The following is a 54,459-nucleotide window of genomic DNA, read 5'->3' on the forward strand; positions in this document are numbered from 1 at the left end:
GTTCGGGTCCAGGGGGTGGACGGCGCGCAGGCCGGTGTCGAAGCCAAGCTTCTCGGCCTTGTCGATGGCTTCCTGCGCCGTGCCGGTGCGCTTGCATTCCTCGATGAAGGCCTGCAGTTCCGGATTGTTCGCGGCCATGGCCTTGGCGATCGGGTGATCCGGGGCGACAGCGACGAACCTGGCACCGAACAGCGTGTCAGGGCGGGTGGTGTAGACTTCGACTTCGTCCTGGCCGGCCGGGTTCGATTCGAGAGCGAAACGAACCAGCAGGCCCTCGGAACGGCCGATCCAGTTCTTCTGCATCAGCCGGACCTTGTCGGGCCAGCGGGTCAGACCGTCGAGCGCGTCATTCAGCTCCTGGCCATACTCGGTGATCTTGAAGAACCACTGGGTCAGCTCGCGGATCTCGACCGGCGCGCCGGAGCGCCAGCCGCGCCCGTCGATGACCTGCTCGTTGGCCAGCACGGTCTCATCGACCGGGTCCCAGTTGACCTTGGCGGTCTTGCGGTCGACCAGCCCGGCCTTGAGGAAGTCCAGGAACATCTTCTGCTGGTGGCGGTAGTAGCTGGGGTCGCAGGTCGCGAGCTCGCGGCTCCAGTCGAGCGACAGGCCCATCGACTTGAGCTGGCCACGCATGGTCGCGATGTTTGCGTAGGTCCATTCGCGTGGATGCACGTTCTTCTGCTTGGCCGCGTTCTCGGCAGGCAGGCCGAAGGCGTCCCAGCCCATCGGGTGCAGCACCGAAAAACCCTTGGCGCGCTTGTAGCGCGCGACCACGTCGCCCATCGCATAGTTGCGGACATGGCCCATATGGATGCGCCCCGACGGGTAGGGGAACATCTCGAGGACGTAGTAGCTCGGCCGCGTATCGTCGTTCTTCGTCTCGAAAAGCTTGCGCTCTTCCCAGACGGTGCGCCATTTCGGCTCGGACTCTTTCGGATTGTAACGTTCGACGGCCATGTCAGCGGGCAATTCTTGGCGGTTTGCCGGCTCCCGGAGGCAGGCCGGCGCAGGGGCTGAATGCAAAAACCGGATGTCGGAATCTTGCAACCTGCTCTAGGACACCATTGCGCGCACGCGGTCAACGGCGCGCAGGGCATGAGAGGCTGGCAGATGAGCGATACGGTTACGCGTTTGGCTGAAATCCGGGCGGCGATCGGCCGCGCCGAACGCGATTTCGGGCGCAGGCCGGGTTCGGTCTCGCTGGTCGCCGTCTCCAAGACCAAGCCGGCCGAGCAGATCATGGAAGCGCTGGAGGCTGGGCAGCGCATCTTCGGCGAGAATTATGTCCAGGAGGCCAAGGCGAAGTGGCCCGCGCTGAAAGAACGCTTTCCCGATGCCGAACTGCACATGATCGGTCCGCTGCAGTCGAATAAGGCGCGCGAGGCGGTGGAGCTGTTCGACGTCATCCAGTCGCTCGATCGGGAAAGCCTGGCGAAGGAGCTGGCGCGCGAGATCGCGCGGGCCGGCAAGGCACCGCGGCTGTTCGTGCAGGTCAATACCGGCGAGGAGCCGCAAAAGGGCGGCGTCCTGCCCGCCGATACCGACGCGTTCATTACCCGCTGCCGCGACGTTCACGGTCTCGCGATCGAGGGGCTGATGTGCATCCCCCCAGCGGAGGAGCCGCCCTCGCCGCATTTCGGCCTGCTCGCCAAGATCGCCGCCCGCAACGGGCTCAAGGGCCTGTCGATGGGCATGAGCGCCGATTACGAGGCGGCGATCCAGCTTGGCGCAACCTATGTGCGCGTCGGCAGCGCGATCTTTGGGGCGCGGGGGTAAGAGCTTGCCGTCATAGTCGGGCTTGACCCGACTATCTCGCGACGCGGAGGCTCCAGCGCCTCTTCCGGCCCGTCATTCTCGGATCGCCCTGCGGTCGCCCGAGAATGACGGGCAGAGATCACCGGACCTGTATGACGCAGCGCTTCGCCAGCCGCGGCAGCACCTTGGCGAAGACATGCCCCTCGACCGCGACGCAGCCGGCGGTGGGCGTGAAGCCCGGGCGGGCGAGATGCCAGAAGATCGCGCTACCGCGCCCGCGAATCACCGGCCGATCATTCCAGCCGAGCTCGACGATGACGTCGTAGAGATGGTCCTCGCGCTGCAGGCGCTCCTCGGCCTCTCCAGGCGGGCGGTCGATCAGGCGATTGTAGCGGCGGTCCTTCATATCGTCGCACCAGGCGTCGCGTGGCCCGATCCGCTTCAGCGGCAGCTGGGTGCGCGGCCGGGCGAGGCGGTCGGCGCGGTAGAACACGCTGCGCAGCGGTAGGCTGGTACGGGGTGTGCCGCCATCGCCCTCGCGCTTATCGGTGCGGATGCCGGAGCGGCCGAGGGCACAGGGGAACACCGCCGAGCCGGCGATCAGGAAGCCCTTGCGGCGGTCATGGACGGAGGCGAAGACCCGCAGCGAGGATAGTTTGCGCGGGTCGGCGGGGAAGGAAGGGCGGTTTCTCAAGGGGATTCCTGGCTGCCTGACTTGCGATGACGACTCAGCGGGCTCATGTTGCCGTAACGATTGCGTCCGAGCGAACCGCCCTATGTCCGTCGTCCATCATATTCTCCTGGTCGATGACGACCAGACCCTGCGCGATGCCTTGGCTGAGCAGCTGGCTCTCTACGAGGAGTTCAGGCTGTCGACGGCCGGCAACGCTGCGGCTGCCGTGAAGGCCGTCCAAGGGGAGCGGGTCGACCTCGTCGTCATGGATGTCGGCCTGCCCGACATGGACGGGCGCGAGGCGGTCAAGGTGATGCGCAAGAACGGCTTCAAGAGCCCGGTCGTGATGCTGACGGCCCAGGGCTCGGACGCCGACACGGTGCTGGGGCTCGAGGCCGGCGCCAACGACTATGTGGTGAAGCCGTTCAAGTTCGCCGTCCTGCTGGCGCGCATCCGCGCGCACTTAAGGCAATACGAGGCGAGCGAGGACGCGATTTTTCAGGTCGGCCCCTACACCTTTCACCCCGGATCGAAGCTGCTCGTCAGCGAAAAGGGCTCGAAGACCAAGCTCACCGAGAAGGAGACCGCGATCCTGCGCTTCCTCTACCGCGCCGGCCGCAAGCCGATCGCGCGCGAGGTGCTGCTGCAGGAGGTCTGGGGCTACAACAGCCAGGTCACGACCCACACGCTCGAGACGCATATCTACCGACTGCGCCAGAAGATCGAGCCGGATCCCGGCAATGCCCGCCTGCTCGTTACCGATGCCGGCGGCTATCGGCTGAATCCCTGACGGATGGCACTCGACGACGATATGGCACTGTTGGCTCGGCAGCCGCTGCTGAGCCTGATGGAGCGCGATGCGCTGCGATTGCTCGCCTTCGCGGCGGAAAGCCGCATCCTGCGCGCCGGTGACGTGCTGTTCCGCGCCGGCGAGCCTTCGGACGGGGCGGTTCTGGTGGTGTCGGGCGCGATCGCGGTCACGACGCAGGGTGACGGCCAGCCGGCGCAAGAGATCATCGGCCCCGGCGCCATGATCGGCGAGCTTGCTCTCTTCACCTCGCTGCCGCGGCAGGTCACCGCCATCGCGCGCGAGCCGACGCAGGTCATGCGGCTGCCGCGCAGCGTGATGCGGCGCGTGCTCGGCGAATCGCCGGATTCGGCTGAGGCGATCGCCTCGGCGATCGGCGACAGGCTGCGGGGCTTCGTCGGTGAGCTCTCGGCCGTACAAGAGGCGCTCGCCGCGATCGACCGCAAGTAGGGACGCTGCGCGTCCTCAGGATGAAGGCGGATGCCTGGCGGCGCGGATCGCCGCGAATCGCGGCCAGAGGATGTTGATGCACAGGCCGGACAGCACCAGACCGGCGGCAAGGAATTTCCAGCCCGGCAAGGGCTCGCCCAGCCAGATGGCGGCGGCACCCATGCCGAAGACCGGGACCAGCAGTGCTGTTGGCGCGATGGTCGCCGCGGCATAGCGCGAGAGCAGCCAGCCCCAGACGGCAAAGCCGAACATGACGTTGCCGATGGCCTGCCAGAGTGCGGCTGCCCAGGCGGCGAGCGGGGCCCCGGTCAGGCCGTCGCGAATCGCCGGCCAACCCTCGATGAGCCAGGACATGATGAAGAGGGGCGGCACGGCGAAGAGGCTGGTCCAGACGACATAGGCCAGCATGTCGACGCCAGGAGTGCTGCGCGCCACGATGTTGCCGCCGGCCCAGCACAGTGCCGCAGCGAGGATGAGGGCGATCCCGAGGGGCGTCGTGGTGCCGTCGGTATGCCAGAGAATGACACCGATCCCGACGGCGGCCAGCAGTAGGCCGGCGATCTGGAAGGGCTGGACGCGCTCACGCGTGATCGCGGCGGCAAGGAGAATCGTGAAAAAGGACTGCGACTGTATCACCAGCGAAGCGAGGCCCGGGGTGATGAAGCCCTTGATCGCGATGAACAGTAGGCCGAACTGGCCGGCACCGATCAAGAAGCCGTAGGCGGCGAGTTTGCTCCAGGGAACGGGCGGCCGTTTGAGGAAGAAGACGGCCGGCAGCAGCGCGAAAGTGAAGCGCAGGCAGGCGAAGAGCAATGGCGGGAAATGGTCGACGCCGACGCGGATGACGACGAAATTGGTGCCCCAGACCACCATCACCGCGAGGGTGAGGAGCGCATCGCGCAGAGAAAGGGAGGTGGAGGGTTGCAACGGCTTCGGCCACGGCGATGAAAACTGCCGCGGCTATATCACGATGCAACGGCGGCCCGTTAGGACCGCCCGGCATGGCCGGAACGCTGCCCGCTCAGGCGCCGGGGGCCCGAAGAGCTTGTCAGAGTTCCAGCGTCACCGTCACCGGGACATGGTCGGAGGGACGCTCCCAGCCGCGCGCTTCGCGCAGGAAGGCGAGGTCGCGCAGCGTCGGCTTCAGCGCGTCCGAGAGCCAGATATGGTCGAGTCGGCGGCCCCTGTTCGATGCTTCCCAGTCCTGCGCGCGGTAGCTCCACCAGGAATAGAGCTTCTCGGGCTCGGGGCGCAGCGCGCGAGCCGCGTCGGTCCAGCCGATCTCGCTGCGCAGCCGCTCCAGCGTCGTCGTCTCGATCGGTGTGTGGCTGACCACGTCGAGAAGCTGCTTGTGGCTCCAGACGTCGTGCTCGAGGGGGGCGATGTTGAGGTCGCCGAGGAGGATCGCGGGCCGGTCGGTCGGTTTCTTCGTCACGCCCCAGGCGCCGAGCTCGTCGAGGAAGGCAAGCTTGTGGGCGAATTTCTCGTTCTTCGCGGGGTCGGGAATGTCGCCACCGGCCGGGATGTAGAAGTTATGGATAGCGATGCCGGCGGCGGCGCCGGCCGCTTTGTCGAGCGTCACGGTCATGTGCCGGGCGTCGTTGCGGCCGCACATCGACATCGCCTCCTTCTTGCTGAAGGGCAGCTTCGAGACGATGGCGACGCCGTTGTAGCCCTTCTGGCCGATGAAGGCCTGATGGACGTAGCCGAGCTGATGGAAGGCCTTGGCCGGAAACTGTTCGTCCGGCGTCTTGGTCTCCTGCAGGCAGAGAACGTCGGGGGCGTAGGTGTTCAGGAACTCGCCGACCATGCCGATGCGCAAGCGGACGGAGTTGATGTTCCAACTGGTGACGGTGAGTTGCACGCGAGAATTCCGGCGGGAAGGAGGCCGGAAACTGGGTCGTCGGGGCGCAAAAGGCAAGCCCCGACGCGATGTCCCTCAGCCAGCCCGTTGAAAGGGCCGCGCTATCAGAGCGTGCGTTGGTAATCGATCACGAATTTCTTCGGATCGGGGCGGCGCTGGGTGTCGAGATTGTAGAGTGCGACCGAGGTCTCGTAGCCCTGCGGATCGACCACGATCCATTGTCTCAGCTCATTGGCGACAAGGTCGAACTTCAGCGTGATCTTCGAGGTGCCGCCCAGCGTGGAGCGGTCCTCAATTCGCACGGAGAGGATATCACCGTCGATGCTGGCACCGGTGAGGGTGCCCTCGCGCGCGAGGTCCATGCGCTCGCGCACCAGGAATTTCAGCGGCGTCTGGCCGATCGAGTAGATGTCCTGCGTCGCCAGGCGCTTGTCGCGCACGGCGACCGAGGTGCCGTCGGCGATGACCTCGGTGGTGACGGGCGGCTCGTATTCGAAGCGCATCTTGCCCGGACGCTGGATATAGACGCGCCCTTCGAGCCGCCGGCCATTAGCGGCGAACTGGATGAAATTGCCCTGCAGCGAGCTGAAGCTGTTGAGATAGGCGTTGAGCCGCTCGATCGCCTCCTCCTGCGTCGCCGGCACGCCGGTGCGGGCCTTGGCGGGGGCGGTGGGGCGGGGAGTCTGCGCCGACGGCGCGGCGGTTGTTGCCGGAGCAGCCGCCGCAGCCGGCTCGGCCGCCGGCGCTTCCGCCGCGGCGGTACGGGGCAGGCCGAGACCTGCGGGGCGGATGGGCGGCAGCGGAATCGGGCGCGGCTTGGCCACGACGGGCTTGGTTGCGGCCGCTGGCGGTTGCAACTGCATCGGCTGGGCCATGAGCGACTCCGCCGCGGTGCTGCAACCGAGCGCCATCAAAGCCACTGCCGAAGCCCGCAACGCCGGGTTCCATCTCATGAGCAAGTCTGCCTCACTCCCTGTGCCGTCACGGCGCTTCTGGTCTCGGCCGGCGCCGCGGACTCGATCGGCCGCCTTCGCCGCCTACAGGGAGCCAACCCGTCGATGCCGCAAAGGTTGCACTGTCCTGATGGCAATTTGAGGACCGTTCCGGGCAATCGCAAGGTCCAGGCGGCCATCCGCCCTATTCGTCGTGCTGATTCTGGGTTTCCACCAGGATCTCGCGCTTGCCTGCGTGGTTGGCGGGTCCGACGATGCCCTCGTTCTCCATGCGCTCCATGATCGAGGCGGCGCGGTTGTAGCCGATCTGGAGGCGGCGCTGGATGTAGGAGGTCGAGGCCTTCTTGTCGCGCAGGACGACGGCGACGGCCTGCTCATAGGGGTCGTCGCTCTCGGCCGAACCCATGCCCGTGCGATCGAACACGGCGCCGTCCTCGTCCTCGCCGGCTTCCTCCTCCTCGGAGGTGACGGCGTCGAGGTACTGCGGCCGGCCCTGCGTCTTGAGATGCGCCACGACCTTCTCGACCTCGGCATCCGAGACGAAGGGGCCGTGCACGCGGGTGATGCGCCCGCCGCCGGCCATGTAGAGCATGTCGCCCTGGCCGAGCAATTGCTCGGCGCCCATCTCGCCGAGGATCGTGCGACTATCGATCTTGCTGGTGACCTGGAAGGAGATCCGGGTCGGGAAATTCGCTTTGATCGTGCCGGTGATAACGTCGACCGACGGGCGCTGCGTCGCCAGGACGACATGGATGCCGGCGGCGCGGGCCATCTGGGCGAGGCGCTGGATCGTGCCCTCGATCTCCTTGCCGGCGACCATCATCAGGTCGGCCATCTCGTCGACGATGACGACGATATAGGGCAGAGGCTCGAGGTCCATGACCTCCTCCTCATAGATCGCCTCGCCGGAATGCTTGTCGAAGCCGGTCTGGACCGTGCGGGTGATGATCTCGCCGGCGGCCTTGGCCTCGCCGACCCGGGCGTTGAAGCCGTCGATGTTGCGCACCGAGAGCTTCGACATCTTCTTGTAGCGCTCCTCCATCTCGCGCACCGCCCATTTCAGGGCGACGACCGCCTTCTTCGGGTCGGTGACGACGGGGGTGAGCAGATGCGGGATGCCGTCATAGACCGAGAGCTCGAGCATCTTGGGGTCGACCATGATCAGGCGGCATTCCTCCGGTTTCAGCCGGTAGAGGATCGACAGGATCATGGTGTTGATGGCGACCGACTTGCCCGAGCCGGTGGTGCCGGCGACGAGCAGATGCGGCATGCGGGCGAGATCGGCGATCACCGGCTCGCCGCCGATGGTCTTGCCGAGGCACAAAGCCAGCTTGTGCTTGGTCGCCTCGAAATCCTGGCTGGCGAGCAATTCGCGCAGGAAGACGGTCTCGCGCTTGCTGTTGGGCAGTTCGATGCCGATGGCGTTCTTGCCCTGCACCACCGCCACACGGGCCGAGACCGCGCTCATCGAACGCGCGATGTCGTCGGCAAGAGAAATCACGCGAGAGCTTTTGGTGCCCGGGGCAGGCTCAAGCTCGTACAGCGTCACAACCGGGCCGGGGCGAACCTGCGTGATCTCGCCGCGCACGCCGAAATCCTCGAGCACGCCTTCGAGCAGCGTCGCGTTTTGCTCCAGCGCATCGGTCGAGACGGCGCTGGCCGCGACCTTCTTCGGCTCTGCCAGATAGGTCAGCGGCGGCAGCTCGAACCCCTCCCGATCGAGGAGCGAGGGCTGTGCTTCGCGCTGCATGCGCTTGCCGGGCTTCGGTGCGGAGCGTGGCATGGCTACGCGCGGCGCGTTGAGGTCACGCAGATCCTGCGGCTCGTCGTCGAGATCGAAGGGCGCGTCGATGTCATCCGGAGCCCGGCCCTTTGCAATAGCGGGACGGGCACCCGGAAGCGGCTCGGGATCGAAATCGGGAAGGTTGCGGCGGCCAGCAGGCGCCTCGCCGAATTGCGGCTCGCGCCGGACGCGTCCGTTGGTGTCGGCCGGGAGAATGCCGGTATCGACGGCGGGCTGGGGCGGCTGCGGCAGGCGGCGCAGGATGGCGGCGCGCAGCGCCATGGCGCCATGGGCCAGCCAGCCGATCAGAATGACGGTGATGCCGGGCTCGTCGTCGCGACGTTCCTCGCCATCCGACCAGCTGTCCTCCGCCTCGTCGCCATCGAGCGCGGGATCGTCGTCGGTAACGAAGCCGAAGCCGGCGGCAGCGGTGACAGCGAGAATGGCGATGCCGGCATAGAGGAAGCCGACGAGGCTGCCGACAGCGCTGCCGGCGATGCCGGCGATATTGCGCGTGCCGAAGAGCAGGCCGTCACCGATGACGCCGCCCATGCCGGTCGGGAGCGGCCAGCGCGGGGTCGCCGGCAAGGCGCTGGCGACGGCGGCGGTCGCGGCGATGCCGACGACCCAGAGGCCGAGCTTCAGCGCGCCGCGATCGAAGAGGTGGAAGCGGACCAACCGCAGCGCCCAGATCATCGGCGGGAACAGCAGGGCGATGACGCCGAGGCCGATGAGCTGCATCAAGAGATCGGCGATCATGGCGCCGGGGCGCCCGAGCCAGTTGCGGACGGCACCGCTGGTCGCGTTGTTCAGGCTGGGGTCATCGACCGACCAGCTCGCCAGCGCGACCGCGACAGCGACCATCAGGGCCAGCACGCCGAGCCCGGTCAGCTCCGAGGCGCGGCGCGACAGGAACTCCCGCACCGGATCGGGCAGGCGGTCCATGAGCGATTGGGAGCGGCGAATGGTGCGCATGCGGCTTCAGGTCGTGTCCGGACTGTCGGGCCGCATCATTCCGGCCATCAGCGAGAGGTTAGGAAGGCGAGGTTAAGACCCGCTTAACCTTGAAAGCTATCCACCGCCTCCTGCCGTCGGTTGTCGGCAGGTTGCGGACCCGGACCGTGCCGAGCTGCCGATGGCAAGAAAAGACCCCGGCGGTCGCCCGCCGGGGTCCGGGATTCACGTGAAACCTGTGAGGGATCACATGCTGTAGGCGCGCTCGCCGTGCTCGGCGATGTCGAGGCCCTCGCGCTCCTGGTCGGAGGTGACCCGCAGACCGACGATCACGTCGACGATCTTGTAGAGGATCGCCGAGCCGACGCCGCTGAACACCAGCGTGAACAGCACCGCCTTGATCTGGGACATCACGGCGGGGCCGAACTCGTAGGCACCGACGGCGAGCTCGCCGGGCTTGCTCGAATAGTCCGGGATGCCGGCGCCGCCGAGAGCGGTGTTGACCAGGATGCCGGTCGCGATCGCGCCGATGATGCCGCCGATGCAGTGGATGCCGAAGACGTCGAGCGAGTCGTCGTAGCCGAGCGCGTTCTTCACCGTCGTGCAGAAGACGAAGCAGACGACACCGACGACGAGTCCGAGGACGATCGAGCCCATCGGACCGGCGAAGCCGGCGGCCGGGGTGACGGCAACGAGGCCGGCGACCGCGCCCGAGACCATGCCGAGCATCGAGGGCTTGCCCTTGACCGCCCATTCGACGAACAGCCAGCCCAGCGCGGCGGCTGCCGTGGCGACGAAGGTGTTGATCATGGCGAGCGCGGCGGTGCCGTTCGCCTCAAGGTTCGAGCCGGCGTTGAAGCCGAACCAGCCAACCCAGAGCAGCGCGGCGCCGATCAGGGTCATGGTCAGCGAATGCGGCGCCATCAGTTCCTTGCCGAAGCCGATGCGCTTGCCCATCAGCACGCAGCCGACGAGGCCCGCGATACCCGCGTTGATGTGGACCACAGTGCCGCCGGCGAAGTCGAGCGCCCCCCACTTGAAGAGCATGCCGGCATCGGCATTGACCGCGTCGAGCGCGGACTGCGCCGCAGCCTTGCCATCCGCGCCGGCCTCGGCGAGCGCCTTGGCGGCGTTGCCGACCGCGTCAGGCCCGCCCCAGTACCAGACCATGTGGGCCATCGGGAAATAGATGAAGGTGACCCAGAGCACGGTGAACAGCAGCAGCGCCGAGAATTTCATGCGCTCGGCGAAGGCGCCGACGATCAGCGCCGGTGTGATGCAGGCGAAGGTCATCTGGAAGCAGACATAGACGAATTCGGGGATGTAGACCCCGTTCGAGAAGGTGCCGGCCACGGTCGTCGCGTCGACGCCCCTGAGGAAGGCCTTCGAGAAGCCGCCGACGAAGTCGTTCAGCCCGCCGCCATTGGTGAAGGCGAGCGAATAGCCATAGGCCACCCAGAGGATGCAGACGACGCTGACGATGGCGAAGACCTGGGTCAGCACCGAGAGCATGTTCTTGGAACGGACGAGGCCGCCATAGAAGAGGGCGAGGCCCGGGATGGTCATGAGCAGGACGAGGACCGTCGAGCTCATCATGAAGGCGACGTCGCCCTTGTTGGGAACGGGCGGTGCGGCGGCGGGTGCCTGGGCCAGCGCGACGCCGGCCGAAAGCGCCGCCAGAGACAGGCCGATCAATCCGGCCCGCAGGGAAGTCCTGAAATTCATCGTCTAAAACTCCTGAAGGGGCGGGGCTCAGAGGGCGTCGGCGTCGGTCTCGCCGGTGCGGATGCGCACGGCCTTCTCGATCGATGAGACGAAGATCTTGCCGTCACCGATCTGGCCGGTGCGGGCCGCGGCGGTGATCGCCTCGATCACCTGCGGGACGAGGTCGTCGGAGACCGCAACCTCGATCTTGATCTTCGGCAGGAAGCTCACGGCATATTCGGCGCCGCGGTAGATTTCCGTATGACCCTTCTGGCGGCCGTAGCCCTTGACCTCGGTCACCGTCAGGCCGTGGACGCCGACGGCGGTGAGCCCGTCGCGCACCTCCTCCAGCTTGAACGGCTTGATGATCGCCATCACGATTTTCATGGCTGGGTTTCCCCGTCTGCGCCGCCCGGTCGTCAGCCCCGGCGATCTCGTTGCACCTCGCGCGCCCTGCCGTGCGCAGTGCGTCGCAACATGCAATTCAAGGGACGTGCCAACCCGCTTCCGGAGCGGCGAGGGCGCATCCAGGGGGCAAAAACCGACAAACCGGTGAGGAGATCAGCAGGATAGCCTAATAAATAGGCATTAGCTCGTGCGAGAGGCAACCGCTCAAAATAGCGTCAACGCAGATCTGGCCGAGGACGGATGAGCCCCTCCTGCGCAACCGAGGCAACGAGCCTGCCCTGTCGGTCGAAGACGAGGCCGCGCGAGAAGCCGCGGGCGCCGGAGGTCGAGGGGCTGTCCTGCGAGTAGAGAAGCCACTCGTCTGCCCGGAACGGACGATGAAACCACAGGGCGTGATCGAGGCTGGCGCCCTGGATCTTCTGGTCGAAGACGGTGGTGCCGTGCGCGATCAGGCTGGAATCGAGCAGCATCAGGTCGGAGGCGTAGGCCAGCACGCTCTGATGGAAGGCCGGTTCATCCGGGAGGGTTTCCATGGCTCGGATCCAGACGTTGAATTTCGGCTCCATCTTGCCGCCGGTGCGATAGCGCTCCAGCTCGACGGGGCGGATCTCGATCGGCCGCTTGCGCTGATAATAGGCCTGCACCGCGTCCGGCATGTGCGGCAGCACGCTCTTCGCCATCTCCTCCCGATCAGGCAGCTCATCCGGCATCGGCACTTTTGGCATCGGCATCTGGTGCTCGAAGCCGGGCTCGTCGACCTGGAAGGAAGCGGACATGGCGAAGATCGCCTCGCCCTTCTGGATGGCGAGCACGCGCCGTGTCGTGAAGGAACGGCCATCCCGCAGCCGGTCGACCTCATAGACGATCGGAATCTCAGGGTCGCCGGGCAGCAGGAAATAGGCATGCAGCGAATGCGGCTGCCGGTCCTCGACCGTCTTGCAGGCGGCATAGAGCGACTGCGCGATCACTTGTCCGCCGAAGACGCGTGGCCAGGTCGACTTGGGACTGCGACCGCGGAACAGGTTGCGCTCGAGTGGCTCGAGGTCGAGGATCGCCGTCAGGGAGGCGCTGATCTGGGACATGGCGGCGGGTATCGCGGTCAGGTTGACGAAGCGGCCGGCCGCCCGCACAGGAACAGCCGGTTCGTCTCGCATCAGCACCGAGGCGTCCCGTGCCGTCAAGACGCCAGAGGAGCAGCAGCATGGCCATCGAACGGGATTCGGGCGCGCGCATCGTCATCGCGGGCGGCGGGATCGCGGGGCTGACCCTGGCGCTGGCACTGAAGCAGGCGCTCGGCAGAGCCTTCGCGATCACCCTGGCCGATCCGACGCTCGCCGCGCCGCCGCGTGCGGACAACCGCGCCTATGCGGTGGCGGCCGGCGCCCGTTCGATGCTGGAGACGCTGGGCGTCTGGGACGCCGTTGCGGGCTCGGCGCAGGCGATGACGGAGATGATCGTCTCGGACAGCCGGACAAATGACGTGGTGCGCCCGGTCTTCCTGACCTTCGACGGCGAGGTCGAGCCCGGCCAGCCCTTTGCGCACATGGTCGAAAATGGCGCGCTGGTCGCAGAACTCAAGGCGGCCTGCGAGCGAGAGGGCGTCGAGCTGCGCGCGACCGGCGTGCGCCGTTTCACGGCGGAAGAAGCGGCTGTCGAGGTCGTCCTCGGCGATAGCTCGCGCGTGCAAGCGACGCTGCTGGTTGCCGCCGATGGCGCACGCTCGAAGCTGCGCGAGCAGGCTGGCATCGGCTGGGTCGGCTGGGGCTATGGCCAGTCCGGCATCGTTGCCACGATCGGGCATGAGCGCCCGCATCACGGCCGGGCTGTCGAGCATTTCCTGCCCTCCGGGCCCTTCGCCATCCTGCCATTGGCCGATGGCGGCCGCTTCGGCCACCGTTCGTCGATCGTCTGGACCGAGAGGACCGAGAACGTCCCGGCTCTGCTCTCGCTCGATGCCGCGGATCTGCTGGCCGAGATCGAGACGCGCTTCGGGCTCGAACTCGGCGAGATCGCGCTGGAAAGCGCGGTGAGCGCGCACCGGCTCGGCTTCGGCGTCGCCCGGCGTTTCGTTGGCGAGCGATTCGCCTTGCTCGGCGATGCCGCGCATCTGATCCACCCCATCGCCGGGCAGGGTCTCAATCTCGGGCTCAAGGATGTCGCGGCGCTGGCCGAGGCTATCGTCGATGCGGCCCGGCTCGGGCTCGATCCCGGCTCGCTCGACGTGCTGGAGGACTACGAGAAGGCGCGACGCTTCGACACGGTGGCGATGGGCGCGGTCACGGACGGGCTGAACCGGCTGTTCTCGAACGACGCGACGCCGATCAGGCTGGCGCGCGACTTCGGACTGGGGGTCGTGGATCGGCTGCCGGGGTTGAAGCGCTTCTTTATCCGCGAGGCGGCCGGTGTGGCCGGAGCGCCGCCGCGGCTGCTGCGCGGCGAGGCGCTGTAGAGGTTGCTTTAAGCGGGCCAATCCTCTTCGCGCCAATCACGCGCCGTGTGGATGACGCGCAGAATCGCGACGACCTCGTGTCCACCTTGGAATGCGATGGTATAGGCGAGGATAAAGGGCAGACGGGGAACCAGCTTCTCGTAAGTACCGCTCACGCGGCCGGGTCGCCCGGTCGCGAATTCACCGAGCCCGTTTCCGGTCTGCTCGATGGCGTCGACGATCCGCTCGGCCGCATCCGGGTTGTCCTGGGCAATGTATCCGAGGATGTCGAGGTAATCGCGCCGGGCGTCATCAGACCAGATGACCGGCTTCATTCCCCGCCGGCTTTCCCGCGCCTCGCATCCGCGATGATGCGGCGAGCGTCGGTCATGACCTCGTCATGCGGCACGACCCGCCCGGCCTCGACATCGACCAGGCCGCGCTTGATTCCCTCAATGATCTGAAGCTCGCGGTCGACATAAGCCGAAACCGCTTCGCCTGCGAGAAAGGACTTGGAGCGCCGGGTGCCCGCCGCGATGCGCTCGAGCTTGCGCTTCGTTTCAGCCGAAACCCGGATGGTCATGGTTTCCGTCGCAGCCATCGTCCCGACCTTTGTGTTGATGTGTGTACATCCTAACACAAGGGCCGGGCCGAGCCAAACGGCCTCAATCCTCCAGCGGCCGGGCTTCTTCCGGCAGCATGATCGGGATGCCGTCGCGGATCGGATAGGCCAGCTTCGCGGCCCGGCTGATCAGCTCCTGCTTCGCCGCATCGTATTCAAGCGTCGCCTTGGTCAGCGGGCAGACCAGGATTTCGAGCAGCTTAGGGTCGATGCGGGTGCTGTGATCGGTTTCGGTCATTCGGTTCGTCCCGTTCAGCCGCGCTTGCGCGGCAGGTCGGCCAGCATGCCGGCGGCCACCATCAGCTTCGGCAGGGTGAGGCCGGAGCTCGCGATGGCGTTGACCGTGGAGCGGGTCCGTTCCGCCTCCTCGCCACGCTCCAAGAGCCAGCTTTCCAAGGTGCCTTCGCCCTTGCCGGAGGCCGAGGCCTCCTGGGTCAGGTTGGAATGGGCGTCGTCGAGGGTTTCGAGCGCGCGCTCGCGGGCAAGGCGCTCATAGTCGTCGGTTGCCGGCACCGCTGCCGCCGCAGCCTTCAGATTCGACAGGCCGAACAGCGCATCGATACCGAAGTGGATGCGGGCGACATCGCCGATCTTGCGCTTGCTGCGCTCGGCGATGTCGACGATGTCGGTCGCCTCGGCCAATGCCGGCAGGCTGGCGACTCGCGTGGCGAGCGCCTCCGGCACGCCTTCCGAGGTCAGCACCGCGATGCGGGCGAGACGCGCCTGCGATGCGGCCTCGGGCAGCAAGCTGCCGAGTTCGGCCGACAATTCCTTCACGCCCTTGGCGTAGTGGGCGATGGTCTGCTCGATCGTACCGGGCTTGGCGACCCCGCGGCGCAGGAACCAGCCCATCCGGTTGGTGACGAGTTCCTGGGCGGCGCCATAGAGGCCAAGCTGGGTCTTGCCGGGGATCTTGGCATCGAGCGCGTCGATCTCGCCGTTGAGCGCGATCAGGTCGAAGGAATCGCGGGCGATGGCATAGGCGGCGGCGATAGCCGGCGCGTCCGAGCGGGTCAGCGCCGCCAGAACCGGCACCAAGGCCGGGCCGCCGCGGTTGACGATCGCGTTGGCGAGCTGCGTCGCCACGATCTCGCGCCGCAGCTTGTGGCTGGCGATGGCGTCCGGATAGGCGTCTCGCAGGGCCTTCGGGAAATAGCGGACGAGTTCGCTGGCGAGGTAGGGGTCGTCCGGCACCGAGGATTCGAGCAGTGCGTCGTGCAGCGAGAGCTTGGCATAGGCCAGCAGCACGGCGAGCTCCGGCCGGGTCAGGCCTTCGCTGCGCTTCTCGCGTTCGGCCAGCTGGGCATCGCTCGGCAGATACTCGACCGAGCGATCGAGACGGCCGTCCTGCTCCAGCGTCTGCATCAGGAAGCGCAGGCCGGGCGTCGCCGCAGCGCCTTGCGCCTCGGTGAGCGAGAGCGCGAGCGTCTGCAGATAGTTGTTGCGCAGGACGAGATCACCCACCTCGTCGGTCATCGTGGCGAGCAGGGCGTTGCGCTTGTCCTCCTTGAGGCGCCCGTCCTTCACCGGGCCGGCGAGCGCGATCTTGATGTTGACCTCAACGTCGGAGGTGTTGACGCCGGCGGAGTTGTCGATCGCGTCGGTGTTGAGCTTGACGCCCTTGCGCGCGGCCTCGATGCGGCCGCGCTGGGTCACGCCGAGATTGGCGCCCTCGCCGATGACCCGCGCCCTGAGATCGTTGCCGCTGATGCGGATCGCGTCGTTGGCGCGATCGCCGACCTGGGCGTCGGTCTCGTCGGTGGCGCGGATATAGGTGCCGATGCCGCCGAACCAGAGCAGATCGACGCGCGCCTTCAGGATCGCCGTCATCAATTCCGGCGGCGAGACCTCGGCCTTGTCGAGGTCGAGCAGGGCGCGAACCTCGGCGGAAAGCGGGATGCTCTTGGCCTGGCGCGAAAAGATGCCGCCGCCCTTCGAGATCAGCTTCTTGTCGTAATCCTGCCAGGAGGAGCGCGGCAGGGCGAAGAGGCGCTGGCGCTCCGCCAGCGATGTTGTCGGGTCCGGATCGGGATCGAGGAAGATGTCGCGGTGGTCGAAGGCTGCGACGAGCTTGATCGCCGGGGAGAGCAGCATGCCGTTGCCGAAGACGTCGCCCGACATGTCGCCGACGCCGGCGACGGTGAAGGGCGTCGTCTGGATGTCGATGTCGACCTCGCGGAAGTGGCGCTTCACCGCTTCCCAGCCGCCGCGGGCGGTGATGCCCATACCCTTGTGGTCGTAGCCCTGCGAGCCGCCGGAGGCGAAGGCGTCGCCGAGCCAGTGATGCTTCTCCAGCGAGATCGCATTGGCGGTGTCTGAGAAGGTCGCGGTGCCCTTATCGGCGGCGACGACGAGATAGGGGTCGTCGCCGTCATGGCGCACTGTGTCCGGTGGCGGGACGATCGTCTCGCCGTCGAGATTGTCGGTGAGCTCGAGCAGATTGCGGATGAAGATGCGGTAGCTCTCGGTGCCCTCGGCCAGCCAGGCGGCGCGGTCGGAGGCCGGCGGCAGCTGCTTCGGGACGAAGCCGCCCTTGGCGCCGACCGGCACGATAACCGCGTTCTTGACCTGCTGCGCCTTGACGAGGCCGAGCACCTCGGTGCGGAAGTCCTGCGGCCGGTCCGACCAGCGCAGGCCGCCGCGCGCGACCTTGCCGAAGCGCATATGAACGCCCTCGACGCGCGGCGAATAGACGAAGATCTCGTAGAGCGGGCGCGGCAGCGGCAGCCCGTCGACCTTGGCGCAGTCGAACTTGAAGGTGATGGTCTGGCGTGGGTGGCCGTCCGGGCCGGTCTGGAAGAAGTTGGTGCGCAGTGCGGCGTCGACCAGATTGATCAGACGACGCAGGATGCGGTCCTCGTCGAGGCTGGTGACGGCGTCGAGCGCCTCCTCGATCTCGGCGCGCTTCTGGGCCATGCGCTGCTCGCGCTCGCCAGCCGGGACGCGCGGATCGAATTTGGTGTTGAAATAGGTGATCAGGCCCGAGGCGATGTCGGGATGGCGGGTCAGCGCATCGGCGATATAGCCCTGCGCATAGGGCGCGCCGGCCTGCCGGAGATAGCGGCCGAAGGCGCGCAGCAGCGCGGCCTCGCGCCAGGCGAGCCCGGCGGCGAGGACGAGCTGGTCGAAGCGGTCGGATTCGGCCAATCCGCGGAACTGCGCCATCAGGGCGGCTTCGATCGTCGGATCGAGATGCTCGATGTCGATCTCACCGTCGTCGGCGCGCTCCAGCGTCATGTCGTGCAGCCAGACGCGGGTGTTCTCGCCATTGCCCTGCGGCATGACGTTGTAGGTCCGCTCGTTGACGACGCGGAAGCCCATGTTCTCGAGCACCGGCACGCGAGCCGAGAGCGAGATCGGCGCGCCGCGCGAGAAGACCTTGAGGTTGGCGCGCTTGGCGTCGTCGCCCTCGCGCCGGTAGAGATTGACGGCGCGGCCACGCTCCGGCGTCAGCTGCTGGAGCATCTCGATGTCGATCAGCGCGTCGGCGGCCGAGAAGCGCTCGCGATAGGCGGCGCCAAAGGCTTCGGCATAGCGCTCGGCCAGCGCGCGGGCGGCGGGGCCGGCCTTCTCCTGGTCGAGCACGTCCTTGAGGCCGTCGCCCCAGGTGCGGACGATGGCGCTGATGCCGGCTTCGAGCGTGGCGCGGTCGATGCGCGGCGTTTTGCCCTCGTCGCGGCCGATGATGTAGTGGGTGCGCGAGAGCGGGCCTTCCGGATAGGCCGGGTAGGCGGCCGAGACGCGGCCATTATAGATCCGGGCCAGGAATTCGCCGACGCGCTGGCGCACCGTGGTGTCGTAGCGGTCCTTCGGGATGAAGGCGAGGATCGAGACGAAACGGTCGAATTCGTCGACGCGGGCAAGCGCACGGATGCGCGGGCGCTCGGTGAGCTGCAGGATGTCGAGCGCGAACTGCTCCAGCGTCGTCACGTCGATCTGGAAGAGTTCGTCGCGCGGATAGGCGTCGAGCACATTCATCAGCGCGCGGCCGGAATAGCTCGCCGGATCGAAGCCGATGTTCTTGGCGACGCGCGCAACCTTCAGCCGCAGATAGGGGATGGCGCGGGCCGAGCCGGTATAGGCGTTCGAGGTCAGGAGGCCGACGATGCGCAGCTCGCCGTCGAGCCGGCCATCCGGCGTGAACAGCTTGACGCCGACATAGTCGAGATGGACGCGCCGGTGGACCAGGCTTTTGACATTGGCCTTGGTGATGATGAGCGCCTGGGGCTTGGCCAGGAAAGAGCGCACCTCGGGCGTGGTGGTCACCAGCTCGCGGCCCCGGCGCAGTACCTTGACGGAGGGGTCGCGCAGGATGCCGAGGCCGGAGCCCTCGATCGGGTCGGCCGCGACGTCGCCGCCGGGAAAGCGATAGGCGCGGATGCCGAGCAGGGTAAAGTTGTCGCCGGCGATCCATTCGAGGAACTGCAGCGCCTCGGCGATCTCGTCCTCAGGCAGCGGCGGCGGGTTGGCGCGATAGGCCTGGATCACCTCGGTGATACGGCCCCGCATCGCGGCCCAGTCGTCGACCGCCAGCGCGACATCGGCATAGACATGCTCCAGGCCGACGCGCAGCTTCTCGCGGGCGGCGGGCGTGTCGATGCGCGGGACATGGATGTGCAGCAGGCTTTCGCGCCGCGTGCCTTCCGGCGCACGGCCGGTGGCTTCCCCGGCAAGCGAAACGAACTTGCCCTTGGCGTCGCGCGCCACCGCCAGAATCGGGTGGGCGACGAGGCGCGGCTCATAACCCTGATCCTGCAGCTCGGCGAGCGTCGAATCGAGCAGGAATGGTTTGTTGTCGTTGACGACTTCCAGGATGGTGACCTGGCGCTTGCGGTCGCCCTCGCCGAACTCGTCGTCGCGGAAACGCAGGTTGATCGTCTCGGGCTTGCGCGGCTGGGCCAGGTGCTCGTAGGCCGCGGCCGCGGTGCGGGCCAGCATTTGCGGCGGCAGGGCTTCGAGATCCTCGGCGACGGAGCGACCGTAGAGCAGGCGGGGGAACTCGGCCGGCATCGCGCTCTTCAGGCCCGTGGCCGCGGCTTCGATGGCTGCGATCGCTCCGGCGGTCGCGTTCGTCACCCGTTTGCCCATGTCTCACCCCAGTTGTTTTGCAGCAGCGATGACATAGGCTGCGCAGGCTTTCAACTTTGCCTTGCCTGAAAAAGCGGCAAAATTGCCGCACAGGATCTGACAGGACGCACCATGGCGACGAAGCATGACAAACCAAAGGTAGGCGAAGAGCCGGTGCGGCAGGATGCGCCGCCGCGGGTGATGGCGCTAGAGCTGAAGCCGGAAAAGCTCTCGCCCGAGAATGAGGCCTATTTCGAGAAATGCCGGGAGAAGCTCGGCTTCGTGCCGAATGTGCTGACCTCCTACGCCCATGACGACGCCAAGCTCTCGGCCTTCGCCGCCCTCTACAACGACCTGATGCTGGCACCCTCCGGCCTGTCGAAGCTGGAGCGCGAGATGATCGCGGTTGCGGTGTCGAACGTGAATCGCTGCTACTATTGCCTTACCGCCCATGGTGCTGCGGTGCGCCAGCTCTCCGGCGATCCGGTGCTCGGCGAGTTGATAGTGATGAACTACCGGGCGGCGGAGCTGTCGGTGCGGCATCGCGCGATGCTGGACTTCGCCGTGAAGCTGACCGAAGCGCCGCATCGCATCGGCGAAGAGGATCGTGAAGCCCTGCGCAAGGCCGGGTTCGGCGAGCGCGACATCTGGGACATCGGCGCGGTCGCGTCCTTCTACAACATGTCGAACCGGATGGCCTCGGCCGTCGATATGCGGCCCAATGCGGAATATCACGCCCAGGCGCGCTAGATCGCTGAGCATCCTATCGGACGCGATAATGGTGAGCTATCTACTTGTTATCGCATCGGATTTTTCCGAAAGCGGATTCCACTTTTCGGTCCGATGCTATAGCCCGCTTTCCGAGTCGTCGCGGCCTTGTGAAGCAGCGCCACCCCCAAAAAAGAAAACGGCCGGCGCAATGCCAGCCGCTAGTTGGCCCCGACTCGGTGGCCCGGCTCCACCGGAACTCCGGGGGGCTGGGGGGCTGACAAACCGGCGTTCAGCGAAACCGGGCCGTCGAGGCAACGGGGGGAGTTGAGCGGCGCAACTTGGCAGTCGCTTGACGCGTTCGCGGCGAAAATGCGGCATTTGCGACGAATGCTTACCCAGCGCTTGATCCCGGATGAGCGCGATCTCTTGCCAGCGCAGCAGGGCGGGCGCATCATCGCCCTGTCCTTTTTCGTGAGGCTCCGCTCAGGGAGGCGCCATGAGCGAAAGCGAAACGCCGCAATCGCAACCGGCCGGCGCGGTCGTCCATTTTCCGTCGCCGGCCCGGCCAGCGACCGTCACCTTCGATCGGCGCGAACTCAGCGAATTGCTCAATCTCTATGGCCGCATGGTCGCGGCCGGCGAATGGCGCGACTACGCCATCGATTTCCTGAAGGACAAGGCGCAGTTCTCGGTGTTCCGGCGCTCGTCGGAGATGCCGCTCTACCGAATCGTCAAGGATCCGGCGCTGGCGCGCCGGCAAGGCGCCTATTCGGTCGTGGCTGCGACGGGGCTGATTCTCAAGCGCGGCTCGGAGCTGTCACGCGTCCTGAAGGTGCTCGACCGCAGGCTGAGCGTCGTGAACTAGGCGGAAGCAGTTTTACGAAAATACCTCCGTCATTCCGGACAAGCCGCGTAAGCGGCGCCGATCCGGAATCCATCATAGGGCTCGGCGCTCTACGATGGATTCCAGGTCTGCGCTTCGCTTGCCCGGAATGACGGAGGTCTTTTCGTATCTGGTCAGAAGTTCAGAGTCCCGGCGGCGCGCGGTCGCCTTCGCCCAGTTCTTTCTGCATCAGCATCTGATCGAGCCAGCGGCCGTGCTTGAAGCCGACCTTTTCGGCCACGCCGATCAGGCGGAAGCCGGCCTTCTCATGCAGGCGACGCGAGCCGACCGAGGCGCCGGTGCCGTCGCCGATCACTGCGATCATCTGGCGGAAGCCGCGTTCGGTGCAGGCCTTCATCAGCGCATCGAGGAGCAGGCCGCCGATGCCCAGCCCCTGCGCCGTGGGAGCGATATAGATCGAGTTCTCGACCGTGGCGCGATAGGCCGGCCGCGGCCGGTAGGCGCCGGCATAGGCGTAGCCCAGAACCTCGCCGTCGCGCTCGGCGACGAGATAGGGATAGCCGCCCGCCAGGATGGTTTCGTAACGGCGCAGCATCTCCGCTTCGCCTGGCGGCTCCAGCTCCCAGGACGCCGTCCCGTGCTGGACCGCATCGGCGTAGATCGCGGTGATGGCGGTGATGTCAGCCCGGCAGGCCGGGCGGATCGCGGGCGTCGTCATGGACGCAGAATGAGCAACGCCCGTGCCAAAAGAAAAGCCCCGGCCGTGAGGCCGGGGCTCGTCCGCTCCCGTTAGGAGCTTTTCGTTCTCACTCGCGGTTGCCGAGCAGCGAGAGCAGGAACTGGAACATGTTGATGAAGTTCAGGTAGAGCGACAGCGCGCCGTTCACCGAGAGCTTCGCAGCCTCTTCCGGGCCAAGGTCGGAGGAGAGATACATCTCCTTCAGGCGCTGGGTATCCCAGGCGGTCAGGCCCGCGAAGATCAGCACGCCGATCACCGAGATGGCGAAGCCGAGGGCGCCCGAAGCCAGGAAGATGTTCACGACCGAGGCCAGGATCAGGCCGATCAGGCCCATGACCAGGAACGAGCCGATGCCGGATAGCGACTTGGTGGTGGTGTAGCCGTAGAGGCTGAGGCCACCGAAAGCCGCCGCGGTGATGAAGAAGACCTGCACCACCGACGCGCCGGTGTAGCGGATCAGGATCGTCGAGAGCGAGACGCCCATCACCGCCGCGAAGGCGAAGAACATCGTCCGGGCGGACGAGGCGGACATTTTGTCAGCACGGAACGAGAAGAAGAAGATGAAGGCCAGCGGCGCCAGCGCGACCACCCACATCAGCGGCGTGCCGTAAAGCAGCTGGCCGAAGGAGGTGAGGTAGGTGTTGCCGATCTTGGCGACGGCGCCGGCCTGGTCCGTGACGGCGAGCTTGTTGATGCCCAGCGCGAACAGCGCCGAGATCGCCAGGCCAATCACCATGTTGTTGTAGACGCCGAGCATGAACGAGCGCAGGCCCTGATCCATCTCGACGGCGCTGGTCTGCTGTGCGCGGCCGGCACCCCAGACTGGAGCATTGCGGTCGAAGTTGCTCATTAAGTGAGTTTCCCCTGACGTAGTTTCGGACGACGGAAGGCACGCGAGCGCCAGCCGTCCTCGCGCACGATCGTCGCGATGAGGGGAATATGAGGGGCTTTGCGGGTTCTTACAAGGCCCAGCCATGGTTAGGGCCGGCGGGCGATAGAAGTTCGGCACTGCACCAATGCAGAATTACAGGATTTTAATGTCTATCATGAGTCGTTCTCAGATAGTCATCATAAATTCCTGAGATGAGAAGCTGGCGCTTTCCCGAGTATTTTTATCGTACCGACGAGCCCGAACAGGACGGTGACACTGATAGCTGCAGTCGCAGCCAGTATCGCGCCGGTCGGATCACTGACGAATTCGATCCGCATCACTTGGGTGACGATGCCCCAGCCCGCCGCTGTACCCGCGACAACGCCGAATACGGCCGCGACGAGACCGATCGCCGCGTATTCAAGGGCGTACGACGAAAGTATGAAGCGGCGGGTTGCGCCGAGGGTCTTCAGGATCATCGCGTCATAGAGCCGCGCCCTCTGTCCGGCGGCGAGCGCGCCGCCCAGCACCAGCAGGCTCGCGGCGATGGCGAGGCCGGAGGCGCCGCGGATCGCCATGGCCAGTTGGGCGACGATGGTGTTGACCGCTTCGAGCGCATCCTTGACCCGCACGGCCGTGACGGCGGGGAAATCGAGCGCGAGGCGGCGGATCAGCGCCGCATCGGTCACGCCCTTGCCGTCGGGGCTCGTCGCGACGGTGGCGAGATTGGTGTGCGGCGCGCCGGCGAAGGTGTTGGGCGAGAACACCATGACGAAATTGATGCCGAAGGAGCGCCAGTCGACCGTGCGGAGATTGGCGACGCGGGCAGTGAGGTTGCGGCCGAGCACATTGACGGTGAGCTTGTCGCCGATCTTCAGGCCGATGCCGGCGGCGTTCTGGGCATCGAAGGAGACCAGCGGCTCGCCGCGATAGTCGGCCGGCCACCATGCGCCGGCGGAGACGCGCGAGCCTTCGGGAAGCGTCGCCGCATAGGTGATGCCGCGGTCGCCATCGAGCACCCAGGCGGATTGTTCGCTCGCCTTGATGTCCTCGGCGCGGGTCTCGTTCACGGCGACGATGCGGCCGCGCATCATCGGCACGCGCTCGGTCTTCGCGCCGGGACGCTGCTCGGCGAGGAAGGCGTCGAAACGGCCGGAATCGCGGCTGGGGATGTCAAGGAAGAAGAAGCTCGGCGCCTTGTCGGGCAGGGCGCCGGTGAGCTGCCGGGTCAGGCTGACATCGATGAAGGAGAGGGCTGAGAGCAGCGCGACGCCCAATCCGAGCGAGAGCACGAGCGAGGGCGTCAGCGCGCCCGGCCTGTGGCTGTTGGCGAGCGCCATCCGCAGGGCCGGGCGGCGCGGGCGCGGGATGCGGCGGGCGAGCGCCATCAAACCGAGCGAAACCGCGCGCAGCAGGACGAAGACGCCGAACATCACGCCGATATAGATCAGCGCGATCCGGCGGTCATAGGCGAAGCCGATGGCGACGCCGGCGAGCCCGGCCAGCGCAAGCGCGCAGAGGATGAGATAGATCGCGCGCGGGCGGCGCGGATCAGGCTCGATCCGGTCGCGGAAAAGGGCCGAGACCGGGGTGTCATGGGCCCGACCGAGCGGGATGATAGCGAAGACGAGCGCGGTCAGCAGCCCGTAGAGCGCGGCGATGGCGAGTTCGCCCGGTGCCAAGGTCGGCTCGAACGGCACGGGCAAGATGCTCTGGACGACGGCGCCGAGGCCGAAGGGGGCGGCGGCGCCGAGCACGAGGCCGATCGCCGTGCCGATGGCAGCGACGAGCATCACCTCGGTCAGGTGGATCGCGACGACGCGGCCGCCGCTGGCGCCGACCGCCTTCATCGTGGCGAAATCGAGCTTCTTGGCCTCGACGAAGCGGCGCACCGCATTGGCGACGCCGACTCCGCCGACCAGCAGGGCGGTGAGGCCGACGAGGGTGAGGAACTGGGTGAAGCGTTCGAGATTGCGCTGGAAGCTCGGCGCGGCATTGGCGCGGGAACGGATCTCCCAGCCCGCCTCGCGCTGCTCGCTGCCGACAGCCGCGATCAGCTTGTCCAGATCGGCATCGCTGGAGGCGGTCGGCGGAAGCTGCAGGCGATAGGTCCAGCGGATCAGGCTGCCGGGCTGAATCAGGCCGGTGGCACGCAATGCCTCCTGCGAGATCAGAAGGCGCGGGCCGAAGCCGACGCCGGCGGCGATCTTGTCGGGCTCGGAAACCAGATTGGCGCGCAGCTGGATCTTGGCGCCGCCGACCGAGACGATGTCGCCGGGTTTGAGGTCGAGCCGGCCGAACAGTACGGGGTCGGCGACTGCGCCATAAGTGCCGTCGCGCTGTTCCAGCAGGTTGGGCAGTGGGCGTTGCGGGTCGGTCTCGACTGTGCCGATGCCCGGATAGGTCGAGTCGACCGCCTTGATCTCGACGAGGGCCGCGCCCTTTTCGCCGGCACTGGCCATGCCGCGCATCGTCGCGATGCTGGAGAGGGTGCCCCGGGCCGTCAGGAAGGCGAGCTCCTGCGGCGTCGCCTCGCGGTGGATCAGGCTGAAGGCGGCATCGCCGCCGAGGATGCGCCGCCCTTCGCGGGCGAGGCCCTCGGTCAGCCCGCGCGAGGCGGAGGCGACGGCTGCGATGGTCATGACGCCGAGCGCGAGGCAGGCGATGAAGATGCCGAAGCCGCGCAGACCCGCACGCAGGTCGCGGATGGCAAGGCGCAGGACGAGGCCGATGCCGAGGGAGCGGGAGGCGGGATTCTGGGGCGGTTTGACGGGGGCGTGCATCGTCAGGCGACCGCCATTGCGTGCTCGGCCTCGATCACGCCGGAGCGCAGGCGGACCGTGCGCTCGCAGAGCGCGGCGAGCGAAAGGTCGTGAGTGACGAGCACCAAGGTGGCGCCGCGCTCGCGCTTCAGCGCGAAGATCAGGTCGACGATGGCGCGGCCGGTCGATTCGTCGAGATTGCCGGTCGGCTCGTCAGCGACGAGGATCGCCGGATCGGGCGCGACGGCGCGCGCGATGGCGACGCGCTGCTGCTCGCCGCCGGAAAGCTGGGCCGGGTAATGGTCCATGCGGTGGCCGAGGCCGACATTGCGCAGCTCAGCTTCGGCGCGGGCGAAGGCGTCGGGGTGGCCAGCGAGCTCCAGCGGCAGCGCAACGTTCTCGCGCGCCGTCATGGTCGGCACGAGGTGGAAGGACTGGAAGACGATGCCGATATGCTTGCCGCGGAAGACGGCGAGCCCGTCCTCGTCGAGGGCGCCGAGATCCTGCCCGGCCACGCGGACGAGGCCCGAATCAGGGCGTTCCAGCCCGGCCATGGTCATCAGCAGGGTCGACTTGCCGGAGCCCGAGGGGCCGACGAGGCCAGTCGCCTCGCCATCGGCCAGCGACACCGAGACGCCCTTGAGGATATGGACGCGGGCGGCGCCACGCCCCAAACTCAGGTGGACATCCTGCAACTCGATCGCCGGGGCGGCCTTCTCGCTCATCACGCCATGATCCTGACTTCGCTATCCATCGCCTTCCCCGCTGGCACCGGATCACGCCCCGAGCGGGGCGGGATCGCGGCGCGGCGCGGTCTGCGGCCATATGGGCGCGGATTCGCGCTTCTCCAATCGGCTGCGGCGTTTTTCGTCGCGGCCATGCTGCTCTTCATCGGTTTCAGTGACATGGCCAGCGCCCAGACCGCCAGTTCCGGTTCAACTGCAGCGAGGCCGTTGAAGCTCGTCGCCTTCGGCGATTCGCTGTCGGCGGGCTACAATCTGCCGGGCAGCGCCGCCTTTCCGGCTGTGCTGGAGCAGGCTTTGCGCCAGAAGGGCGTCGCTGTCGAAATCGTGAACGCCGGCGTCTCCGGCGATACGACGCAAGGGGGGCTGGAACGGCTCGACTGGTCGGTGCCGGACGGTGCCGACGGCGTCATCCTCGAACTCGGTGCCAATGACGCGCTGCGTGGCGTCGACCCGGCGCAGACGCGCCAGGCGCTGGAAGCGATGATCGCGCGGCTGAAGGAGCGGAAGATCCCGGTGATGCTCGCGGGCATGTATGCGCCGCGCAATCTCGGCGAGGACTATGCGAAACGTTTCGATGCGATCTATCGTGAGCTTGCGGAAAAGCACGGGCTGGTGCTTTACCCATTCTTCCTGGAGGGCATCGCGGGCGATCGCGCGCTGAACCAGGCGGATGGGCTCCACCCCACGGCCGAGGGCGTCAGCGTCATCGTCCGCAACATCCTGCCGACGGTCGAGCGCTTCATCGCCACCTTGCCTGCCAGGTCCTGATCCGTCCGCGGGTTCTCCGCGCGGCGAATCCCCGATTCTTGCATCGCCGCTCGCCGGCCCCGCTTCCGGAGTTGCTTCGCCATGGAATATCGTCGCCTCGGGCGCACCGATCTCAAGGTCTCGGTGATCTGCTTGGGAACCATGACCTGGGGAGAGCAGAACACGGAGGCCGAAGGCCACGCCCAGATGGACTATGCCGTCGAGCAGGGCATCAATTTCTTCGACACCGCCGAGCTTTACGCGATCCCGCCGAAGCCGGAGACGCAAGGTTCGACCGAGCGGATCATCGGCAACTGGTTCAAGGCCCGCGGCAACCGCGACAAGATCATCCTCGCTTCCAAGGTCTGCGGACGCGGCGGCAACACCTGGTTCCGCGACGACGCCAGCCCGACGCGGCTGACGCGCAAGCAGATCTTCGAGGCGATCGACAAGAGCCTGCAGCGGCTGCAGACCGACTATATCGACCTCTATCAATTGCATTTCCCGGAGCGGCCGATGCCCTGGGGTTCGAATCCCACGCGCTTTTCGCAGGCTGCCTATGAGAAGCCGGCCGACGAGATCTCGATCCCCGAGCAGCTCGATGCCTTCGCCGAGCTGGTGAAGGCCGGCAAGATCCGCCATCTCGGCCTCTCCAATGAGAGCGCCTGGGGCACGATGCGCTTCGTCGCTGATTCGGAGATGCGCGGCACGCCGCGCGTGCAGTCGATCCAGAACGCCTACAATCTGCTCAACCGCACCTTCGAGACGGCGCTTGCCGAGGTCGCGCTGCGCGAGGATGTCGGCCTGCTCGCCTATTCGCCGCTGGCGCAGGGCTATCTTACCGGCAAATATCTCGACGGCGCTCGTCCGGCGGGAGCGCGCACGACGCTGTTCGATCGCGGCCAGCGCTATGAGGGCGCCGGTGCCGAGGCTGCGATCAAGCGCTACATCGCGCTCGCCCGGGAGGTCGGGCTCGATCCGGCGCAGATGGCGCTCGCCTTCGTCAACAGCCGCTCCTTCGTGACCGCCAACATCATCGGCGCGACCTCAATGGAGCAGCTCAGGACCGATATCGCCTCGATCGACATCAAGCTTTCACCTGAGATCGAGGCGAAGATCGACGCGATCCACCAGCTCGTCGGCAATCCCTGCCCCTGAAAAACCACGTCATTCTCGGGCGCTGCGTAGCAGTGACCCGAGAATCTCGTCGATGAGATGCTCGGGTCAAGCCCGAGCATGACGGCGCATGCCGGGCATCGCATAGGGGAAAAACGGTTCCCTTGAGCCGGCTTCCCGCATACCGTCTCTCCAGAGTCACAATTGCTTGGCAAGGGATTCACTCATGCCGAGGCTTTTCATCGCTCTGGAAATTCCCGCCGAGGTTGCAAGTGCGCTGACGCTGCATCGTGGCGGCCTGTCGGGTGCCCGCTGGATCGAGCCGTCCGACTACCACATCACCCTGCGCTTCCTCGGCGACGTCGACCGGCGCATGGCGAACGACGTCGATCACATGCTGTCCGATCTCAGCGCCTACCCCTTCGAGGTGACGCTCGATGCGCTCGGCAGCTTCGGCGGCGACAAGCCGCGTGCCGTCTTCGCCCGGGCGACGCCGACGAAGGCGTTGACCGATCTGCAAGGCGATATCGAGCGGCAGATGCGCCGCATCGGCCTGCCGGCGGAGGGCCGCAAGTTCGTGCCGCATGTCACGCTGGCGCGCCTGCGGGACACCATGCCGACCGAGGTCGCGCATTATCTCAGCCTGCATCCGATCGTCCGGCCGATCAGTTTCACGGCGCGCCGCGTCGCGCTGATGTCGTCGCGCGATTCGATTGGCGGCGGGCCCTATGTGCTGGAGGCCGCTTATCCGCTCGGCCCGGCCTACCCGAATCGCCTGTCGCGGGAGGTTCGCCGATGACCCGACCGAAGCGGCTTTCTCCAGAGGCGCAGGCCGAGGCGCTGGCGACGCTGACCGGCTGGAAACTGGTGCAGGGGCGCGAGGCGATCACCCGGCGCTTCGTCTTCCGCGACTTCAGCGAGGCTTTCGGCTGGATGACGCGGGTCGCCCTGCTCGCCGAGGCGATGAACCACCATCCCGAATGGTCGAACGTCTACCGGACGGTGGAGGTGACGCTCGCCACCCATGACGCCGGTGGATTGACGGAGTTTGATGTCAAGTTGGCTCGCGCGATCGACGCGTTGGTAAGCTGAATTTTCGTCGCGTCATGCTCGGGCTTGACCCGAGCATCTCGGAAACCACAGCACTCTGGTCATGAGATTCTCGGGTCTGCGCTTCGCTCCGCCCGAGAATGACGCGCGATCAAGCCGATTTTTCCCAGCCACATGCCTTTAGCGCCGCCACCATATGCGGCGGAGGCGGCGCCTCGACCTGGATTGGCTCGCGCTTGCGGTAGAGCGGCACGGTGATGGCGCGAGCGTGCAGCTGGAGACCGGGCCCACCCTCGCGCGGGGCGGTGCCATAGATTTCGTCGCCGAGCATCGGCCAGCCGGAGGCCTGGCAGTGGACGCGCAGCTGATGCGTGCGGCCGGTCAGCGGCTCCATGGCGAGCCAGGCGAGCGGGCCGGTCTCGTCCCGACCGCGTCCGAGCACGCGATAGCGGGTCTGCGAGGGCAAGCCGCCCGGGTCGACCTTCATCCACCAGCCGCGCTCGGGCGAGCGGCGTGCCAGCGGCAGATCGATCAAGCCTTCGTCCTGCGCGGGTTCACCCTGAACGATCGCCCAATAGGTCTTGCCGATCCGGCCATCGCGAAACATCTGGTTGAGCTCGGCCATGGCGCGTGGGTGCCGGCCGAGGATGAGGCAGCCGGAGGTGTCCTTGTCGAGCCGGTGCGCCGCCTCCGGCCGGCGGGGCAGGCCGAAGCGCAGCGCATCGAGATAGTCGGTGAGGACCGGCATCTCGCGCCGCTTGGCCTGCGGGCCGCGATGGACGGGCAGGCCGGCAGGCTTGTCGATGACGAGCATCATGGCGTCGCGGTAGAGCAGCGGCACCGGCAGCTCGGCGTCGATTTGCCCCGGTGCTTGCGAATTTTCTGGTCGGTCCGGCTGAGCCATGGCATTGCGCTAGCGAAGCCGGGCCTTGGGCGCAACCCAACCAAGGCGTCCGGCTGATGACAGGATGGCAATGAGCGAGACCGAACCGAAGAAACGCGGCTTCTTTTCGAGGCTGTTCGGGCGCGAGGAAGAGCCGGGCAAGCCGGCGCCGGCACCCGAGCAGGCGGCTGAGCCCCTTGAGGAGCTGAAGCCGGAAGCCGAAGAGGTCGTTGCGCCGTCGGTTGCAGAGGCGGAAGCGCCTGCTGTTGAAACCCCCGTTCCCGAGCCCGTGGCGCCACCCGCGCCGGCTGAAAGCGTTGTGCCGCCGGTCGAGCCGGAACCGGAAGCCGAGATCGCCGTCGCGCCGCAGCCTGCGCCCGTTGTGGCTCCGGAGCCTGTTTCCACCCCGGCCCCGCAGCCGAAGCGGAGCTGGTGGCGCCGTCTGACGGATGGGCTTTCGCGCACCTCCTCGGCGCTGACGACCGGGATCACCGACCTCTTCACCAAGCGCAAGCTCGATGCCGGCACGCTCGAGGATCTCGAGGACATCCTGATCCAGGCCGATCTCGGCCTCGCCACCTCGGCCAGGATCGCCAAGGCCGTCGGCGACGGGCGCTACGACAAGCAGATCGAGCCGGCCGAGGTGAAGGCGATCCTGGCGCGCGAGGTCGAGACCATCCTCGTTCCGGTGGCGCATCCGCTGGTGATCGACGCCACGAAAAAGCCGTTCGTGCTGCTGATGGTCGGAGTCAATGGCTCCGGCAAGACCACGACGATCGGCAAGCTCGCGGCGAAATTCCGCGCCGAGGGCAAATCGGTGATGCTCGCCGCCGGCGATACCTTCCGTGCCGCCGCGATCGAGCAGTTGCGCGTCTGGGGTGAGCGCACCGGCGCCGAGGTTGTCTTCGGCCAGCAGGGCGCCGATGCCGCGGGCCTCGCCTTCGAGGCGTTGCAGAAGGCCAAGGCCAACGGCACGGATGTGCTCCTCGTCGACACGGCCGGACGGCTGCAGAACAAGCAGGGGCTGATGGACGAGCTCGCCAAGGTGGTTCGCGTCATCCGCAAGCAGGACCCGAGCGCGCCGCATGCGGCGCTGCTGGTGCTTGACGCGACCGTCGGCCAGAACGCGATTTCGCAGGTCGAGGCCTTCCAGGAGACGGCGGGGGTGACCGGGCTGGTGATGACCAAGCTCGACGGCACGGCGCGCGGCGGCATTCTGGTGGCGCTGGCGGCGCAGTTTGGCCTGCCGGTGCATTTCATCGGCGTCGGCGAGAGTGTCGAGGATCTGGAACCGTTCTCGGCGCGCGACTTCGCCCGCGCCGTGGCGGGGTTGGGAGAGGCGGCGTGAGCGAGATGACACAGCAGGTGCCCGTCGAGGCGGCCAAGGGCAAGACGGTCAACCCCTTGCTCAAGCTGGCGCTGGAATTCGGGCCGCTTGCGATCTTCTTCTTCGCGAATTCCTATGGCGACCGGCTGTTCCATGTCGCCGAGGACCGGCGCATCTTCGTCGCGACCGGCATCTTCATCGTGGCCTCGCTGGTGGCGCTGGCGCTGTCGCGGGTGCTGATGGGCTATCTGCCGCGCATGGCGATCGTGAACGCCATCGTCGTCACCGTCTTCGGCGGGCTGACGCTGGCGCTGGACGATGCCTTCTTCATCAAGGTCAAGCCGACCATCGTGAATGCGCTGTTCGGTTCGGTGCTGCTCGGCGGGCTCTTTTTCGGCCGGTCGCTGCTCTCGCTGGTGCTGGAGACGGTGCTGCAGCTCGATGAGGAAGGCTGGCGCAAGCTGACTTTCCGCTGGGGGCTGTTCTTCTTCGTGCTGGCGGCGCTGAACGAGGTGGTCTGGCGCACGCAGACGCAGGATTTCTGGGTCGCCTTCAAGGTCTGGGGCGTGATGCCGCTGACGATGGCCTTCGCTCTGGCGCAGACGCCGCTCATCCTGAAGCACGAGATCAAGCCGGCGAAGATCGACGAGTAAGGTCGAGCCAGCCTCCATGCGATCATCCCGGACAAGCGACCCTCGGGTCCGACCTTCGGTCGGCCCAAGGATAAACTCCGCCGCGCCGATCCGGGATCCATCATAGGGCGCAACGCTTTACGACGAACTCCGGGTCTGCGCTTGGCTTGCCCGGAATGACGACCCTCGGCTGACACTTGCCATTTGGCATCATTGCTTCCATTTTATGCCAAATGGAGAACGATGCCATGGCAGCCCTGCTGCGCGTCGAGACGGCCCAGCGCGACTTCGTCCCCGATCCGATCACGGACGAGGAGGCGGCCGCGATGTTCCGTGCCGCCGTGAATCTGTTCCGGCTCTGGCGCGTCACCGACGAGGAAGCGGCGGTGCTGATCGACTTGCCGGTCCGGAGCTATCGGCGCTGGAAAGCCGGGGACATCGGCCGGATCTCGCGCGACGGCAAGGCGCGGCTCTCCAACCTGATGGGGATCCACAAGGCGCTCCGGCTGATTTTCACCGAGCCGCAGCGCGGCTATGACTGGATCAAGCGCCCCAACAGCGATTTCGGCGGCAAATCGGCGCTTGATATCATGCTTGGCGGCGAGCTCACCGACCTGATGCGGGTGCGCCGCCTGCTCGATGCCGAGCGGGGCGCCTGGTGATCGATCCGGCGAGCCTGCCGGTCGCAGAGGTCGAATGGCGCGGTGCGGTGCGGATCATCCGCAGCATCTTTCCGCCGATCGACCTGTTCGAAGATATCGCTGATCCCGCCGACTGGCCGCTCCTGATCGCCGCCGAGCAGAAGACCAATCCGCGGCTGATGGAGACGATCGGCAATCTCGATCTGGTGCCGCCCGACCGGCGCATATCGGGGCCCGGCGCGACCTGGCTGATGGCGCCCTTCACCCATGTCAGCCCCGACCGGCCGAGCCGCTTCAGCGATGGCGGCTTCGGCGTGCTCTATGCCGGCGATCGTTTCGAGGTGGCGTTGCTCGAAACGATCCATCACCACGCCCGTTTCATGCTGGCCACAGTGCAGCCGCCGGGCTGGACCTCGCAATTCCGGGAGATCGTCCTGGAGATCGACGCTGCGCTGCATGATGTTCGGGCGCTCGGGGCCGAAGCCTCCCCGCTGCTCGACCCGGCCGACTATGCCGCGAGCCAGGCGCTCGGCATCGGGTTGCGGGCGCTCGGCTCGGCAGGCGTCGTCTATCCCAGCGTGCGCTGCTCGGGCGGCGAATGCGCCGGGTTGTTCTATCCCGATGGCGCCAGCCATCCGGTGCAGGGACGACATCTCGACTATCACTGGAATGGCGAACGGGTGAACCTCTATCGGGACCGCAGTGCCGGCGAGGTCTACCGCATCGTCTGACAAGACAACGACGCGTCATTCCGGGACAGGCCGCAGGCCTGGGCCCGGAACCCATGAACACGACAGTGGTCGTAAAAAAGCGCGACCGGCGCCGGGCCTTCTCCAACAACTCCCGTGGTCATGGGTTCCGGGCTCGCCGCTGCGCGGCGCCCCGGAATGACGGCAGCGGCTCGGTGCTATTTCGGCGCGAGGCGGATGGCGCCGTCGAGGCGGATCGCAGTGCCGTTCAGCATGTCGTTCTCGATGATGCTGCGGGCGAGCGCGGCATATTCCGCTGGCCGGCCGAGGCGCGAGGGATGCGGCACGGAGACGGCGAGCGAGGCCTTGGCATCATCGGGGAGGCCGGCGAACATCGGCGTCTCGAACAGGCCGGGCATGATCGTGACGATACGGATGCCAACCGAAGCCAGGTCGCGGGCGATCGGCAAGGTCATGCCGACGACGCCGGCCTTTGAAGCGCCATAGGCCGCCTGGCCGATCTGGCCGTCCTCGGCCGCGACGGAGGCCGTGCAGATGATGACGCCGCGGCTGCCGTCGGGCGTGATTGGGTCGAGCCCGGCGAGCGCGACTGCCGACTTGGCGATGATGCGGAAGGTGCCGGTGAGGTTGATCGCGACCGCCTTCTCGAAGGTGGCGAGGTCGTGGGCGACGAGTTCGCCGGTGTCGCGCTTCTTCGAGACGACGCGGCGGCCGGGCGCGATGCCGGCGCAGTTGACGATGATGCGGGCGACGCCATGGGCGGCGCGGGCCTTGGCCAGGGCCTCGTCGACCGAGGCTTCACTGGTGACGTCGCAGAGGGCGAAGACGCCGCCGATCTCCTTCGCGATCGCTTCGCCGCGCTCGGCGTTGAGGTCAAGCAGTGCGACCTTGACGCCCTGATCCGCCAACATCCGCGCGGTCGCCTCGCCGAGGCCGGAAGCGCCGCCGGTGACGATGGCTGCAAGGGAAGAATCGAGTTTCATGGTGCGTTTCCCGTCCGTCTTGGTTCTGGAGCCGGTTTAGAGGGCGTTTCGTGCCGCTCCAAGCGGGTTTTCCGACCGGCCTCTTGTGCGGGATTGCGGCGGGGCCATCTTTCGACATGACGCTTCGATCGGGAGCGCGCGATCATCGGCGTCGTCAGGCGCCAAGGAGTGAGACAGGAATGAGCGAGGGGTTCAGCGCAAGCTTCAGCCGCGAGGAAATGGAGGCGATCCGCAAGAGCCTGCGCGACGAAGCGAAGTTCGGGGCCGATTTCACGGCCCGGCTCAAACGTGTCGCGAAACGCATTCCCTTTGCCGCGGATCTGCTGGCGGCCTGGTTCTGCGCGCGCGATCCGGCGACGCCGCGGCGCGTTCGGCTGACGCTGCTCGCCGCGCTCGGTTATTTCCTGCTGCCGGTGGATGCGATTCCCGACATCATGCCGCTCATCGGCTTCACCGACGATGCCGCGGTGATTGCAGCGGCGATCGCGGCGGTGGCCGGGTCGATCACACCGGAGCATCGCGAGCGGGCCAGGAAGGCGCTGGCCGAGCTTTAATCAGTCTCGCTCGGAAACAAGCCGTCATCCCGGACAAGCCGCGGCAGCGGCGCCGATCCGGGATCCATCGGAGGGTGCCGGCGCTTTACGATAGATCCCGGATCTGCGCGGAGTTTATCCTTGGGCCGATCGAAGATCGGACCCGAGGGCTACGTCCGGGATGACGGCGGTGGTTTCATCAAGGCATCAGCGAAGCTCGAACCGTCACAGGGTCAGGACGATCTTGCCCTTGGCCTTGCGGTCGCCGATCAGCGCATAGGCCTCGGTCCAGCGCTCCAGCGGGAAGGTCGCATGGACATGGGCGCGGATATGGCCGCCTGCCGCCCATTCCAGCAGGCGTTCCATGTTGCGCCGATGCGCGGCCGGATCGCGCGCGACGAACTCGCCCCAGAACACGCCGCGCAGGTCGCAGCCCTTCAGCAGAAGCAGGTTGAGCGGGATCTTCGGGATCTCGCCGCCGGCGAAGCCGACGACGAGGTAGCGCCCCTCCCAGGCCATCGACCGCAGGGACGGCTCGGCGAGCTCGCCGCCGACGGTGTCGTAGAGGACGTCGACGCCGCGCCCGCCGGTGAGCTTCTTCAACGCGGCGCGGATGTCGTTCTGCGCATAGTCGACCTCCTCCTGTGCCCCGTGCTCGCGGGCGAGCGCGAGCTTGTCGGGCGAGGAGGCACAGGCGATGACATGGGCGCCGAGCAACGCGCCGATCTCGACGGCGGCAAGCCCCGCCCCGCCGGAGGCGCCGAGGATCGCCAGCGTCTCGCCCGCTTTCAGATGCGCGCGCTGGATCAGCCCGTGCATTGCGGTGCCGTAGGTGACGAACAGGCTCGCGGCCTGAGCGTCGTCGAGCTTCTCCGGGACGCGCACCAGGGCTTCCGCCGGCACCGCGACCTTTTCGCGGGCGGCGCCAAAGCCCAGCCACGCCGCGACTCGCTCGCCGACCTGCCAGCCGATGACTCCCTCGCCGATGGCGGCGATGGTGCCGGCACATTCGGCCGATGGTGAGAAAGGGAAGGCCGGCTTGGTCTGATAGCGGCCGCGGATGATCAGCGTGTCGAAGAAATTGAGCGCAGCCGCCTTCACGGCGATGACGACCTCGCCGGGGCCCGGCATCGGCTCAGGCAGGTCGCGGATGACGAGTTCCTCGGCCGGTCCGAGATGTTCGCAGAGCAAGGCTTTCATCGTCGATCCATCATCGCCATCGCCTGCACGGGACTGTGCCATGACGATCCGACGGGCGGAACCGGCTAGCGGCGGCGCTATTCGCATTTTCGCCAGGATCGTGACACTCTATGCCGCCGTCCCGCGCGGTCTACTCCGTCAACAGGTGGTAAACGCGGTATTAAGTTTTTTAGTGACTGATGGCGGTCCATGATCAAGTCCTTCTTCCACACCCGCGACGCCGCATTTTCTCGCATTGCCGCCGCGCTCGGCCTGACGGCTGGATTGCTGGCTTTGGCCGGTCTGCCGGCCGCGGCCGCGCCGGCCAAGCCGAAGCCTGCCGCGACCGCCGCTGCCACGCCTGCCGCCAGCCCCGGACAGGGGCAGGCGATGCTGCTGGAGACGGCGGGCAAGTGGCAGGCCTTCTCCTCGCAGCAGGGCCGCTCCAAGGTCTGCTACGCGCTCGCCAAGGCGGAGAGCCGCTCGCCGGCGAATCTCAAGGATGTCGAGGGCATGCTCTTCGTCTCCAGCCGACCGGGCGAAGGTGTGCGCAACGAGATCAGCTTCGTGATGAATTTCGACGTCAAGGAAGGCGTCGAGCATCAGGCCGTCATCGGCAACGACCGCTTCGCGCTGGTCGCGAAGGGCCAGAACATGTGGCTGAAGAATCCGGCCGAGGAAACGCGCATGCTCGATTCGATGCGCCGCGGCTCCGGGCTGGAGATCAAGGCGATGTCGAAGCGCGGCAACGCCACCGCCGACAAGTACTCGCTCGCGGGCATCAGCCAGATCGTGAAGCGCGCCGAAGACGCCTGCAAGTAGGGGGCGCTGCATTCCAGGCTGTCATCCCGGGCTTGACCCGGGATCCATGCCAGAGCGCTTCCGGCAAAGGTTCAGGCATGGATCCCGGCTCTACGCTTCGCTGCGGCCGGGCTGACCCGCTTGGGAACGGATTTCCAGTTTTCGCGCAATTGTGCTAGGGAGCGGCGAAATCCCGCGCCTTCCCCGATGGGCGACGACAGAGCTCCGATGACCGTGTCCGTTTCCGCTCCCGCCGCTTCGGCGGCCGAAACCGTTTTGCGACGCCCCTCGCTGGTCGGGCGCACCCGCTCCGGCCTCGCTGAGGCGCTTGCCGAGATCGGCGTGCCCGAGAAGGAACGGCGCATGCGCGTCGGCCAGCTCTGGAACTGGATCTACCATTACGGCGTGCGCGAATTCGACGCGATGACGACGATCGGCAAGGGGCTGCGCGGTGAGCTCGCCGAGCATTTCACGCTCGACCTGCCGAGCGTCACGGCCGAGCAGGTCTCGACCGACGGCACGCGCAAATGGCTGATGCGCATGCCCTCGACCGGCCCGCACGACCGCGGCGCCGAGATCGAGTGCGTCTACATTCCCGAGGTCGACCGCGGCACGCTCTGCGTCTCCAGCCAGGTCGGCTGCACGCTGACCTGCACCTTCTGCCATACCGGCACGCAGCGCCTGGTGCGCAACCTCAAGACCGAGGAGATCGTCGCGCAGCTGATGGTGGCGCGCGACCGCCTTGGCGACTTTCCCAATCGCAAGCCGCCGGAAGGCGCCTTCGTGCCGAATGATGGCGGGCGCTTCGTCTCGAACATCGTCTTCATGGGCATGGGCGAGCCGCTCTACAATTTCGACGGCGTGCGCGATGCGATCGGCGTGATCACCGATGATCAGGGACTGTCGCTCGGGCGCCGGCGCATCACCGTCTCGACCTCGGGTGTCGTGCCGCAGATCGGCCCGCTCGGCGAGGAGATGGGCACGATGCTGGCGATCTCGCTGCATGCGGTGCGCGACGACCTGCGCAACGAGCTGGTGCCGCTCAACAAGAAATATCCGATCAAGGATCTGCTTGAGGCCTGCCGGAACTATCCGGGCCTGTCGAACGCGAAACGCATCACCTTTGAGTACGTGATGCTCAAGGGCGTGAACGATTCAGACGCCGAGGCGCGCGAGCTGGTGCGGCTGCTCAAGGGCATTCCGGCCAAGATCAACCTGATTCCGTTCAACCCCTGGCCCGGCACGAAATACGAGTGCTCGGACTGGGATCGGATCGAGCGCTTCTCCGAGATCGTCTTCCGCGCCGGCTATGCCTCGCCGGTCCGGACGCCGCGCGGGCGCGACATCCTCGCGGCCTGCGGCCAGCTCAAGAGCGAGACCGAGAAGCTCTCGGCCCGCGCCCGGCTGATGCTGGAGCAGGAAGAGGCGCAGGCCGCGCCGGCCGTCGCGGCGGAGTAAGCCTTGCTGCGCTGGATTCTGCTGATCCCCTTCGCCTGTCTCGTCGCGATGGGGGCGGGGCTGTTCTTCCTCGCCATGGCCAGTGTCGCCTCACCGGCAGTGGCGCTGCTGATCGGCGGCGGCATCGAGCGGCTCGTCGACATCCTGTTTGGGCTGGCCGAAAGCGGCATCGATCCGGCGCCGGCCGCGCAGGCGGCCTTCGGCCTGATCGGCCGGCTGGGGATGGCGATCATCGTCGCGCCGGTCGTGCTGGTCGCGGTCGGCAGCGAGCTGTTCCGGCTGCGCAGCGGCCTCATCCAAGCCGGATTGACCGGCGTCCTCGCAGCGCTGCTACCACTCGCCATGCTGAAGTTGTCGCGCGCGCCGAGCCATGCGGAGATCCAGATCATCTCCGGGCTCTTCCTGGTCGGCGCGGCGACCGGCTTCGTCTACTGGCTGATGGCCGGACGCGGCGCCGGCGGGGAGCGCACCGCGCCCGCCGCACCGCGTCAGTGAGCGGCGATCCAGAGCATGCCGCGTTTTCATGGAAACGCTGGTCATCCCGGCCGCAGCGAAGCGCAGAGCCGGGATCCATGCCCGAACCTTTGTCGGGAAGCGCTCTGGCATGGATCCCGGGTCAAGCCCGGGATGACGGCGTGGTTCCGCGTCAAATCAGCGGGCTTTAGAGCCCGAGCACCTTCCGCAGTTCCGCCTTGGCGGCAGCGAACTCGGTCTGGAATTCGGGCTGCTCCATGATCCGGGCGGCGATGACCGAGCCGGCGATCCGGCCGGCCTCGATATCCGAGCGGTAGTGAATCCCGCCGATCACGCGGTTCCAGCCATAGGCCCAAGCCCTGTCCATGATCTCGGTGCGCTTCTCCGGCACCATATTGGACAGCACGATGCCCATGATGGTTCCGACGGTGGTGTGGCCGGACGGATAGGCGCCGGAATTCGAAATCTTCACCACCGGCTTCACCAGCGGGCTCGCCTGATGCGGGCGCGGGCGCTTCCAGCTGTCCTTGGCCGGATCGACCACGGCGCCTTCGGTCGCGACGACGCGGTCGAAGAAGGCCGAGAAGACCGGCAGAGCTTCGGTCTTGAAGGCCGGGCCCATGACATCGGCGAAACGCCAGACGTCCTCGACGGCATCGGCCTGCGCCTGCGCTTCCATCTCGGCCGAGCGGGTGACCTGGATGGTGAGAACTTCGCCGATCTCAGCCTTGGTCTGAGCCGAGTCCTGAGCCGGCGGTGGCTTGAGGACGGCTCGCAGATCGATGGATGCGGCCGTGGCGAAGGGCTTGGCTTCTTCGGCCCGTAGCGGTGGGGCGGCGAGAGCGAGCAGGGTCAGGAAGGTGAGAGCGACAATGCGCATGGGAGCTGTCCTCAGTGGAGCGCGGGATGCACGCGCCCGCAAGATGACAGTGTCATGACGCAGCTCAGTCCCCGATCGCGACGCCCTCGCGCCGTCCGTCGGCACCCCCCAGGAAGCCTTCGGGCGTCTTGACGATGGCCTGGGTGCCGGAGGTCATCTCCAGCAGCCGGACCTCGTGGCCCTTCGCTTCCAGCGCGGCCTTCCAGGCCTCGGCCTCCGTGCCCTTCTCCAACTCGGTCGGGCCGTTGCGGCTGCCGAAATTGCCGAAATCCACCGCCTGCTGCGGGTCCATCTTCCAGTCGAGCAGCGCGACCAGGGTCTTGGCGACATAGCCGATGATCTGGCTGCCGCCGGGCGAGCCGACGACGGCATAGAGCCGGCCGAAGGCGTCGAAGACCAGCGTCGGCGCCATCGAGGAGCGCGGCCGCTTGCCTGGCTCGACGCGGTTGGCGACCGGCTTGCCGTCCTCCTCCGGCGCGAAGTTGAAATCGGTCAGCTCGTTGTTGAGCAGGAAGCCGCCCTTGGTCATCAGGCGCGCGCCGAAGCCGTCCTCGATCGTCGTGGTCATCGCAACCGCATTGCCGTCGGCATCGACGACCGAGATATGGCTGGTGCCGTTCTCGATGCCGTCCGCGGGGGCGAGAAGCTGCGCGCGCTTGTTCGGCGGATCGCCCGGCTTGGCCTTGCCCATCGACCGCTCCGGGCTGACGAGGCCGGCGCGGGAGCGGATATAGTCGCGGTCGATCAGGCCGCGCACGGGCACGCTGATGAAGGCGGGATCGGCGAGATAGAGCGCCCGGTCGGCGAAGGCGAGCCGGCCGGCTTCGCTGAACCAGTGCGCGGCCCCCGCGCCTGGACCGATCCGCCGGAGATCCTGCCCTTCGAGCACGCCGAGAATCTGCTGCACGGCGACGGCGCCCGAGCTTGGCGGACCCATGCCGCAAAGGCGCCAGATGCGGTAGCTGCCGCAGACCGGTTCGCGTTCCTCGACCTTGTAGGCGGCGAGGTCGGCGAGCGTCATATCGCCGGGGTTGGTGGGGTGGCCAGCGACGGTCGCGACGATGTCCTCGGCGATCGCGCCCTCATAGAAGGCTTTCGAGCCTTGCGCGGCGATCGCGCGCAGCGTGGTCGCGAAGGCCGGGTTCTTGAGGATGGTACCGACGGCCTTCGGCTTGCCGTCCGGTTCGTAGAAATAGGCGGCAGCGAGCGCGTTCTTGGGCAGATTGGTTTCACCGGCGAGCAGGCCATTGAGGCGAGGCGAGATGGCGAAGCCGTCCTCGGCCAGCTTCAGCGCCGGCGCCACGACATCGGCCCAAGGCAGCTTGCCCCAGCGGCGATGCGCCTCCTCCAGGAGCTTCAGCGTGCCGGGCACGCCGACCGAGCGGCCGCCGACGACGGCATCGACGAAGCGCATCGGCTTGTCGTCCTTGATGAAGCGATCCGGTTTGGCTGCGGCCGGCGCGGTCTCGCGGCCGTCGAGCGTCGTCACCTTGCGGGCGGTCTCCTCCCAATGGACGAAGAAGGCGCCGCCGCCGATGCCGGAGCTCTGCGGCTCGACCAGATTGAGCACGAGCTGGGTGGCGATGGCGGCATCGGTCGCGCTGCCGCCGGCACGCAGGATGTCACGGCCGGCTGCAGCAGCGAGCGGATTGGCGGCGGCGGCCATGAAACGCTGGGCCGTGCCGAGCGACTTGGCGCTGCGCCCTGTGGACGCCTCCGGTGCCGGGGCGAGCGGCTGAGCGGTCGCGATACTGGCGGTGAACAGGGCTAGGGTCAGGGGCAGAAGGAGGCGCATGGCTGATCTCCGAGGATGGCGGGCAGAATAGGCCATTCGTCGCGGTCTGCCAGCTTGGACCAGCGCGCCGTGGCAGGTAGAGTTCCGAATCGAGACCATTGTGACGTTGCCAAAAGGGGTTTTCGGCATGTCGTTTTCCGCCCATCTCCGCCGCCCACTTGCGTGGCTCGTGCTCGGCCTTGTCGGCATCGCGCTTGCCGGCTGCGGCTATAACAACGTGCCGACGCTGGAGGAGAAGGCGAAGGCGGCGTGGTCCGAGGTGCAGAACCAGTATCAGCGCCGGGCCGACCTGATTCCGAATCTCGTCGAGACGGTGAAGGGCTATGCCGCGCAGGAGCGTGACGTGCTGACCGCCGTGATCGAGGCCCGCGCCAAGGCGACGCAGGTCAAGGTCGATGCTTCGACCGTCAACGACCCGGTGAAGTTCAAGGAATTCCAGGACGCGCAGAATCAGCTCACCGGCGCGCTGGGGCGGCTGCTCGTCACCGTCGAACGCTATCCGGAGCTGAAGTCGAACCAGAACTTCCTCGCCCTGCAGTCGCAGCTCGAAGGCACCGAGAACCGGGTCGCGGTGGCGCGGCGCGACTACATCCAGGCCGTGCAGACCTTCAACACCGAGATCCGCACCTTCCCGGGCGTGATCTGGGCGAAGCTGTTCTGGGGCGCCAAGCCGATGGAGACCTTCACGGCCACGACGGGCGCCGAGCGGCCACCCGCGGTGAAGTTCTGAGGGACGACGACCTTGCCGGAAGAGACGAGGGGAACCCCTCTCCCGGTTGGGAGAGGGGCAGGGGTGAGGGACGGCCGGCAAACCAGCCGGGCGCTGCTCACTGCGCTGCTTCGGTTTTTTCGTAACCGGCCTTCACCGCACCCCTGCCCCTCACTGATCTCGGGCTTGTCCGAGATCAGCTCTTTGGGTTTCGAAGTCGGCAACAGCCGACTTCGATGCAGGAGCGGGAGTCCGCGCTGCGTTTCCCTGCTGATCGTCTTCCTGTTCTGCGCCCTGCCGGCTTTCGCCGCCGAACCGTCCTATCCCGCCCTGTCCGGGCGGGTCGTCGACGGCGCCAACCTGCTCGCCCCCGATGTCCGGCAGCGGATCGAGGACAAGCTCAAGGCCCATGAAGACAAGACCTCCGATCAGGTCGTCGTCGCGACGGTGCCGTCGCTTCAGGACGTCCCGATCGAGGATTTCGCCAATGGCCTCTTCCGACACTGGAAGCTCGGCGAGAAAGCCAAGAACAACGGCGTGCTGCTGATCGTCGCGCCGAAGGAGCGCAAGGTCCGCATCGAGGTCGGCTACGGCCTCGAAGGGGCGCTGACCGACGCGCTCTCCAAGGTCATCATCACCACTGCGATTGCGCCGAAGTTCAAGACCGGGGATTTCGCCGGCGGCATCGAGGCGGGCGTCGATGCTGTCGTGACCATCCTGGCCGGCGATGCCGAGGAATGGCAGCGCCGCGCCGAAGTGCGCTCGGACGAGAGCACGATGGCGGAGGATATCGCGGTTATCATCGCCATGCTCTTCATCTTCCTGTTCATCGTTGCCTTCCTACGCAGCGTGAGCCGGCAGGGCGGAGCGCGGCGTCATCGCCTGCGCAACGGACAATGGGTGATCCTGCCCCCAAGCTCGGGCTCCGGATCCGGCTGGGGCAGCGGTTCCGGCTGGAGCGGCGGCGGAGGTGGCTGGAGCTCGGGCGGCGGGTTTTCGGGTGGCGGAGGCTCCTCCGGCGGGGGCGGGGCTTCGGGAGACTGGTGATGGATGCCGCTGACAGGGATGCGATCGCGGAGGCCGTGCGCCGGGCCGAATTGCAGACGGCAGGCGAGATCGTGGTCGTGATCGAGCGGGCAGCTTCGAGCTATCGCAACATCCCGGTGGTCATGGCGCTCACGCTCGCGCTGTTCGTGCCGTGGCCGCTGCTGTCGCTGACGGCGATGAGCGCCCAGCGCATCTTCATGATCCAGCTTTTCTGCGCCGCCCTGCTGCTGGCAGGGCTCCTTTGGTATGGGCGCGGCGGACGTTTCGTGCCGGGCTTCGTCAAGCGACGGCGGGCGCATGAGGCGGCGCTGCGGGAGTTCACGGCGCGCGGCCTGGCACGGACCAAGGGACGTACCGGCGTGCTGCTCTATATCGCGCTGCAGGAGCGCTATGCCGAAATCCTCGCCGATACCGGGATCGACGGCCTTGTCGAGCAGGACACCTGGGGCGGCATCATCGAGCCGCTGCTGGCGGCTGCGCGCGAGGACAGGCTGACCGAAGGGCTGATCAAGGCGGTCGACGGCGTTGGCGCGGTGCTCGCGCAGCACGTTCCGCCGGTTCCCGGCGATGTCGACGAGCTGCCGAACAAGGTCATCCTGCTCTGAGGAACCGTCTCGGCAGGAGGTTCAGAGCATTTCCGCGCTTCTTCGAAACGCAGAAATGCTCTAGGTCTTTGTTTTATCGCATTTTCTTCACGCGAACCGGTGTCCACTTCGCTCGAAAATGCTCTAGCGCGTCGCCGGCCCCTTGGCAGCGGCCAGGATGGCGCCCGGCATCATGTAGCCGTGCTTGCCCGGCCGGTCGGCCTGGATGACGACGACATAGCCGTCGGCCTCCGGCGCCTGCGTCGCGGCCAGCGGAGCGGTGACGGTCATCTCCTTGCCGTTCCAGTCGCCGACACGGACCATGCCGCGCACCACATTGGCGTAGGTCAGCGTCTTGCCCTGGTTCTCGCCGCGGGTGATCGGCACGGTCGCCTCATGCGTCGTGGGCAACACCCAGACGCCCGCCGCTTCGTCGGTTGCAGCCGCGGTCGGCGCGATAGCGATCTGGAGGCTGCCGTTCTCCTCCTTCAGCGCGAGCTTCGCGGCGAAGCCGGTGGCGGCGAACTGGTTGACCGCCTTCTCGATCTCCGCCTTCTCCGAGCCGACCGCATGGGAAGAGCCGCTGATGACGATCTGCGGTGTGTAGACCTGCCCGTCGCCGCGAGCCTTGGCGTAGAGCTTCTGTCGCCTCGCGAAGGAATCCTTGCCGAGCGTGTCCTTCCAGCCGAGATAGTCCCAATAGGTCACCGGCAGCGTCAGCGCGATCAGCGTCGGGTCCTTGGCCAGCTCGAGGACCAGCGCATCGGCTGGCGGGCAAGACGAGCAACCCTGGCTGGTAAAGAGCTCGAGCACCGCCCTGGGTGACTTCGCCGCCGTCTGCGCGAGGGCCGTCGTCACGCCGAACACGAGGGCGGCGGCAGTCACAGCGGATTGGCGCAGGACAGGGAGCATGATCTCGACTTTGAAGACGACTTATTTTCCGAGGGTTACCAAAGCCAGCAATTCATCGAAGAGGGAAATCACGTTGCCTTGAAAACGGGCATGGTCGCGCGGGCGTGATCGAACTCGGCCAGCGCGGCGGCCGGGATCATCTTGGGGCGCCAGCGGCGGTGCATCCAGAGCCATTGCTCGGGATATTCGCGTACCCAGCCCTCGACCACAGCCGTCATCATCGCCATGGCGCCCTGAACGTCGATTTCGCCATTGGCGTCGCGGGGCAGGTCGAGCGGCGGCGTCAGCTCCAGCCGGAAGCGATGGTTCGGCAGTCGGATGACGCGGACGCCATGAACCGGACATTCGAAGCGGCGTGCGAACTTGCCCAAGATCGGGTTGGTCAATGCCGGACGTCCGAAGAACGGCACGACGACGCCCCGGGTGAAATGCTGGTCGATCAGCATGCCGAGATGGCCGCCATTCTCGAGCACGCCCTGCATGGCGAAGGCCGCTCCCTGCTTGGCAGCCGCAAGGCCGCCCATTGTGCCGGAGCGGATCTCGTGCACGACGGCGGCGATCGCCGGGTCGTTGGGGGCGCGGAAGACGGCCGTCGTCTCGAGATCGTAGGCGGCGGCGCAGATCGCCGGCAGTTCCCAGTTGGCGAGATGGGTCGAGAAGATCAGGCCGGGCTTCTCGTCATCCTTGAGCGCAATGAAGTGCTCGATGCCCTTGACCTCGATGCGCGAAGGCTTGTCGGGATTGTGGTAGTCGTAGTCGAACAGCGTCTTGAGATGCGCGTATTCGCCTGCGACGCGGCCGAGATTCTCCCACGCGCCGCGAGCGATGCGTTTCACCTCCGCCTCGCCTTTCTCGGGAAAGGCGGCGCGGATGTTGGCGAGGGCGACGCGGTTGACCGGGATGACCGGGCTTGCCGTGCGCAGCAGCCAGCCGCCGAGATTGCTGGCACGTTCCGGCCCGAGCAGGCGCAGGAAGCCAAACAAGGCCCGGATCACGCCAATCATCACCGCCGCGCCGGCGCGCGCGGCGATTGCCTTCAATCGTCTCAAGGTCGGTCCAGCCTCAATCGCCCGTGCCGAGAGCAAGACCGGGCCTGAAAGGCGCGATCTGGGGCAGGAATGCGCCGACGTCAAGTCTTGTGCCGGAGGAGGGCGGCTCGCTCAGAAGGCGATGACGACCTTGCCGAAGACCTGGCGGCCCTCGATGCGGGCGAGGCCCTTCTCGAATTCGGCGAGGGGGAAGACCGAATCGATCACCGGCTTCATGCCGCCGGCCATCTTCTCCAGGGACTGCGCGATGTTCTCGATGCGGCAGCCGAAGGAGCCGGTGATCCGGTATTGCTGCTGGAAGAGCTGCATCAGGTTGATCGTGGCCGAGGGGCCGGAGGTCGCGCCGCAGGTGACCAGTCTTCCGCCGCGCTTCAGGCAGAGCAGCGAGCCGTTCCAGGTGTCGGCGCCGACATGCTCGAAGACGACATCGACGCCCTTGCGACCGGTGAGCTTGCGCACCACGCCTTCGAAGCGGTCCTCGCGGTAGTTGATGACGTGGTCGGCGCCGAGCGCCTTGGCCTTGGCGCCCTTCTCGTCGTCGCCGACCGTCGTGTAGACCGTGCAGCCGATCGCCTTGGCCATCAGGATCGCGGCGGTACCGATACCGGAGCCACCGGCGTGGACCAGCACCGACTCGCCCGGCTCCAGCCTGGCGTTATCGAACAGCATGTGCTGGACCGTGCCGAAGCCGATCGGTGCGCAGGCGGCATCCTCGAAGGAGACGCCCTTCGGCGCCTTGATCGTCAGCCGCGCCGGACGGTTGAGCAATTCGCGCGCGAAGCCGTCGATATGAAAGCCCATGATGCCGGCGACGTTCTCGCAGAGATTGTCGCGGCCGTCGCGGCAGGCCTTGCACTGGCCGCAGGTGTCGGCGCCATAGGCGGTGACGACATCGCCAGGCGCGAAACCCTCGACGCCTTCGCCGACGCAGACGATCTCACCTGCGGCCTCGACGCCGGCCGCTTGCGGCATCTTGCGCTTGGCGAAGGCCATGCCGCGGAAGCCCCAGAGGTCGAGATAGTTCAGCGCCACCGCCTTGATGCGGATCTGCACCTCGCCCGGAGCGGGTGGCGGCGGCGGTTCGATCTCCTCGAGACGGAGGTCACGGTCGCCATGGAGCTGGAGGGAACGCATGAGAAAATTATGTCTTCCGAGGCTACCCGGTCATGGCCGGGACGTAAGAGATGCAGTTCGGGGTCGACGCGGCATCGCGGAATTCACCGGCGGCGTCAACTTTGTTGATCGCGATCGTGCAGCTTCCGGAAAATGGCCTCGATCTCTTCATCTGTCGCAAACTCGCCGCGATCTGCTTCAGCAATGCCTTCGCGAATCCTCGCAACGTCCGAGGCGTTCAGCTGGACATAGTCTTCGATGGCTCTCGCGATAACCCACGCGGGCGAGCGATGCATGTCCGTTGCCAGCCTGGTCAACCGATCGGCAAGGGTGGCTTCCACCTCGATCGTGATATCCACTGTCGAACCCTCCCCGTCATTGCGAGCATAGCGAAGCAATCCAGGCTCGTAGAACTCTACGTCCCCCTGGATTGCTTCGCTATGCTCGCAATGACGGAATGACGAGTCGAAATCAGCGATGAACGCCAAGCTGGGCGGTCAGGCCGCCATCGATCGGCAGCACGGTGCCGCTGATATAGGCGGCGGGCTCGCTCATCAGGAAGGCGGCGAGGCCGGCGACTTCCTCGGGCTTCGCGAAGCGTCCGGCTGGGATCTGGCCCTGCATCTTGTCGCGATAGGCGGCGTAGGGCGCCATCATGTCGGTGTCGACGAAGCCCGGCGCGATCACGTTGACGGTAACGCCGCGCTTGCCGGTCTCGACCGCGAGCGTCTTGGCATAGGAGATCAGCGCGCCCTTGGAGGCGGCGTAGGCTGCGTTGCCGGGGTTGCCGCGCAGCGCCGCGACCGAGCCGATCGCGACGATGCGGCCGGCGCGGGCGCGGATCATGTTGCGCATCAGGCTCTTGGCGAGGCGGGTGAAGGCCCAGAAATTGACCTGCATCGCGGCTTCAGCCTTCGCCTGATCCATCATCGCGGCAAGCGAATCATAGGGCTGGCCGGCATTGTGGATGAGGCCGAAATAGCTCTCGCCCTCGCGCTCTTCGCAGAATGCATCGAGCGCGGCCTTGTCGGAGAGGTCGAGCGGCAGCGCCATCACGGCGCGGCCGGGATGCGCCGCGGCGATCTCTTCGGCAAGCGCCTTCGCCTGTTCGGCGGAGGAGCGGAAGGTGAAGTCGACATCGTGGCCGGCGGCGGCCAGCGCGCGCACGATCGCGGCGCCGACACCCTTGGCGCCGCCGGTGACGAGGATCTTGGTCATGCCGCCTCCGGGGGGGCCGTCAGCACGAGGCAGGTGTTCTGGCCGCCGAAGCCGAAGGAGTTGGAGAGAATCGTCTTCACCTTGGCCTTGCGGGCCTCGTTCGGCACGACATCAAGCGTGATGGCCGGATCCGGATTCGCGTAGTTGATCGTCGGCGGAATCGTGCCGTTGGCGATGGTAAGGAAGGAGATCACCGCCTCGACCGCGCCGGCGGCCGTCAAGGTGTGGCCGATCATCGACTTGTTCGAGGAGATCGGCAGCTTGGCCATGCGCTCGCCGAAGACGGCGGCGCAGCTCATCGCCTCCATCTTGTCGTTCTCGGGCGTCGAGGTGCCGTGGGCGTTGATGTAGTCGACATCGTCGGGCGTCAGGCCGGCATCGGCCAGCGCATCCTGCATGGCGAGGATGGCGGGCTTGCCGTCCGGGCTCGAGCGTGTGCGGTGAAAGCCGTCGCCGCGCTCGCCGCAGCCCGCGACGATGCCGAGGATGGTGGCGCCGCGCGCCAGCGCGTGGTCGTAATCCTCCAGCACCAGCGCGCCGGCGCCCTCGCCCATGACGAAGCCGTCGCGATTCTTCGAGAAGGGCTTGGCGGCGCCTTCCGGCGGGTCGTTCTGGGTCGAAAGGGCCGAGAGCAGCGAGAAGCGGATCAGCGCCTCGGCATGGATCGAGCCGTCGGTGCCAATGCAGAGTGCAGCCTGCGTCTCGCCACGACGGATCGCCTCGACGCCCATCTGAATCGCGGTCGCGCCCGAGGAGCAGGCGGTCGAGAGTGAGATCGGCGAGCCCTTGGTGCCGAAGCGGTCGGCGATATGGTCAGCGACGCCGCCGAAGACGAAGAGCTCGTGCATCGCCGCAAACTTGCGGGTCGCGGCAGCGCGCAGCAGGCCGTCATAGTCGACCTCGCCATCGACGGCCTGGGCGAGTTCCTGCTTCTGCGGCCATTCCATCTCGACGGGCGGGACGGCCATGAACAGCTCGCCGGGGAAGTCGCCATCCGGTCCGATGCCGCTCTGGCCGACCGCTTCTTCAGCGGCGAGGGTCGCGAGCTTCTCGGAGAGCTGGGGGGCGGTGAAGGGGCCGTCGAAGAGGAAGTCGACCGTGCCGCCGATGGTGGTCCGCAGCCCTTCGGTCGGGAAGCGCTCGATGCGGTGGATGCCGGACTGGCCGGCGGTCAGCGCCTGCCAGTTGGCGTCCTTGCCTTGGCCCAGTGACGTAACGACGCCGAGGCCGGTGACGGCGACGAGCGGACGGCCCTTGGCATCACGATGCGTGGTCATGGCTTCAACCTCTCACGCTTGAACCAGATGCGCGGCGCCCTCGCCACGCCAGTGGCCGGCGCCGGTGACGATTGCTTCCTTCGCCTGGCCGGCTGACAGGGCGATTGCCGCCAGCGCCACCGAAACAGGGAAGGCGGCCTCGACGCCATGGCCGACGAGATCGCCGGCGGCGATGCGTTTGGCGGAGGGAGCCGCCGCCTTCAGCGCTGCCGCCTCCTCGGCCGTAATGCCAGCGCAGCCGGTCGCGGCGGAGATGGCAAGACTGTCGGGGCCGATCGCGCCGAAGGCACCGACGAGCTTCGTCAAGGCGGACTCGACGGTGCCCGGCGCGCGGCGGCTGCGGGCAGCGCCTGCATGGCTGAGCTTCGCATAGGCCTTGGCGCCGCGTGCCGCGGCGCGCTCGGCCGATTCCAGCACGAGGAAGGCGCCGGCGCTGCCGGTGATCAGGCCCGGCGCGTCCTCGCGCTCGAACACGGGCGCAAAGCTGTCGCGGCGCAGATAGCCACCGAGCTCGAAGAGCAGCAGCATGTCGCGGCGCTCGGCATTGTAGGCGCCGCCGACGAGCATCAGATCCGACTGGCCGGAGGCGATGCGGGCGTGCGCCGTGCGGATCGCGTCGACGCCGGCCTGCTCCTCGCCCATGAAGGTGCGCGAGGGGCCGGTGACGCCGTGGACGATGGCGATATTGCCGGCGAGCAGATTGGAAAGCTGGGCCAGGAAGAGCGTGGGGCGGAGATCGCCCATCAAGTGCTCGTTGAGATAGGCGCCGGGCTCGTTCGCGCCGCGCAGACCGCTGAGGATGGCGGAATCGACGGCATGGTCGCGCTCGCCGCCACCGGCCGCGACGATGACCTGCAGGGCGCTCTTGGCCTCGGCATCATCCTTCAACCCGGCGGAATCGAGAGCGAGCCCGGCGGCATAGACGCCGAGGCGCTGCCAGGGCTCCATCTGGCGCTGGTCGGATTTCTTCGGGATCTGGCGGTCCAGCTCCAGCGCAAGGAGCGGATGGACCGGATAGGGCTCGAAGCTCTCGGTGTCGACGACCGGCGTGCCGCCGGCGGCGAGTGCCGCGGCGTGGGCCTCGATGCCTTCGCCGAGGCTGGAGGCGATGCCGATGCCGGTGATGACCACGTCCCGACGGTTCATCGTCATATCGCTCATGGAGCAGGCTCCGGCTGCAGGCCGATGGCTTCGATGCGCCGCTGCATGAGCGCGCGCATATCGGCGGGGAAGGGCATCAGGCGGAAGCGCAGCTCCGCATCGCAGATCGGCTTGCCGTTGCTCGTCAGCTTCGCCTTCGTCGCCGCGTAGCCCGAACCCTCGATCACGAGCTCGGCGCTGGCTTCCAGCTCGGCGTTAGGCTCGACGAAGCTGCGGAAGCGCGCCTTGTCGACCGTCATCAGGAATGGCATCTGCGAGAGCCCGTTGAGGCCGAGCAGCAAATAGCCCGAGGCCTGCGCCATGGTTTCGGTCAGGAGCACGCCGGGCACCAGCGGATGGCCCGGAAAGTGGCCCTCGAAAACCGGGCTTTCGGCGGGGACGGTGGAGCGTGTGACGATACGCTTCTGCGACGGATCGAAGGTCACGACCCGGTCGATCATGTCGAAATATTCGAGACGCATGCGATCCTTGGTCTGCTGGGCGCCAGAACGGCGCGAGGCCGCGGCGCGGATCGGAGGATCCGCGCAACGGCCCCTATGCTCTATCGGGCGCGGCGCTTCGGCTCAAGCCCGGCAATCCCGGTGGCTTCGGCCGGAGCTTTCACGCTTTCGTCGTCACGCCTTCTTGGCGGCGACGAGGTCGTCGATGCGCTTGCAGAGGTTCTCGAGCACGAAATACTGCTCGGCCGGAGCCTTGCCCTCGTTGACTTCCTGCGTCCACTGCTCGAGCGGCAGCTTGATGCCGAACGCCTTGTCGATCGCGAAGGCGATGTCGAGGAAGGCGAGGGAATCGATGCCGAGGTCGTCGATCGCGTGGCTCTGCGGTGTGATCTTCTCGCGCGGAATATCGCAGGTTTCGGAAATGATGCCGGCGACCGTCTCGAACGTGGCGGACATGCTGCGGGTGCTCCCGTCTGTTGTCGGTGATGGCGGACGACATCCGAGCGCGGGATGTCGCCTGCGCCTGCCCCTAGTCGCCACCGAGGATGACTGAAACGCCCCCTTACACTGCGGCGGGCGCGAGGACAACCGGGGTGGGTCCTCAATGCATCATGGCCGGCTTGCGCCGGCCATGACCCGTTTTGGTGCTGTTATCCCGTTCAGGCGGCGAGGCCGCGCAGGACGTAGTGCAGGATGCCGGCGTTCTTGAAGTAGTCGATCTCGTCCAGCGTATCGATGCGGCAGAGGATCGGCACCTTCTTCATCGAGCCGTCGGCATAGGTGATCTCGGCTTCCATCATCTGGCGCGGCTTGACGTTGGCCAGACCCTTGATGGTGACGAGCTCGTCGCCCTTGAGGTCGAGCGAGGCCCAGCTGGTACCTTCCGCCAGGGTGAAGGGCACAACACCCATGCCGACCAGGTTCGAGCGATGGATGCGCTCGAAGCTCTGGGCGATCACCGCCTTGACGCCGAGCAGGTTGGTGCCCTTCGCCGCCCAGTCGCGCGACGAGCCGTTGCCGTATTCGACGCCGGCGAAGATGACGAGCGGGACATTCTCCTGCTTGTACTTCATCGCCGCGTCGTAGATCGGCAGCTCTTCCTTCGATGGGTAGTGGATGGTGTAGCCGCCCTCGCGGCCGTTCGGACCGAGCATGTGGTTGCGGATGCGGATGTTGGCGAAGGTGCCCCGCATCATCACCTCATGGTTGCCGCGGCGCGTGCCGTACTGGTTGAAGTCGGCGACCGCGACGCCGTTCTCCGTCAGATATTGACCGGCGGGCGAGGCAGCCTTGATCGAACCGGCCGGAGAGATGTGGTCGGTGGTGATCTTGTCGCCGAACAGGCCGAGGACGCGGGCACCGGCGATGTCGGTGACGGGATCGGGCTTCTGGTGCATGCCCTGGAAATAGGGCGGGTTCTGCACATAGGTCGAATCGTCGTCCCAGGCGTAGGTCTCGCTCTTGGGCGCGTCGACCGCCTGCCAGTGCGCGTCGCCCTTGAAGACGTCGGCGTACTTCTCCTCGAACATCGCGCGGGTGACGTTCTGCTGGATGAAGCTCTGGATCTCCTTGTTGGAGGGCCAGATGTCCTTCAGGTAGACGTCCTTGCCGTCCGAACCCGTGCCGAGCGGCTGCGTCGTCAGGTCCATCTGGACGGAGCCGGCGAGCGCGTAGGCGACGACCAGCGGCGGCGAGGCGAGGTAGTTCGCCTGCACGTCCGGCGAGACGCGGCCTTCGAAGTTGCGGTTGCCGGAGATGACGGCGCCCGCGATCAGGCCCTTCTCGTTGATGGTCTTCGAGATCGGCGCCGGCAGCGGGCCGGAATTGCCGATGCAGGTGGTGCAGCCGAAGCCGACCAGGTTGAAGCCGAGCTTGTCGAGATCGGTCTGCAGGCCCGCCTTCGCCAGATACTCCGCCACGACCTGCGAGCCGGGCGCCAGCGAGGTCTTGACCCAGGGCTTGACCTTGAGGCCCTTGGCGTTCGCGTTGCGGGCGAGCAGGCCGGCCGCCATCAGCACCGAGGGGTTCGAGGTGTTGGTGCAGGAGGTGATGGCGGCGATGACGACGTCACCATGGCCGAGGTCGAAGTCCTCGCCTTCAACCGGCACGCGGCGCGAAAGCTCGCCCCCCTTCTTGTAGTCGTTCTCCATGGCGGCGGCGAAGCCGGCCTTGACGGCGGAGAGATCGACGCGGCCTTCCGGACGCTTCGGGCCGGCCATCGACGGCTGCACCGTCGAGAGATCGAGCTCGAGCGTGTCGGTGAAGACTGGATCGGCGGTCTCGCGGGTGGCGAACAGCCCTTGCGCCTTGGTGTAGGCCTCGACCAGCGCAATGCGCTCCGACTTGCGGCCGGTGGTCGTCAGGTAGTCGAGCGTCTCGGCATCGACCGGGAAGAAGCCGCAGGTGGCGCCGTATTCCGGGCCCATATTGGCGATGGTCGCGCGGTCGGCCAGCGTCAGGTTGTAGAGACCGGGGCCGAAGAACTCGACGAACTTGCCGACGACGCCCTTCTTGCGCAGCATCTGGGTGACGGTCAGCACCAGGTCGGTGGCGGTGATGCCTTCCTTGAGCGAGCCGGTCAGCTTGAAGCCGATCACCTCCGGCAGCAGCATCGACTGCGGCTGGCCGAGCATCGCGGCTTCCGCCTCGATGCCGCCGACGCCCCAGCCGAGAACGGCGAGGCCGTTGACCATGGTGGTGTGCGAGTCGGTGCCGACGAGCGTGTCGGGATAGGCGACCTCGACCTCGGCGCCGTCGATCGTCTCGTTGCGGGTCCAGACGGTCTGGGCGAGGTATTCGAGGTTGACCTGGTGGCAGATGCCGGTGCCGGGCGGCACGACGCGGAAATTGTCGAAGGCGCCCTGGCCCCATTTCAGGAACTTGTAGCGTTCGGCGTTGCGCTGATATTCGAGCTCGACGTTCTTGGCGAAGGCCTTGGGCGAGCCGAACTCGTCGACGATGACCGAGTGGTCGATGACGAGATCGACCGGCACCAGCGGGTTGATCTTCTGCGGGTCGCCGCCGAGCGCCTTCACGCCGTCGCGCATCGCAGCGAGGTCGACGACCGCCGGAACGCCGGTGAAGTCCTGCATCAGCACGCGGGCCGGGCGGAAGCCGATCTCCTTGCCGGCCTTGCCCTTGTCGTCGAGCCAGCCGACGAAATTCTCGATGTCGGTCTTGGTGACCGAGCGGCCGTCCTCGAAGCGCAGCAGGTTCTCGAGCAGCACCTTCATCGAGAAGGGCAGCTTCGAGATGCCGGGCAGGCCGTTCTTCTCGGCGTCGGGGAGGGAATAATAGGTGTAGGTCTTGCCGCCGGCGGTGAGCGTCTTGCGGGCTTTGAAGGAGTCGAGCGAGGCCATTCGGGCTTGATCCTGATCAAGGGGTTGCGGTCGCGACCGGCTCGCCCTTGCGGACGGCGCCGTTCGAAGGCCTAATGCGCATGACGCGCGCGCCGCCTCGGGAGTGCCCGAGCCCCGCGCCGGATCGGCGTGCGGCGTAGCCGCGGGTTCTATAGAGCAATTCCAAGAAGCGCGCTAGATGAACGAAATGTGGTCGAACCTATCGGCGGCAGCGCTGCCTTGACGCAAGTTTCATT

The 54,459-nt window shown here is 66.9% G+C and carries 54 protein-coding genes (2 of these 54 only partly in view); 22 read left to right on the forward strand and 32 right to left on the reverse strand.

Annotated elements, in window-relative coordinates; translation table 11 throughout:
* Positions 1–960: the 5' end (the start) of a leucine--tRNA ligase gene (leuS, locus tag FQV39_RS19775; protein ID WP_149131852.1), read on the reverse strand. It extends 1,665 nt beyond the left edge of the window; only the first 960 of its 2,625 coding nucleotides appear in the window; the start codon lies at positions 958–960; its stop codon lies beyond the left edge, outside the window.
* Between the two features lie 153 nt (positions 961–1,113).
* Between leuS and FQV39_RS19780 the strand changes: the two genes are divergently transcribed.
* Positions 1,114–1,779 (forward strand): YggS family pyridoxal phosphate-dependent enzyme, encoded by a 666-nt coding sequence (locus FQV39_RS19780; RefSeq protein WP_149131853.1) that lies wholly within the window; start codon positions 1,114–1,116, stop codon positions 1,777–1,779.
* 118 nt (positions 1,780–1,897) lie between these two features.
* On the opposite strand, the gene FQV39_RS19785 is transcribed toward FQV39_RS19780, so the two are convergent.
* Positions 1,898–2,452 (reverse strand): L,D-transpeptidase family protein, encoded by a 555-nt coding sequence (locus FQV39_RS19785; protein ID WP_149131854.1) that lies wholly within the window; start codon positions 2,450–2,452, stop codon positions 1,898–1,900.
* A gap of 82 nt (positions 2,453–2,534) precedes the next feature.
* Between FQV39_RS19785 and FQV39_RS19790 the strand changes: the two genes are divergently transcribed.
* Together FQV39_RS19790 and FQV39_RS19795 are read left to right on the forward strand one after the other, a co-directional pair.
* Entirely contained in the window at positions 2,535–3,221 is a 687-nt protein-coding gene (locus FQV39_RS19790; RefSeq protein ID WP_149131855.1) for a response regulator transcription factor, read from the forward strand.
* 3 nt (positions 3,222–3,224) lie between these two features.
* On the forward strand, positions 3,225–3,689 hold the full coding sequence (locus FQV39_RS19795; RefSeq protein ID WP_149131856.1) for a cyclic nucleotide-binding domain-containing protein: 465 nt from the start codon (positions 3,225–3,227) through the stop codon (positions 3,687–3,689).
* 15 nt (positions 3,690–3,704) lie between these two features.
* Here FQV39_RS19795 and FQV39_RS19800 read toward each other — a convergent pair whose 3' ends face one another.
* The 7 genes from FQV39_RS19800 to tesB form a co-directional block, all read right to left on the reverse strand.
* Positions 3,705–4,616, reverse strand: a complete 912-nt coding sequence (locus tag FQV39_RS19800) for an EamA family transporter (RefSeq protein ID WP_248313074.1) — start codon at positions 4,614–4,616, stop codon at positions 3,705–3,707.
* Positions 4,617–4,737: 121 nt separating this feature from the next.
* On the reverse strand, positions 4,738–5,553 hold the full coding sequence (gene xth, locus FQV39_RS19805; RefSeq protein WP_149131857.1) for an exodeoxyribonuclease III: 816 nt from the start codon (positions 5,551–5,553) through the stop codon (positions 4,738–4,740).
* A 104-nt stretch (positions 5,554–5,657) separates the two neighbouring features.
* Positions 5,658–6,428 (reverse strand): LolA family protein, encoded by a 771-nt coding sequence (locus tag FQV39_RS19810; protein ID WP_149131858.1) that lies wholly within the window; start codon positions 6,426–6,428, stop codon positions 5,658–5,660.
* 262 nt (positions 6,429–6,690) lie between these two features.
* A complete protein-coding gene (locus tag FQV39_RS19815; protein WP_149131859.1) occupies positions 6,691–9,264 on the reverse strand; it encodes a DNA translocase FtsK in 2,574 nt (857 codons plus the stop codon).
* Positions 9,265–9,489: 225 nt separating this feature from the next.
* The gene (locus tag FQV39_RS19820) at positions 9,490–10,968 is read right to left on the reverse strand and encodes an ammonium transporter (RefSeq protein ID WP_149131860.1); all 1,479 of its coding nucleotides are present in this window, start codon (positions 10,966–10,968) and stop codon (positions 9,490–9,492) included.
* Between the two features lie 27 nt (positions 10,969–10,995).
* The gene (locus tag FQV39_RS19825) at positions 10,996–11,334 is read right to left on the reverse strand and encodes a P-II family nitrogen regulator (protein WP_149131861.1); all 339 of its coding nucleotides are present in this window, start codon (positions 11,332–11,334) and stop codon (positions 10,996–10,998) included.
* 236 nt (positions 11,335–11,570) lie between these two features.
* The gene (tesB, locus tag FQV39_RS19830) at positions 11,571–12,437 is read right to left on the reverse strand and encodes an acyl-CoA thioesterase II (RefSeq protein ID WP_149133941.1); all 867 of its coding nucleotides are present in this window, start codon (positions 12,435–12,437) and stop codon (positions 11,571–11,573) included.
* 119 nt (positions 12,438–12,556) lie between these two features.
* Here tesB and FQV39_RS19835 point away from each other — a divergent pair, with 119 nt between their 5' ends.
* On the forward strand, positions 12,557–13,804 hold the full coding sequence (locus FQV39_RS19835; RefSeq protein ID WP_149131862.1) for a ubiquinone biosynthesis hydroxylase: 1,248 nt from the start codon (positions 12,557–12,559) through the stop codon (positions 13,802–13,804).
* Between the two features lie 8 nt (positions 13,805–13,812).
* On the opposite strand, the gene FQV39_RS19840 is transcribed toward FQV39_RS19835, so the two are convergent.
* The 4 genes from FQV39_RS19840 to FQV39_RS19855 form a co-directional block, all read right to left on the reverse strand.
* Positions 13,813–14,118 (reverse strand): type II toxin-antitoxin system RelE/ParE family toxin, encoded by a 306-nt coding sequence (locus FQV39_RS19840; RefSeq protein WP_149131863.1) that lies wholly within the window; start codon positions 14,116–14,118, stop codon positions 13,813–13,815.
* Positions 14,115–14,384, reverse strand: coding sequence for a CopG family ribbon-helix-helix protein (locus FQV39_RS19845; RefSeq protein ID WP_149131864.1), 270 nt, complete (start codon positions 14,382–14,384; stop codon positions 14,115–14,117). Before FQV39_RS19845 ends, FQV39_RS19840 begins: the two co-directional genes overlap by 4 nt.
* Positions 14,385–14,448: 64 nt before the next feature.
* A complete protein-coding gene (locus tag FQV39_RS19850; protein WP_149131865.1) occupies positions 14,449–14,643 on the reverse strand; it encodes a Trm112 family protein in 195 nt (64 codons plus the stop codon).
* A gap of 14 nt (positions 14,644–14,657) precedes the next feature.
* Complete coding sequence (locus FQV39_RS19855; RefSeq protein ID WP_149131866.1) at positions 14,658–19,493, reverse strand: NAD-glutamate dehydrogenase; 4,836 nt, start codon at positions 19,491–19,493, stop codon at positions 14,658–14,660.
* 180 nt (positions 19,494–19,673) lie between these two features.
* On the opposite strand from FQV39_RS19855, the gene FQV39_RS19860 reads away from it, so the two are divergent.
* Positions 19,674–20,222 (forward strand): peroxidase-related enzyme, encoded by a 549-nt coding sequence (locus FQV39_RS19860; RefSeq protein WP_248313438.1) that lies wholly within the window; start codon positions 19,674–19,676, stop codon positions 20,220–20,222.
* Positions 20,223–20,679: 457 nt separating this feature from the next.
* Positions 20,680–21,048, forward strand: coding sequence for a DUF2794 domain-containing protein (locus FQV39_RS19865; protein ID WP_149131868.1), 369 nt, complete (start codon positions 20,680–20,682; stop codon positions 21,046–21,048).
* Between the two features lie 160 nt (positions 21,049–21,208).
* On the opposite strand, the gene FQV39_RS19870 is transcribed toward FQV39_RS19865, so the two are convergent.
* The 4 genes from FQV39_RS19870 to FQV39_RS19885 form a co-directional block, all read right to left on the reverse strand.
* Positions 21,209–21,745, reverse strand: a complete 537-nt coding sequence (locus FQV39_RS19870) for a GNAT family N-acetyltransferase (protein WP_149131869.1) — start codon at positions 21,743–21,745, stop codon at positions 21,209–21,211.
* Between the two features lie 88 nt (positions 21,746–21,833).
* Positions 21,834–22,616 (reverse strand): Bax inhibitor-1/YccA family protein, encoded by a 783-nt coding sequence (locus tag FQV39_RS19875; RefSeq protein ID WP_149131870.1) that lies wholly within the window; start codon positions 22,614–22,616, stop codon positions 21,834–21,836.
* A gap of 218 nt (positions 22,617–22,834) precedes the next feature.
* Positions 22,835–25,420 carry an ABC transporter permease gene (locus FQV39_RS19880; protein ID WP_149131871.1) on the reverse strand — a complete coding sequence of 862 codons (2,586 nt, stop codon included), beginning with the start codon at positions 25,418–25,420 and terminating at the stop codon, positions 22,835–22,837.
* Positions 25,421–25,422: 2 nt separating this feature from the next.
* Entirely contained in the window at positions 25,423–26,124 is a 702-nt protein-coding gene (locus FQV39_RS19885) for an ABC transporter ATP-binding protein (RefSeq protein WP_149131872.1), read from the reverse strand.
* Between the two features lie 180 nt (positions 26,125–26,304).
* Here FQV39_RS19885 and FQV39_RS19890 point away from each other — a divergent pair, with 180 nt between their 5' ends.
* The 4 genes from FQV39_RS19890 (at position 26,305) to FQV39_RS19905 (ending at position 29,100) form a co-directional block, all read left to right on the forward strand.
* Positions 26,305–26,913, forward strand: coding sequence for an arylesterase (locus tag FQV39_RS19890; RefSeq protein ID WP_248313439.1), 609 nt, complete (start codon positions 26,305–26,307; stop codon positions 26,911–26,913).
* Between the two features lie 81 nt (positions 26,914–26,994).
* The gene (locus FQV39_RS19895; RefSeq protein ID WP_149131873.1) at positions 26,995–28,050 is read left to right on the forward strand and encodes an aldo/keto reductase; all 1,056 of its coding nucleotides are present in this window, start codon (positions 26,995–26,997) and stop codon (positions 28,048–28,050) included.
* A gap of 184 nt (positions 28,051–28,234) precedes the next feature.
* Positions 28,235–28,807, forward strand: a complete 573-nt coding sequence (gene thpR, locus FQV39_RS19900) for an RNA 2',3'-cyclic phosphodiesterase (RefSeq protein ID WP_149131874.1) — start codon at positions 28,235–28,237, stop codon at positions 28,805–28,807.
* Positions 28,804–29,100 (forward strand): 4a-hydroxytetrahydrobiopterin dehydratase, encoded by a 297-nt coding sequence (locus tag FQV39_RS19905; protein WP_149131875.1) that lies wholly within the window; start codon positions 28,804–28,806, stop codon positions 29,098–29,100. Before thpR ends, FQV39_RS19905 begins: the two co-directional genes overlap by 4 nt.
* Before the next feature lie 109 nt (positions 29,101–29,209).
* On the opposite strand, the gene FQV39_RS19910 is transcribed toward FQV39_RS19905, so the two are convergent.
* Positions 29,210–29,875, reverse strand: coding sequence for an RluA family pseudouridine synthase (locus tag FQV39_RS19910; protein WP_248313440.1), 666 nt, complete (start codon positions 29,873–29,875; stop codon positions 29,210–29,212).
* A 157-nt stretch (positions 29,876–30,032) separates the two neighbouring features.
* On the opposite strand from FQV39_RS19910, the gene ftsY reads away from it, so the two are divergent.
* The 4 genes from ftsY to FQV39_RS19930 all read left to right on the forward strand — a co-directional run bounded on the left by ftsY (position 30,033) and on the right by FQV39_RS19930 (position 33,272).
* Complete coding sequence (gene ftsY / locus FQV39_RS19915) at positions 30,033–31,289, forward strand: signal recognition particle-docking protein FtsY (RefSeq protein ID WP_149131877.1); 1,257 nt, start codon at positions 30,033–30,035, stop codon at positions 31,287–31,289.
* A 5-nt stretch (positions 31,290–31,294) separates the two neighbouring features.
* A complete protein-coding gene (locus FQV39_RS19920) occupies positions 31,295–31,921 on the forward strand; it encodes a septation protein A (RefSeq protein WP_149133943.1) in 627 nt (208 codons plus the stop codon).
* Between the two features lie 227 nt (positions 31,922–32,148).
* Complete coding sequence (locus FQV39_RS19925; RefSeq protein WP_149131878.1) at positions 32,149–32,562, forward strand: MbcA/ParS/Xre antitoxin family protein; 414 nt, start codon at positions 32,149–32,151, stop codon at positions 32,560–32,562.
* Entirely contained in the window at positions 32,559–33,272 is a 714-nt protein-coding gene (locus FQV39_RS19930) for an RES family NAD+ phosphorylase (RefSeq protein WP_149131879.1), read from the forward strand. Before FQV39_RS19925 ends, FQV39_RS19930 begins: the two co-directional genes overlap by 4 nt.
* Before the next feature lie 176 nt (positions 33,273–33,448).
* Here the strand turns inward: FQV39_RS19930 and FQV39_RS19935 are convergent, their stop codons facing one another.
* Positions 33,449–34,234: an SDR family NAD(P)-dependent oxidoreductase gene (locus FQV39_RS19935; RefSeq protein WP_149131880.1), complete on the reverse strand. Its 786-nt coding sequence runs from the start codon at positions 34,232–34,234 to the stop codon at positions 33,449–33,451.
* A gap of 218 nt (positions 34,235–34,452) precedes the next feature.
* Between FQV39_RS19935 and FQV39_RS19940 the strand changes: the two genes are divergently transcribed.
* On the forward strand, positions 34,453–34,788 hold the full coding sequence (locus FQV39_RS19940) for a YkvA family protein (RefSeq protein ID WP_248313075.1): 336 nt from the start codon (positions 34,453–34,455) through the stop codon (positions 34,786–34,788).
* A 204-nt stretch (positions 34,789–34,992) separates the two neighbouring features.
* Here FQV39_RS19940 and FQV39_RS19945 read toward each other — a convergent pair whose 3' ends face one another.
* The gene (locus FQV39_RS19945) at positions 34,993–35,967 is read right to left on the reverse strand and encodes an NADPH:quinone oxidoreductase family protein (protein ID WP_149131882.1); all 975 of its coding nucleotides are present in this window, start codon (positions 35,965–35,967) and stop codon (positions 34,993–34,995) included.
* Between the two features lie 189 nt (positions 35,968–36,156).
* On the opposite strand from FQV39_RS19945, the gene FQV39_RS19950 reads away from it, so the two are divergent.
* The 3 genes from FQV39_RS19950 to FQV39_RS19960 all read left to right on the forward strand — a co-directional run bounded on the left by FQV39_RS19950 (position 36,157) and on the right by FQV39_RS19960 (position 38,700).
* The gene (locus tag FQV39_RS19950; protein ID WP_149131883.1) at positions 36,157–36,768 is read left to right on the forward strand and encodes a hypothetical protein; all 612 of its coding nucleotides are present in this window, start codon (positions 36,157–36,159) and stop codon (positions 36,766–36,768) included.
* Positions 36,769–36,975: 207 nt separating this feature from the next.
* A complete protein-coding gene (rlmN, locus tag FQV39_RS19955) occupies positions 36,976–38,205 on the forward strand; it encodes a dual-specificity RNA methyltransferase RlmN (RefSeq protein WP_248313076.1) in 1,230 nt (409 codons plus the stop codon).
* A gap of 3 nt (positions 38,206–38,208) precedes the next feature.
* A complete protein-coding gene (locus FQV39_RS19960) occupies positions 38,209–38,700 on the forward strand; it encodes a hypothetical protein (protein WP_149131885.1) in 492 nt (163 codons plus the stop codon).
* Positions 38,701–38,866: 166 nt separating this feature from the next.
* Here FQV39_RS19960 and FQV39_RS19965 read toward each other — a convergent pair whose 3' ends face one another.
* Together FQV39_RS19965 and ggt are read right to left on the reverse strand one after the other, a co-directional pair.
* On the reverse strand, positions 38,867–39,559 hold the full coding sequence (locus tag FQV39_RS19965; RefSeq protein WP_149131886.1) for an acid phosphatase: 693 nt from the start codon (positions 39,557–39,559) through the stop codon (positions 38,867–38,869).
* A 64-nt stretch (positions 39,560–39,623) separates the two neighbouring features.
* On the reverse strand, positions 39,624–41,354 hold the full coding sequence (gene ggt / locus FQV39_RS19970; RefSeq protein ID WP_149131887.1) for a gamma-glutamyltransferase: 1,731 nt from the start codon (positions 41,352–41,354) through the stop codon (positions 39,624–39,626).
* A gap of 127 nt (positions 41,355–41,481) precedes the next feature.
* On the opposite strand from ggt, the gene FQV39_RS19975 reads away from it, so the two are divergent.
* The 3 genes from FQV39_RS19975 (at position 41,482) to FQV39_RS19985 (ending at position 43,715) form a co-directional block, all read left to right on the forward strand.
* Complete coding sequence (locus FQV39_RS19975; protein ID WP_149131888.1) at positions 41,482–42,084, forward strand: LemA family protein; 603 nt, start codon at positions 41,482–41,484, stop codon at positions 42,082–42,084.
* Positions 42,085–42,330: 246 nt separating this feature from the next.
* A complete protein-coding gene (locus FQV39_RS19980; RefSeq protein WP_248313441.1) occupies positions 42,331–43,110 on the forward strand; it encodes a TPM domain-containing protein in 780 nt (259 codons plus the stop codon).
* Positions 43,110–43,715 (forward strand): TPM domain-containing protein, encoded by a 606-nt coding sequence (locus FQV39_RS19985; RefSeq protein ID WP_149131889.1) that lies wholly within the window; start codon positions 43,110–43,112, stop codon positions 43,713–43,715. The genes FQV39_RS19980 and FQV39_RS19985 overlap by 1 nt, the downstream gene beginning before the upstream one ends.
* Positions 43,716–43,838: 123 nt before the next feature.
* Here the strand turns inward: FQV39_RS19985 and FQV39_RS19990 are convergent, their stop codons facing one another.
* From FQV39_RS19990 to acnA, 10 genes are all read right to left on the reverse strand, one after another.
* Positions 43,839–44,606 (reverse strand): DUF1223 domain-containing protein, encoded by a 768-nt coding sequence (locus FQV39_RS19990; RefSeq protein ID WP_149131890.1) that lies wholly within the window; start codon positions 44,604–44,606, stop codon positions 43,839–43,841.
* A gap of 68 nt (positions 44,607–44,674) precedes the next feature.
* Entirely contained in the window at positions 44,675–45,655 is a 981-nt protein-coding gene (locus tag FQV39_RS19995; RefSeq protein WP_282570089.1) for a lipid A biosynthesis lauroyl acyltransferase, read from the reverse strand.
* A gap of 111 nt (positions 45,656–45,766) precedes the next feature.
* A complete protein-coding gene (locus tag FQV39_RS20000) occupies positions 45,767–46,789 on the reverse strand; it encodes a zinc-binding dehydrogenase (protein ID WP_149131891.1) in 1,023 nt (340 codons plus the stop codon).
* Between the two features lie 95 nt (positions 46,790–46,884).
* A complete protein-coding gene (locus FQV39_RS20005; RefSeq protein ID WP_149131892.1) occupies positions 46,885–47,127 on the reverse strand; it encodes a CopG family ribbon-helix-helix protein in 243 nt (80 codons plus the stop codon).
* 112 nt (positions 47,128–47,239) lie between these two features.
* On the reverse strand, positions 47,240–47,986 hold the full coding sequence (locus FQV39_RS20010; RefSeq protein ID WP_149131893.1) for an SDR family NAD(P)-dependent oxidoreductase: 747 nt from the start codon (positions 47,984–47,986) through the stop codon (positions 47,240–47,242).
* Positions 47,983–49,263 (reverse strand): beta-ketoacyl-ACP synthase, encoded by a 1,281-nt coding sequence (locus FQV39_RS20015; protein WP_149131894.1) that lies wholly within the window; start codon positions 49,261–49,263, stop codon positions 47,983–47,985. The genes FQV39_RS20010 and FQV39_RS20015 overlap by 4 nt, the downstream gene beginning before the upstream one ends.
* Before the next feature lie 12 nt (positions 49,264–49,275).
* On the reverse strand, positions 49,276–50,424 hold the full coding sequence (locus tag FQV39_RS20020) for a beta-ketoacyl-ACP synthase (protein WP_472840601.1): 1,149 nt from the start codon (positions 50,422–50,424) through the stop codon (positions 49,276–49,278).
* Entirely contained in the window at positions 50,421–50,885 is a 465-nt protein-coding gene (locus FQV39_RS20025) for a 3-hydroxyacyl-ACP dehydratase FabZ family protein (RefSeq protein WP_149131895.1), read from the reverse strand. The genes FQV39_RS20020 and FQV39_RS20025 overlap by 4 nt, the downstream gene beginning before the upstream one ends.
* A 153-nt stretch (positions 50,886–51,038) precedes the next feature.
* Positions 51,039–51,320, reverse strand: coding sequence for an acyl carrier protein (locus tag FQV39_RS20030; protein WP_038358122.1), 282 nt, complete (start codon positions 51,318–51,320; stop codon positions 51,039–51,041).
* A 203-nt stretch (positions 51,321–51,523) separates the two neighbouring features.
* Entirely contained in the window at positions 51,524–54,223 is a 2,700-nt protein-coding gene (gene acnA / locus FQV39_RS20035) for an aconitate hydratase AcnA (protein ID WP_149131896.1), read from the reverse strand.
* A 219-nt stretch (positions 54,224–54,442) separates the two neighbouring features.
* Between acnA and ccmA the strand changes: the two genes are divergently transcribed.
* A protein-coding gene (gene ccmA, locus FQV39_RS20040) for a heme ABC exporter ATP-binding protein CcmA (RefSeq protein WP_149131897.1) crosses the window boundary here: on the forward strand, positions 54,443–54,459 show its 5' portion. It continues 607 nt past the right edge of the window; 17 of the gene's 624 nt are visible here — the first part of the coding sequence; it begins with the start codon at positions 54,443–54,445; the stop codon falls past the right edge of the window.

The sequence above is a fragment of the Bosea sp. F3-2 genome, assembly GCF_008253865.1.
Taxonomy (GTDB): Bacteria; Pseudomonadota; Alphaproteobacteria; order Rhizobiales; family Beijerinckiaceae; genus Allobosea.

Excerpts from the sequence above, each read along its gene's own strand:
- FQV39_RS19780 (WP_149131853.1), top strand. The coding sequence starts at position 1,114 with ATGAGCGATACGGTTACGCGTTTGGCTGAAATCCGGGCGGCGATCGGC.
- FQV39_RS19790 (WP_149131855.1), top strand. The coding sequence starts at position 2,535 with ATGTCCGTCGTCCATCATATTCTCCTGGTCGATGACGACCAGACCCTG.
- FQV39_RS19795 (WP_149131856.1), top strand. The coding sequence starts at position 3,225 with ATGGCACTCGACGACGATATGGCACTGTTGGCTCGGCAGCCGCTGCTG.
- FQV39_RS19810 (WP_149131858.1), bottom strand. The coding sequence starts at position 6,428 with ATGGCCCAGCCGATGCAGTTGCAACCGCCAGCGGCCGCAACCAAGCCC.
- FQV39_RS19815 (WP_149131859.1), bottom strand. The coding sequence starts at position 9,264 with ATGCGCACCATTCGCCGCTCCCAATCGCTCATGGACCGCCTGCCCGAT.
- FQV39_RS19820 (WP_149131860.1), bottom strand. The coding sequence starts at position 10,968 with ATGAATTTCAGGACTTCCCTGCGGGCCGGATTGATCGGCCTGTCTCTG.
- FQV39_RS19825 (WP_149131861.1), bottom strand. The coding sequence starts at position 11,334 with ATGAAAATCGTGATGGCGATCATCAAGCCGTTCAAGCTGGAGGAGGTG.
- tesB (WP_149133941.1), bottom strand. The coding sequence starts at position 12,437 with ATGTCCCAGATCAGCGCCTCCCTGACGGCGATCCTCGACCTCGAGCCA.
- FQV39_RS19835 (WP_149131862.1), top strand. The coding sequence starts at position 12,557 with ATGGCCATCGAACGGGATTCGGGCGCGCGCATCGTCATCGCGGGCGGC.
- FQV39_RS19840 (WP_149131863.1), bottom strand. The coding sequence starts at position 14,118 with ATGAAGCCGGTCATCTGGTCTGATGACGCCCGGCGCGATTACCTCGAC.
- FQV39_RS19845 (WP_149131864.1), bottom strand. The coding sequence starts at position 14,384 with ATGGCTGCGACGGAAACCATGACCATCCGGGTTTCGGCTGAAACGAAG.
- FQV39_RS19850 (WP_149131865.1), bottom strand. The coding sequence starts at position 14,643 with ATGACCGAAACCGATCACAGCACCCGCATCGACCCTAAGCTGCTCGAA.
- FQV39_RS19855 (WP_149131866.1), bottom strand. The coding sequence starts at position 19,493 with ATGGGCAAACGGGTGACGAACGCGACCGCCGGAGCGATCGCAGCCATC.
- FQV39_RS19860 (WP_248313438.1), top strand. The coding sequence starts at position 19,674 with ATGGCGCTAGAGCTGAAGCCGGAAAAGCTCTCGCCCGAGAATGAGGCC.
- FQV39_RS19865 (WP_149131868.1), top strand. The coding sequence starts at position 20,680 with ATGAGCGAAAGCGAAACGCCGCAATCGCAACCGGCCGGCGCGGTCGTC.
- FQV39_RS19870 (WP_149131869.1), bottom strand. The coding sequence starts at position 21,745 with ATGACGACGCCCGCGATCCGCCCGGCCTGCCGGGCTGACATCACCGCC.
- FQV39_RS19875 (WP_149131870.1), bottom strand. The coding sequence starts at position 22,616 with ATGAGCAACTTCGACCGCAATGCTCCAGTCTGGGGTGCCGGCCGCGCA.
- FQV39_RS19880 (WP_149131871.1), bottom strand. The coding sequence starts at position 25,420 with ATGCACGCCCCCGTCAAACCGCCCCAGAATCCCGCCTCCCGCTCCCTC.
- FQV39_RS19885 (WP_149131872.1), bottom strand. The coding sequence starts at position 26,124 with ATGAGCGAGAAGGCCGCCCCGGCGATCGAGTTGCAGGATGTCCACCTG.
- FQV39_RS19890 (WP_248313439.1), top strand. The coding sequence starts at position 26,305 with ATGGCCAGCGCCCAGACCGCCAGTTCCGGTTCAACTGCAGCGAGGCCG.
- FQV39_RS19895 (WP_149131873.1), top strand. The coding sequence starts at position 26,995 with ATGGAATATCGTCGCCTCGGGCGCACCGATCTCAAGGTCTCGGTGATC.
- thpR (WP_149131874.1), top strand. The coding sequence starts at position 28,235 with ATGCCGAGGCTTTTCATCGCTCTGGAAATTCCCGCCGAGGTTGCAAGT.
- FQV39_RS19905 (WP_149131875.1), top strand. The coding sequence starts at position 28,804 with ATGACCCGACCGAAGCGGCTTTCTCCAGAGGCGCAGGCCGAGGCGCTG.
- FQV39_RS19910 (WP_248313440.1), bottom strand. The coding sequence starts at position 29,875 with ATGATGCTCGTCATCGACAAGCCTGCCGGCCTGCCCGTCCATCGCGGC.
- ftsY (WP_149131877.1), top strand. The coding sequence starts at position 30,033 with ATGAGCGAGACCGAACCGAAGAAACGCGGCTTCTTTTCGAGGCTGTTC.
- FQV39_RS19920 (WP_149133943.1), top strand. The coding sequence starts at position 31,295 with ATGACACAGCAGGTGCCCGTCGAGGCGGCCAAGGGCAAGACGGTCAAC.
- FQV39_RS19925 (WP_149131878.1), top strand. The coding sequence starts at position 32,149 with ATGGCAGCCCTGCTGCGCGTCGAGACGGCCCAGCGCGACTTCGTCCCC.
- FQV39_RS19935 (WP_149131880.1), bottom strand. The coding sequence starts at position 34,234 with ATGAAACTCGATTCTTCCCTTGCAGCCATCGTCACCGGCGGCGCTTCC.
- FQV39_RS19940 (WP_248313075.1), top strand. The coding sequence starts at position 34,453 with ATGGAGGCGATCCGCAAGAGCCTGCGCGACGAAGCGAAGTTCGGGGCC.
- FQV39_RS19945 (WP_149131882.1), bottom strand. The coding sequence starts at position 35,967 with ATGAAAGCCTTGCTCTGCGAACATCTCGGACCGGCCGAGGAACTCGTC.
- FQV39_RS19950 (WP_149131883.1), top strand. The coding sequence starts at position 36,157 with ATGATCAAGTCCTTCTTCCACACCCGCGACGCCGCATTTTCTCGCATT.
- rlmN (WP_248313076.1), top strand. The coding sequence starts at position 36,976 with ATGACCGTGTCCGTTTCCGCTCCCGCCGCTTCGGCGGCCGAAACCGTT.
- FQV39_RS19965 (WP_149131886.1), bottom strand. The coding sequence starts at position 39,559 with ATGCGCATTGTCGCTCTCACCTTCCTGACCCTGCTCGCTCTCGCCGCC.
- ggt (WP_149131887.1), bottom strand. The coding sequence starts at position 41,354 with ATGCGCCTCCTTCTGCCCCTGACCCTAGCCCTGTTCACCGCCAGTATC.
- FQV39_RS19975 (WP_149131888.1), top strand. The coding sequence starts at position 41,482 with ATGTCGTTTTCCGCCCATCTCCGCCGCCCACTTGCGTGGCTCGTGCTC.
- FQV39_RS19985 (WP_149131889.1), top strand. The coding sequence starts at position 43,110 with ATGGATGCCGCTGACAGGGATGCGATCGCGGAGGCCGTGCGCCGGGCC.
- FQV39_RS19990 (WP_149131890.1), bottom strand. The coding sequence starts at position 44,606 with ATGCTCCCTGTCCTGCGCCAATCCGCTGTGACTGCCGCCGCCCTCGTG.
- FQV39_RS20000 (WP_149131891.1), bottom strand. The coding sequence starts at position 46,789 with ATGCGTTCCCTCCAGCTCCATGGCGACCGTGACCTCCGTCTCGAGGAG.
- FQV39_RS20010 (WP_149131893.1), bottom strand. The coding sequence starts at position 47,986 with ATGACCAAGATCCTCGTCACCGGCGGCGCCAAGGGTGTCGGCGCCGCG.
- FQV39_RS20015 (WP_149131894.1), bottom strand. The coding sequence starts at position 49,263 with ATGACCACGCATCGTGATGCCAAGGGCCGTCCGCTCGTCGCCGTCACC.
- FQV39_RS20020 (WP_472840601.1), bottom strand. The coding sequence starts at position 50,424 with ATGAGCGATATGACGATGAACCGTCGGGACGTGGTCATCACCGGCATC.
- FQV39_RS20025 (WP_149131895.1), bottom strand. The coding sequence starts at position 50,885 with ATGCGTCTCGAATATTTCGACATGATCGACCGGGTCGTGACCTTCGAT.
- FQV39_RS20030 (WP_038358122.1), bottom strand. The coding sequence starts at position 51,320 with ATGTCCGCCACGTTCGAGACGGTCGCCGGCATCATTTCCGAAACCTGC.
- acnA (WP_149131896.1), bottom strand. The coding sequence starts at position 54,223 with ATGGCCTCGCTCGACTCCTTCAAAGCCCGCAAGACGCTCACCGCCGGC.